The sequence below is a fragment of the Shewanella sp. SG44-6 genome, assembly GCF_014164185.1.
GTDB classification, from domain to species: Bacteria; Pseudomonadota; Gammaproteobacteria; order Enterobacterales; family Shewanellaceae; genus Shewanella; species Shewanella vesiculosa.
This window is the reverse complement of the sequence record NZ_JACJER010000006.1, coordinates 1-57671: the sequence shown is the minus strand read 5'-3', so window position 1 is coordinate 57671 and position 57671 is coordinate 1. Positions and strand designations below refer to the sequence as shown.

Annotated in this window: 47 protein-coding genes and 1 tRNA gene (1 of these 48 running past the window's edge); 20 read left to right on the top strand and 28 right to left on the bottom strand. The window is 42.8% G+C overall.

Annotated elements, in window-relative coordinates:
- The 3 genes from H5185_RS02175 to H5185_RS02165 form a co-directional block, all read right to left on the bottom strand.
- Positions 1-614 carry the 5' portion of a TRAP transporter permease gene (locus H5185_RS02175; protein WP_404948440.1) on the bottom strand. The gene continues 1444 nt to the left of window position 1, outside the view, so the window shows 614 of its 2058 coding nt (coding positions 1-614); the start codon lies at positions 612-614; the stop codon falls past the left edge of the window.
- Between the two features lie 100 nt (positions 615-714).
- The gene (locus tag H5185_RS02170) at positions 715-1668 is read right to left on the bottom strand and encodes a TAXI family TRAP transporter solute-binding subunit (RefSeq protein WP_124015156.1); all 954 of its coding nucleotides are present in this window, start codon (positions 1666-1668) and stop codon (positions 715-717) included.
- A gap of 330 nt (positions 1669-1998) precedes the next feature.
- The gene (locus tag H5185_RS02165; protein WP_182741223.1) at positions 1999-3276 is read right to left on the bottom strand and encodes a glycerophosphodiester phosphodiesterase family protein; all 1278 of its coding nucleotides are present in this window, start codon (positions 3274-3276) and stop codon (positions 1999-2001) included.
- A 163-nt stretch (positions 3277-3439) separates the two neighbouring features.
- On the opposite strand from H5185_RS02165, the gene H5185_RS02160 reads away from it, so the two are divergent.
- From H5185_RS02160 to H5185_RS02145, 4 genes are all read left to right on the top strand, one after another.
- Positions 3440-4078, top strand: a complete 639-nt coding sequence (locus tag H5185_RS02160; RefSeq protein ID WP_182741222.1) for a DsbA family protein — start codon at positions 3440-3442, stop codon at positions 4076-4078.
- A gap of 205 nt (positions 4079-4283) precedes the next feature.
- A complete protein-coding gene (mtgA, locus tag H5185_RS02155) occupies positions 4284-4961 on the top strand; it encodes a monofunctional biosynthetic peptidoglycan transglycosylase (RefSeq protein WP_182741221.1) in 678 nt (225 codons plus the stop codon).
- A 315-nt stretch (positions 4962-5276) separates the two neighbouring features.
- Complete coding sequence (locus tag H5185_RS02150) at positions 5277-7211, top strand: radical SAM protein (protein WP_182741220.1); 1935 nt, start codon at positions 5277-5279, stop codon at positions 7209-7211.
- 211 nt (positions 7212-7422) lie between these two features.
- The gene (locus tag H5185_RS02145; protein ID WP_124015161.1) at positions 7423-7857 is read left to right on the top strand and encodes a dCMP deaminase family protein; all 435 of its coding nucleotides are present in this window, start codon (positions 7423-7425) and stop codon (positions 7855-7857) included.
- Between the two features lie 80 nt (positions 7858-7937).
- Here H5185_RS02145 and H5185_RS02140 read toward each other — a convergent pair whose 3' ends face one another.
- Both H5185_RS02140 and H5185_RS02135 read right to left on the bottom strand, forming a co-directional pair.
- Positions 7938-8732, bottom strand: a complete 795-nt coding sequence (locus tag H5185_RS02140; protein WP_182741219.1) for an ABC transporter substrate-binding protein — start codon at positions 8730-8732, stop codon at positions 7938-7940.
- 455 nt (positions 8733-9187) lie between these two features.
- A complete protein-coding gene (locus H5185_RS02135) occupies positions 9188-9943 on the bottom strand; it encodes an ABC transporter substrate-binding protein (RefSeq protein ID WP_124015163.1) in 756 nt (251 codons plus the stop codon).
- Between the two features lie 568 nt (positions 9944-10511).
- On the opposite strand from H5185_RS02135, the gene H5185_RS02130 reads away from it, so the two are divergent.
- The 3 genes from H5185_RS02130 (at position 10512) to H5185_RS02120 (ending at position 13865) form a co-directional block, all read left to right on the top strand.
- Positions 10512-11003 (top strand): protein tyrosine phosphatase family protein, encoded by a 492-nt coding sequence (locus H5185_RS02130; protein WP_259395242.1) that lies wholly within the window; start codon positions 10512-10514, stop codon positions 11001-11003.
- 796 nt (positions 11004-11799) lie between these two features.
- Positions 11800-12774 (top strand): DUF1852 domain-containing protein, encoded by a 975-nt coding sequence (locus H5185_RS02125; protein WP_182741217.1) that lies wholly within the window; start codon positions 11800-11802, stop codon positions 12772-12774.
- 44 nt (positions 12775-12818) lie between these two features.
- Entirely contained in the window at positions 12819-13865 is a 1047-nt protein-coding gene (locus H5185_RS02120; RefSeq protein ID WP_182741216.1) for a methionine synthase, read from the top strand.
- A gap of 64 nt (positions 13866-13929) precedes the next feature.
- On the opposite strand, the gene H5185_RS02115 is transcribed toward H5185_RS02120, so the two are convergent.
- The 4 genes from H5185_RS02115 to H5185_RS02100 all read right to left on the bottom strand — a co-directional run bounded on the left by H5185_RS02115 (position 13930) and on the right by H5185_RS02100 (position 21395).
- Positions 13930-14934 carry a hypothetical protein gene (locus H5185_RS02115; protein ID WP_220494392.1) on the bottom strand — a complete coding sequence of 335 codons (1005 nt, stop codon included), beginning with the start codon at positions 14932-14934 and terminating at the stop codon, positions 13930-13932.
- Positions 14935-15196: 262 nt separating this feature from the next.
- Positions 15197-17881, bottom strand: a complete 2685-nt coding sequence (locus H5185_RS02110; protein ID WP_124015170.1) for a TonB-dependent receptor domain-containing protein — start codon at positions 17879-17881, stop codon at positions 15197-15199.
- Between the two features lie 86 nt (positions 17882-17967).
- Entirely contained in the window at positions 17968-20790 is a 2823-nt protein-coding gene (locus tag H5185_RS02105; protein ID WP_182696782.1) for a hypothetical protein, read from the bottom strand.
- A 230-nt stretch (positions 20791-21020) separates the two neighbouring features.
- On the bottom strand, positions 21021-21395 hold the full coding sequence (locus tag H5185_RS02100) for a hypothetical protein (RefSeq protein WP_182741214.1): 375 nt from the start codon (positions 21393-21395) through the stop codon (positions 21021-21023).
- Between the two features lie 303 nt (positions 21396-21698).
- Here H5185_RS02100 and H5185_RS02095 point away from each other — a divergent pair, with 303 nt between their 5' ends.
- Complete coding sequence (locus H5185_RS02095; RefSeq protein WP_182741213.1) at positions 21699-22907, top strand: potassium/proton antiporter; 1209 nt, start codon at positions 21699-21701, stop codon at positions 22905-22907.
- Positions 22908-22974: 67 nt separating this feature from the next.
- Here H5185_RS02095 and H5185_RS02090 read toward each other — a convergent pair whose 3' ends face one another.
- From H5185_RS02090 to H5185_RS02060, 7 genes are all read right to left on the bottom strand, one after another.
- Positions 22975-24192, bottom strand: coding sequence for a M56 family metallopeptidase (locus tag H5185_RS02090; RefSeq protein ID WP_182741212.1), 1218 nt, complete (start codon positions 24190-24192; stop codon positions 22975-22977).
- Complete coding sequence (locus tag H5185_RS02085) at positions 24192-24566, bottom strand: BlaI/MecI/CopY family transcriptional regulator (protein ID WP_124015175.1); 375 nt, start codon at positions 24564-24566, stop codon at positions 24192-24194. Before H5185_RS02085 ends, H5185_RS02090 begins: the two co-directional genes overlap by 1 nt.
- A gap of 187 nt (positions 24567-24753) precedes the next feature.
- Positions 24754-27966 (bottom strand): efflux RND transporter permease subunit, encoded by a 3213-nt coding sequence (locus H5185_RS02080; protein WP_182741211.1) that lies wholly within the window; start codon positions 27964-27966, stop codon positions 24754-24756.
- A gap of 16 nt (positions 27967-27982) precedes the next feature.
- Positions 27983-29215: an efflux RND transporter periplasmic adaptor subunit gene (locus H5185_RS02075; protein ID WP_182741210.1), complete on the bottom strand. Its 1233-nt coding sequence runs from the start codon at positions 29213-29215 to the stop codon at positions 27983-27985.
- Between the two features lie 183 nt (positions 29216-29398).
- On the bottom strand, positions 29399-29809 hold the full coding sequence (locus H5185_RS02070) for a hypothetical protein (RefSeq protein ID WP_124015369.1): 411 nt from the start codon (positions 29807-29809) through the stop codon (positions 29399-29401).
- 44 nt (positions 29810-29853) lie between these two features.
- On the bottom strand, positions 29854-30030 hold the full coding sequence (locus H5185_RS02065) for a DUF3012 domain-containing protein (RefSeq protein ID WP_082707351.1): 177 nt from the start codon (positions 30028-30030) through the stop codon (positions 29854-29856).
- Between the two features lie 163 nt (positions 30031-30193).
- A complete protein-coding gene (locus H5185_RS02060) occupies positions 30194-30559 on the bottom strand; it encodes an STAS/SEC14 domain-containing protein (protein WP_124015177.1) in 366 nt (121 codons plus the stop codon).
- Between the two features lie 321 nt (positions 30560-30880).
- Here H5185_RS02060 and arfB point away from each other — a divergent pair, with 321 nt between their 5' ends.
- From arfB to H5185_RS02040, 4 genes are all read left to right on the top strand, one after another.
- Positions 30881-31297: an alternative ribosome rescue aminoacyl-tRNA hydrolase ArfB gene (gene arfB / locus H5185_RS02055; protein ID WP_124015178.1), complete on the top strand. Its 417-nt coding sequence runs from the start codon at positions 30881-30883 to the stop codon at positions 31295-31297.
- 156 nt (positions 31298-31453) lie between these two features.
- On the top strand, positions 31454-31900 hold the full coding sequence (gene aroQ, locus H5185_RS02050) for a type II 3-dehydroquinate dehydratase (protein ID WP_182696786.1): 447 nt from the start codon (positions 31454-31456) through the stop codon (positions 31898-31900).
- An 18-nt stretch (positions 31901-31918) separates the two neighbouring features.
- Positions 31919-32314, top strand: coding sequence for a DUF3859 domain-containing protein (locus H5185_RS02045; RefSeq protein WP_182741209.1), 396 nt, complete (start codon positions 31919-31921; stop codon positions 32312-32314).
- 75 nt (positions 32315-32389) lie between these two features.
- Entirely contained in the window at positions 32390-33397 is a 1008-nt protein-coding gene (locus H5185_RS02040; RefSeq protein ID WP_182741208.1) for a class I SAM-dependent rRNA methyltransferase, read from the top strand.
- 141 nt (positions 33398-33538) lie between these two features.
- Here H5185_RS02040 and H5185_RS02035 read toward each other — a convergent pair whose 3' ends face one another.
- Positions 33539-35299, bottom strand: coding sequence for an alkaline phosphatase (locus tag H5185_RS02035; protein ID WP_182741207.1), 1761 nt, complete (start codon positions 35297-35299; stop codon positions 33539-33541).
- A gap of 373 nt (positions 35300-35672) precedes the next feature.
- Between H5185_RS02035 and H5185_RS02030 the strand changes: the two genes are divergently transcribed.
- Positions 35673-36095 (top strand): organic hydroperoxide resistance protein, encoded by a 423-nt coding sequence (locus H5185_RS02030; RefSeq protein ID WP_182696790.1) that lies wholly within the window; start codon positions 35673-35675, stop codon positions 36093-36095.
- 122 nt (positions 36096-36217) lie between these two features.
- Here the strand turns inward: H5185_RS02030 and H5185_RS02025 are convergent, their stop codons facing one another.
- The 4 genes from H5185_RS02025 to H5185_RS02010 form a co-directional block, all read right to left on the bottom strand.
- Positions 36218-37396, bottom strand: a complete 1179-nt coding sequence (locus H5185_RS02025; RefSeq protein WP_182741206.1) for a tetratricopeptide repeat protein — start codon at positions 37394-37396, stop codon at positions 36218-36220.
- A 196-nt stretch (positions 37397-37592) separates the two neighbouring features.
- Positions 37593-38603: an LLM class flavin-dependent oxidoreductase gene (locus H5185_RS02020; RefSeq protein ID WP_182741205.1), complete on the bottom strand. Its 1011-nt coding sequence runs from the start codon at positions 38601-38603 to the stop codon at positions 37593-37595.
- Positions 38604-38636: 33 nt separating this feature from the next.
- The gene (locus H5185_RS02015) at positions 38637-39161 is read right to left on the bottom strand and encodes a DUF3087 domain-containing protein (RefSeq protein ID WP_182696792.1); all 525 of its coding nucleotides are present in this window, start codon (positions 39159-39161) and stop codon (positions 38637-38639) included.
- 296 nt (positions 39162-39457) lie between these two features.
- Positions 39458-40225, bottom strand: a complete 768-nt coding sequence (locus H5185_RS02010; protein ID WP_124015187.1) for an SDR family NAD(P)-dependent oxidoreductase — start codon at positions 40223-40225, stop codon at positions 39458-39460.
- Positions 40226-40330: 105 nt separating this feature from the next.
- Here H5185_RS02010 and H5185_RS02005 point away from each other — a divergent pair, with 105 nt between their 5' ends.
- Positions 40331-40666 carry a helix-turn-helix domain-containing protein gene (locus H5185_RS02005; protein WP_124015188.1) on the top strand — a complete coding sequence of 112 codons (336 nt, stop codon included), beginning with the start codon at positions 40331-40333 and terminating at the stop codon, positions 40664-40666.
- 45 nt (positions 40667-40711) lie between these two features.
- On the opposite strand, the gene H5185_RS02000 is transcribed toward H5185_RS02005, so the two are convergent.
- Positions 40712-42184 (bottom strand): MBL fold metallo-hydrolase RNA specificity domain-containing protein, encoded by a 1473-nt coding sequence (locus H5185_RS02000; RefSeq protein WP_182741204.1) that lies wholly within the window; start codon positions 42182-42184, stop codon positions 40712-40714.
- Between the two features lie 370 nt (positions 42185-42554).
- On the opposite strand from H5185_RS02000, the gene H5185_RS01995 reads away from it, so the two are divergent.
- On the top strand, positions 42555-43763 hold the full coding sequence (locus tag H5185_RS01995) for a porin (RefSeq protein WP_182741203.1): 1209 nt from the start codon (positions 42555-42557) through the stop codon (positions 43761-43763).
- 151 nt (positions 43764-43914) lie between these two features.
- Here the strand turns inward: H5185_RS01995 and H5185_RS01990 are convergent, their stop codons facing one another.
- Entirely contained in the window at positions 43915-44424 is a 510-nt protein-coding gene (locus tag H5185_RS01990; RefSeq protein WP_124015191.1) for a peptidylprolyl isomerase, read from the bottom strand.
- 94 nt (positions 44425-44518) lie between these two features.
- Complete coding sequence (locus tag H5185_RS01985; protein ID WP_182741202.1) at positions 44519-45859, bottom strand: M20 family metallopeptidase; 1341 nt, start codon at positions 45857-45859, stop codon at positions 44519-44521.
- Positions 45860-46011: 152 nt separating this feature from the next.
- Here H5185_RS01985 and H5185_RS01980 point away from each other — a divergent pair, with 152 nt between their 5' ends.
- A complete protein-coding gene (locus H5185_RS01980; protein WP_182741201.1) occupies positions 46012-46530 on the top strand; it encodes a GNAT family N-acetyltransferase in 519 nt (172 codons plus the stop codon).
- Between the two features lie 657 nt (positions 46531-47187).
- Positions 47188-49089: an EAL domain-containing protein gene (locus H5185_RS01975; RefSeq protein ID WP_182741200.1), complete on the top strand. Its 1902-nt coding sequence runs from the start codon at positions 47188-47190 to the stop codon at positions 49087-49089.
- A gap of 81 nt (positions 49090-49170) precedes the next feature.
- Here the strand turns inward: H5185_RS01975 and H5185_RS01970 are convergent, their stop codons facing one another.
- The 3 genes from H5185_RS01970 to H5185_RS01960 all read right to left on the bottom strand — a co-directional run bounded on the left by H5185_RS01970 (position 49171) and on the right by H5185_RS01960 (position 53523).
- A complete protein-coding gene (locus H5185_RS01970; protein ID WP_182741199.1) occupies positions 49171-50382 on the bottom strand; it encodes a hybrid-cluster NAD(P)-dependent oxidoreductase in 1212 nt (403 codons plus the stop codon).
- Between the two features lie 113 nt (positions 50383-50495).
- Complete coding sequence (gene hcp, locus H5185_RS01965; protein WP_182741198.1) at positions 50496-52154, bottom strand: hydroxylamine reductase; 1659 nt, start codon at positions 52152-52154, stop codon at positions 50496-50498.
- A gap of 382 nt (positions 52155-52536) precedes the next feature.
- A complete protein-coding gene (locus H5185_RS01960) occupies positions 52537-53523 on the bottom strand; it encodes a DUF4382 domain-containing protein (RefSeq protein ID WP_182723588.1) in 987 nt (328 codons plus the stop codon).
- Between the two features lie 275 nt (positions 53524-53798).
- On the opposite strand from H5185_RS01960, the gene H5185_RS01955 reads away from it, so the two are divergent.
- A complete protein-coding gene (locus H5185_RS01955; RefSeq protein WP_182741197.1) occupies positions 53799-54467 on the top strand; it encodes a DUF3157 family protein in 669 nt (222 codons plus the stop codon).
- Positions 54468-54612: 145 nt separating this feature from the next.
- Here the strand turns inward: H5185_RS01955 and H5185_RS01950 are convergent, their stop codons facing one another.
- Positions 54613-54873: a DUF5062 family protein gene (locus H5185_RS01950; protein WP_124015199.1), complete on the bottom strand. Its 261-nt coding sequence runs from the start codon at positions 54871-54873 to the stop codon at positions 54613-54615.
- Positions 54874-55199: 326 nt separating this feature from the next.
- Here H5185_RS01950 and H5185_RS01945 point away from each other — a divergent pair, with 326 nt between their 5' ends.
- Together H5185_RS01945 and H5185_RS01940 are read left to right on the top strand one after the other, a co-directional pair.
- Positions 55200-57350 carry a M3 family metallopeptidase gene (locus H5185_RS01945; protein ID WP_182696803.1) on the top strand — a complete coding sequence of 717 codons (2151 nt, stop codon included), beginning with the start codon at positions 55200-55202 and terminating at the stop codon, positions 57348-57350.
- 198 nt (positions 57351-57548) lie between these two features.
- Positions 57549-57638: transfer RNA gene (locus H5185_RS01940), tRNA-Ser, on the top strand.
- The last annotated feature ends 33 nt before the right edge of the window (positions 57639-57671 follow it).

Here is a 57671-nt window from a genome sequence, read left to right as displayed (position 1 = left end):
ATTCCGGCTTGTTCTAAAAAGGCACCGAACAAAATAAATAAGAAAATATAAGTCGCTGAAACATAGGTTGGTGTGCCATATAAGCCTTCTGTACCAAAGGCCAACTGGTTAACTATTTGGTCAAAACCATAGCCCCGGTGCATTAATTCACCCGGTAAATATTCGCCAAACAAACCATAAGCTAAAAACAAACCACAGATAATAGGCAGTGCAATACCCATCACTCGCCTTGCCGCTTCAAACACTAACGCAACTAATACCACACCAATTATCATGTCATTTTGGGTTAAGTCACCAGAGCGTTGAATTAAGTCTGCTTCAAACACCCATTGATACACAGCAGTTGCCATACCCGCTAAACCGAGTAGCCAGGCCAAAGGTTGCCATGGCTGACTCTTGCCCATACCGGGGTAACTGATAAACACCACTAATAATAAAAAACCCACGTGCACTGCGCGTAATACTTGGGTTGAAACCGGATGAAATGCAGCTGTGGTAATTTGAAAAATTGAAAAAATCAGCGCCACAAAAAACAATGCTTTTGGCCAATCGCGGGTATCTGCACTTAAGCCATGTTCAGACATAGTAGTCTGGTTATTGGATGAATCACTCATGGTACGCCTCTACACTTACTACAGCTAAAATCGGTGTGTCTAAAAAACAACTAAGCGCTTGCTTAAGGTTAAGCAAGCGCTCACAAAAAGAAGCATAAGATTACAGTGCATTCACTTCTTTGTAGTAACGTTCAGCACCTGGATGTAATGGGATGGGTAAGTTTTTAGTAGCCGTTTCTAAGCTTATGTCTTTCGCCGCAGAGTGCGCTGTGCCTAAACGGTCAAGGTTTTCAAACATCAACTTAGTCATTTGATAAGCAATTTCATCAGAGACCTTACTGTGGCTTACAAGTAAATTCTGAATCGCCACGGTACTGACATCTTCCGTTTGACCTTCATAAGTATTGGCTGTAATCACTCCGACTTGGTAAGCAGGATTATTGATTTTAGCCACCACATCAGCAGGGATCTCAACAAAGTTAATCGCCATTGTTGCTGCTAAATCTCGAATGGCTGCCATACCTAGGCCAGATGATTGCAACGTCGCATCCAATTGACGGTTTTTAATCAACTCAACAGATTCGGCATAAGGCAAAAACTCGACTTTAGCCATATCGTCATAGCTTAAGCCGGCAGCGCTGAAAATAGCGCGTGCATTTAGCTCAGTACCTGATTTAGGCGCGCCGACAGAAATGCGTTTACCTTTTAAATCTGCAAGGCTATTAATCCCAGCGTCTTTATTGGCGACAATTTGAATAAAGTTTGGATAGGTTGCCGCAATCACACGTAACTTATCCAGTGGTTTGTTAAAGCCAGCGTCAGCATCACCAGCCCATGCTGCAGACACAGAATCACCTAATGCAAGGGCTAACTCACCTCGTCCAGCTTGTAATAAGTTAAGATTTTCAACAGAAGCTTTAGTCGCTTGAACAGAAGTTTTAGAGCCCTCAATACCCTTGCTATAGAGTTGTGAAAGTGCAACTCCAATAGGATAATACACACCACTGGTTCCGCCTGTGAGGATGTTAATAAATGTCGGCGCAGCCATAACAGCGGTACTAATAGACAGCGCAGCAGCTGCGCCAATCATGCAAAAACGTTTGGTTAATTTCATCCTGCAATATCCTTATTTTTTATATTGTTATCAGTATTATTGTGCTGTAACACTACCACTGTCATCCAATACTGCCTATATAGACTAAAGGCTAACAACATGGTTGTAGATTGAATTTATTTACTATTTCAGTCACTTCAATAATGCTTCGACACGTAACCTAGGCAATGATCATTGCCCATTGTGTATCGCTAATCGAACCGTGAGTGATTAATACCGCACCATAACGAGTATAGTGAATAGAATAAAAAAGGTGCCAACAATGTTGGCACCTTATTAAGTCAATCCTGTTTACCCCATTTAAACGCGGGATAAGCATGCTGTTAAGCATTACATATTCATGCAATTTGCATAATAAGTTACCGTTGCAGGCCAATCGGAAAACACACCAATAACACCAACATCTTTAGCCAGTACATCTAATAACTCAAAAGTGTCGCCTTCGTTATCTATCGCATCAGCAATGCTTTGATAATACCAACCGCCCCCACCTTGACTCAGTGGGCCGGAACGCTCAAGAGACCATGCGATAATTTTTAAGCCTGCTGCATTAGCCGCGTTGGCATATTCAGAAGGTATGATGGCCTTATTATTATCTAAGGTGACTAACATCCATAAAGGTGGCGCGATAATTTTCACGCCATCAGCGGCTAAGGCATCCATACTCGGTGACCAAGTCGCGCTGTTTTGCGGATCAAATCCAGCCTGCTCATCACGTCCATCAAGGTAAACCGCCTGCTCGGCAAACTCTGGCGCATTGGCTATCCAATATTTTACATCGTCTAAATTAAATGACTGCGGGAATACCTGTGATGCATCGACACCTGCGGCGGCATATTCATCTAGCATTTTTTGGGCGTAATCTTGCTGAGTAAATCCATCATAAGGCATGCTCACACTGGCCGATTTAAGCTCAGGGGTCATCTTTACGCCTGCGGCTTTAAACAAGGCTATACTCTCAGCATGGGTCATTAAGGTGCCATTACCCGCATATAAATCGGTGCGCCAGTTTGGTGTACCATCAATAAACTCTGCAACCGTGGTGGCCTTAGGATTAAAGCCATCCATTTTACCTTTTAAGGTTTTAAATTCAGCCAGCGTAATATCACTTGTACAACAGGTTGCTGAGGCACTCACGCCATTAGCGGCATCGGCAGGTGAAAACGGCACCGAACATTTATTGGCAAGCTCAGGGATTGCGAGAATATTCGTCGTCGTTGCTAAGTCGCACTGTGAATGGCGACATACCAGCGCTTTGTCGGCTGTAAAAGTGACGTCACACTCAACAATACCAGCACCGGAATCAATAGCCGCTTGATAAGATTCTTTGGTGTGCTCAGGAAATTGCATCGAGGCACCACGATGGCCAATGGCAAAGTCAGTGCGGTAAAATGGTCCAGTCTCGCATTGGGCTAATTGAGTTTTTAATTCACTGTCTTGCATTTGATCGACTAAAAATAACGGCCTAGGGCCGACTTGCGCGACAACACTTTTATCTACCACTGCTGAAGCCGTGTCATTATTGTCGTTACTGTTACAGCCTGAGACCCATAACGTACTGGTTAAAATAGAAATAATGCCCAGTGTTATACTTTTTTGCCCTGTCATTTTAGTACCTCCGTGTAGTAATGCTGTAATGCATTGTTTGTTAAAATTATCTTACGCAATGAATATGACTAAAATAGCGAACTAATATGACAATATTAGTATCTACTGTATTCAAGATAGATTGAGTTGCTAGGCTGCAAAGCAATTAATAAAGAGAACCATAATGTCAGATACAACACTCTATTATGTGCACGACCCTATGTGCAGCTGGTGTTGGGGATATCGCCCAACATGGGACACCCTCCAAGCCCAACTGCTGCAGCAATTTAACCAACAACTGACAATAAAATACTTAGTTGGCGGTTTAGCACCCGATTCTGAACTGCCTATGCCGCAAGCCATGCAGCAAATGCTCCAACAAACTTGGTACAAGATAGCTCAACAATTGGGGACTCAATTTAATCACGACTTTTGGCAGCACTGCCAACCTAGACGATCAACTTATCTAGCCTGCAGAACCACTATTGTTGCACGCCAATATGGACTTGAGCAGCAAATGATCAACTCAATCCAACAGGCTTATTACCTGCACGTGCGCAATCCATCTGATATTGGCACCTTAACATCTATCGCCACTCAATTAGGCATCCCGGCAGATCTTTTTAACCAGCAACTAAACGCCAGTGAAACAGAAGAGCAATTAATCACAGAAATTAACCTTGCCCGCCAACTGCCTATTCAAGGATTCCCCTCGTTAGTATTGATGGCTGCTAACAACGCCTATCCTATTAGGCTTGATTACCAACAATGGCAAACGAGTTTAGCCGACATCCGTACTATTTTAGCAAATCCTCCAGCTTGATGAGGTTGTCATAAGAACACATTTTTATGCCATGGCTTACTATTGTGGCTTAATCCAATCTGTACTCGGAGACCAGATAATCTGCCTTTTAGATATATAATCTGCACGACATTGATTAGCATTTGGTATTGATGGTTAATATCCTATACTCTTGCACGTCGAAAACGACACAGCCCCAAAGGCTAATGATAACAAGAGGCAGTGAATGGCAGATCGTAAACGAGGTTTTTTCGGTTGGACATGGTTTGTCATGTGGCGGTTGTTGCTATTACTGACGCTATTATTATTGCTGCTACGATTTGTTCCACCACCGACTACGTCATTTATGCTGCAAAGCCCTTATCCAGTTACCCAGCACTGGGTCAGCATTGATAAGTTGCCGTCGCAAATAGCGCTGGCGATGGTTGCCTCAGAAGATCAGCGTTTTCCAGAGCACTTCGGTGTCGATTTCACTGCTATCAGTAAAGCCCTTAACCAGTCAGACGATGGCGAAGGACTTCGCGGGGCTAGCACTATAACCCAACAAACGGCCAAAAACCTTTTGCTATGGCCGGGGCGAAGCTTTATTCGTAAAGGTCTGGAAGCGGGTTTAGCCTTGAGCCTTGAGGTGATTTGGGGTAAAAAACGTATCTTAGAAGTGTATGTAAACGTGGCTGAGTTTGGCAAAGGAATTTACGGCGTAGAAGCAGCCAGCCAGCATTACTTTCATAAATCGGCACGCTATCTCAGCAGTAATGAAGCCGCGCGGCTGGCAGTGCTACTACCAAGCCCTCGTAAACGCGATCCCAATAATTTAACCCCTTACCTTCGCCAGAGAGTCGTCTGGGTTGAACGACAAATGAAACAACTTGGCGCAGGCTATTTACGCCCTATTCTTAATTAACGCTAACACCTTAAAAAGGGTCAGATGAAGATTGAGTCCATCTGACTCGAACACTTTATCGGCAAGCCTCAGTATCCTAATCGCATGATTCGCAAACTATAAAGTTGACACTGACGACTATTCATCCTTGAGTGATGCTGCACAGAGTCAATCCTGATGAATTAAAGAGCTGATGCTCAATCAACCATTATCTAATTTACGGGGCTTTTTTACAGGCCATTTGTTAGAATTCATTATTATGTTGTGGCCGCAGTGTTTGCTGCCATTATTCTGCTTCGCAATAAGCATTCAGGTTTTACTATTTAAAGGCAGGTTATGACCGTTCTTCTAATGACTCCACCTATGACTCAGCTGAATACACCGTATCCAGCAACAGCGTATTTGACCGGTTTTTTACGCTCACGAGGCTATGAGGCGGTGCAGCGAGATCCTGCGATTGAGCTGTTTCTTGAGATGATGACGGCGCCTGCGCTAGAGATTATTCGTCAGCACGTGGAAGAAAACTTCGAGCATTTTGAAGACGATGAACTGCCTGATGTTATCTTCAATTTTCTGGCTGAGTTTGAGCGTTACCATCTGACCGTAGAGCCCGCGATTCGTTTTTTACAGGGTAAAGACCCCAGCCTAGCGATGCGGATTAACTCGCGCCGTTTCTTACCTGAAGGCCCAGCGTTTGATGCAATTGCTCAAATGGAAGCCGTATCTGGCGATGTGTTGCAAGCGGCCTTTGGTAATTTAGGCGTACAAGATAAAGCTAAATATCTCGCCACCCTGTTTATCAATGATCTGTCGAACGTCATCACCCAAGGTGTTGACCCGTATTTTGAAGTCAGCCGTTATGGCGAGAAATTAGCAGCGGCCAACCCAAGCTTTGACAACCTTTACGACACCCTAATGGGCGAACCGAGTTTCAGCTCTGAAATTTTGGAGCAGTTGGTCGAGATGTATCTGGAAGACACACAACCAAGCGTAGTCGCACTAACCGTGCCGTTTCCCGGTAATATGCTCGGCGCGTTACGGATTGCGCAAACCTGTAAGGCCATTAACCCTGATATCCCTATCGTCATGGGCGGCGGGTTTGTTAATACCGAACTGCGCGCACTCAAAGACCCTAGGGTATTTGAGTTTGTCGATTATATCTGTCTAGACGACGGCGAACGTCCCTTAATCACCCTGCTGGAGTACTTTGAAGGTAAGCGTGAGATAGACGAGTTAGTGCGAACTTACTTTCTCGCCGAAGATGAAAATGGCCAACCTTATGTCCACTTAAATCAGAATGATCAGCTGCACGATATTCCGCAAAGCGAAGTCGGCGCACCGATTTACGACGGCCTGCCACTGGGCGAATACCTGTCTTTGTGTGAAATGCTCAACCCGATGCACCGAATTTGGAGTGATGGCCGCTGGAATAAACTGACCATAGCCCATGGCTGTTACTGGCGCAAATGCAGCTTCTGCGACGTTAGCTTGGACTACATCGACCGCTACGATACCGCAGGCGCCGATGTGTTGGTTGACCGAATTGTAGAGCTTATCGAAGAAACCGGACAAACAGGTTTTCATTTTGTCGATGAAGCTTTACCGCCAAAAACCTTATTTGCGTTTGCAAAACGCCTTATAGAACGTGGGGTCGTGATCAGTTGGTGGGGCAATATCCGTTTTGAGCGCACCTTTAGCCCAGACCGCTGCCAGTTACTGGCAGATTCTGGTTGTATCGCGGTCAGCGGCGGCCTTGAAGTGGCGTCAGACAGACTACTGAAACTAATGAAAAAAGGCGTGAGCGTTGAACGAGTCGCCCACGTGACTAAAGCCTTCAGTGACGCGGGTATTCTGGTGCATGCCTATTTAATGTATGGTTTTCCCACACAAACCGAACAAGAAACCATAGACTCATTGGAAATGGTGCGTCAGTTGATGCAGCAAGGTTGTTTCCAGTCCGCCTACTGGCACCGTTTTGTCGCCACGATCCACAGCCCTATCGGCATCAACCCAGAGCAATTTGGCATCACCCTTGCTGAACGTCCTGAAATCTTATTCGCTGAAAACGATGTCGACTTCACCGACCCAACAGGTACCGATCATGACATGCTTGGCGAAGGACTACGTAAAGCGCTTTACAACTATATGCACGGTATCGGTTTTGATCAGCCGATGAGCTTTTGGTTTAACCAGCCTCTCGCACGCACTACGATGAAAAAAGACCTGATATCAAAAGCTGTGAATAATTTTATTTTGAGCCATGAAGAGTAAGTTCGGGCTCTCTCATTGAAATAAGTCAACGCAACCTAAAGAATTGGCAGTTAAATTCAGCTTTACAAGCGCACTATGACCCTACTTATATAACAAAGGATAAGTGGGTCCAAGATTAGAATATTGAAGGTTGAAGGTTGATTTATCACTGTTCTGCATAGAGAATAGCTGCCAATTAAAGTGATACATAAAGCATAGGAATAGCAATAAGATGATGACAAAATGGGCGATACGCTTTTTACAAATGGCCGAGCTCGTAGCATCTTGGAGTAAAGACCCCTCCACCCGAGTTGGCGCAGTAATCACCGAAAACAATCGCATCGTCTCTTTAGGCTTTAATGGTTATCCTCACGGAATATCTGATAGTGCTGAAACCGATAACCGTGAAATGAAACTGCTAAAGACGCTTCATGCAGAAGAAAATGCCATTCTCCATGCAAAACGAGATCTCAGTAGCTGTGAGATTTGGGTGACCCACTTCCCTTGTCCAAACTGCGCCGCCAAGATTATCCAAACTGGATTGCGCGCCGTGCATAGTCCACAACCCAATGAGGATTACCTGTCACGCTGGGGAGATAAGATTAAAGTCAGCCAAGATATGTTTGAGCAAGCTGGCGTTCAAGTCGATTGGATGCAACTAGATTAACTAAGCAGGGACTATGCTCATAAGTGGGGGCAGAACGAATGAGCCAAGTGAATAAACTTAACCGTGGGTAGCTCGATGCATCAGTCGTTGAGTTCGGGTAACAACTCACGTATTGCCTGATTCAGACGAGCCATAGTCTCTGCATCTACGCTTTTGGAACACATAAGGTAACGATTAAGTCCTGGCGGCATGTCAGAATAATACATTGGCAACAAACCCATGGCACTGATTTCACCCATTCGGTTGATATAATCATAATCTTCTCTGTCTATAAGCATATAGTCGGCCCCATGATTGAGTGACACCATCTTAGCCAAACTCTCCACGGATCGCGCCGAATCTGTTACAGAATGACTTTTACTCTCTATCACCAGATCAAGCTCAGGGCCATAGGACACGTGGGCAACCACGCCGAGCTTGAGTCGTGGATCTTCGAACAATGAACTTAAGCTCTGGTGTTGTTTTACAAGCTCGATAACTCTGGGGGCCACTAGCACCATATGCGGCCTATCTTTATGGATCACCAGAGAAAAATTTGCATATAACTCCCGGTCGGCCAGCTTATACCAGCTGGGGGAGCAGATAGCTTCACTGTCGTTCTGAATATTAGCAAAAATACGCTTAACCGGGACTTCTGAATAAGTTGCTGCAACACCAGCACGGCGGAAGATCTCCTGGGTCATATCGATAATAAAGCCGCGAGGTTGACCACTTTCGCTATAAGTGTAAGGAGGCTTATCACGATACTCGACTCTTACCCCTGGCGTAGCCCAAGCTTCCAGAGTAGAGCAAACAAGAATTAGAAGTGCGAGCTTTCGCATATATAGAAAATCGAAGGTGAGGAGAGTCGTTGAACAATAAACGACAATGCTCATTTTCGCAAATAGAAACCAAGCTAGGGTAACTCGGTATAATTTTGCAAACTCACTAAGGTTGCTGTTTACGATGAATAAGTGACACCGTCCAACCCGTACTAGCCCGAATGGGCTAAGGATAAGGTTATCCGCATGGGGGTGACAATTGACAGGCACAGTGGTACGGATTTGATTGGGGTACCCCATTCAAAAGAATGCATGCATAGCCTGCCTCTTTGATGAACATCAGCGCAGTACAATCGCTTATAGCAGGATGAGTCGCATCAAACGTAACAACAAGGGAGAGCAGTTAAATAGATAGCTTAGGCAATAGTCTTAGATCAAGAGCCTTCGGTGAGAGACGATGGTCTTAATTCACCGAAAGCGTCTATGTTTGAGTGACGATATATTGTCTTCAGTATCTTGCTCGCACAAGGCTGAATGGATGAAGAATGACTAACTATAGTGGCACACAATTACTGCCAATCACTGATCCCATAAGATGATAATATTTTATTGAATTCGCCCGATGCCCTCAGTTTTGCCGTTCCCTCATCAATCAACTTGATGTAGCCAGCAGACGTTGCCTTTGCCGGACTGCAGGCAATATACATTTCTGTCGCCTCGCCCAAAGAACCCGCCGCAACTATGCCACTAACGCCCATATCTTTAAGTTTTGCTCCCATGACACTGGGAGATTCGGCAACAGCATTTACCCTTCCCGCCTGGAGTTTCTTAATGTTGTTTTCAAGGCCATTATTGGCACCTATGGCATCAAACACACTGGGGTTCTCTGTCACATATTTATCAAATTCATCACCGTAGGCATAACCTTTAATTATCGCAATCTTATTTCCTTGTAGTGATGACAGTCCAGTGTAAGTCCAGCTACCTCCTGCTTTAACAAAAAATACCGTACTGTCCATTCCCCAAGGTACCTGAGGATATATAAAATCTGGCGCGTCATCTTTGTAGGCACCCACCACACAGTCAAATTCGCCCTTACGTACTGAGTCAACAGCGCGCTCCCAAGGCATTAATTTGTAATCCACAGTATGACCTGCAGCAGTAAAAATATTGGTCGCTAACTCAATCATGTAACCTGGTTGCTTAGCATTGGGTTGGCCATTCATGGGAAACCAATTGTCGGCTCGGATGCTAATGGTATCCGCCAATACTGCACTACTGCTAAGCACAGAAACTAAGATAAATGACTTTGTAAATGTCTGCATAACACGTCCTTTGATGAGTTTTTTGTCTTGTCTTACTTTAAAAGTAGACTGGATAGTGACACTAAGCAATTTGGAGTCGATATAGACAAGTTTTAACTCGACAATGATATTTGCCAATCGATATCTATTTCACTGTGTTTAACGATGAAAAATACATTAAACAAGCCTTGATACTGATTAGAAAACCAACCCTGAGCGGATTGTTACTCAAGCGAAATAACAAATTGAAATACCTAGCAATTTATACAACTATTCACACAACAATTGCTCAATAATGAGATTCAGCAGCAGTGACAACAAAAATAGCCTGTGCCCGTTAGCTGCCAATTTAAGGATTGCTATCACTGGTATTAGTTGCAGATAATTGCGCATATCCGACACGCTTGACTATCATCAATGATTAACCAGCTTAGCGGAAATTCGAAACGTGTTATTACATATTCAATCAATCTGAGGGACTCACATGAATATACTGCAACGCTATTGCGTACTGTCAGCTAGCTTATTGATCTGTTGTTTCTTTTTTAGTGCGCAAGTGTTCAGTACGGATAGGAACAAAGGAGGTAGCATGACTCATATTGACACCAGTAAACTTGGCGACATAAAAGCGGTTAAATTTAATAACCAACAAGTGATTACCGCGGGTTTGCCCACACAGCAGCAATTTGCACAACTCGCTCAAGCAGGTATCAAAACGGTGATTAATCTCATTCCTAATGACAACCCAAATGCATTAAAAAATGAGCAGCAAATAGTGACTCAGCTAGGGATGAATTATCACAATATTAGCGTGGACTGGCAGCATCCTACAAAAGAAGATGTTGAGCAGTTTTTTAGCCTGATGAAGCAAAATGGCGACGCTCCAGTGCTAGTCCATTGCGCAGCAAATTATCGTGCGTCAGCATTTTATTATTTATACCAGACCACACAATCTAAAGCGCCTTCAATGGCCGATGCGCTAACGCCTTGGGGCGACTTACAACAAAGCTTTGCTGAATATCCTCAGTGGCAAAAACTGATTGAAGACGTTAAACAGCAATATCAAGCCAAACAACAGTAATGTAAATATTGCGAGCATATTAGCTGAAACCGACAAACTTTTCGATTACCTCTTTGAGAGTTCTTAACTTCAAACCTATAAGAATACAATGGATTGAAGACTATTTATAAAAGAGAAGAAAACTTGAGAATGACAAGACGTCAGGCTAGTTTTCGGTGGCAGGGTCGCTCTTTGGCACCTGACCCATATGGATATGGGGAATGTCATTTGATGTCGAGAACATTATTGACCATGCCGCCACGACATTCGTGATTCCATTCACATCAGCTCCCCATGGAAAACGTTAGAATTTTCACTCTTTACAAATCAGATGGACCGAAGCTGACTACAAATGAAGTTAAAAGCAAGATCCATTTTCGTCGCCATTTTTTCGCTGCTGTTGTTTGGTTAGATAGTGAAAATGTTGCAGGTTTTAGTACAAAAATATCTCCAGTCTCTTCAACAAGCACTGGCTAACAAGGTCAGATAGCCTGTTATTCAATGCTCATATTATCCAAAATGGTCATCCGACACCGCAAACTATGTCTAGGTAATCACGCTTAATTATAATCATGAATCCTGCTCATGTAGCAGGTGAAATAAAACCGTTTTTCTTCATGTTCCGACCCACGTATAAATAACTCATGCTTTTAGCGCCAAACAATATTACAGCTGCTCCCTAAGTAAGCCATCAGGCACCAAGCAAACAAAGCGGTAACAGCGACTTGCTCAGAAAATCAGTACGAATAGAACATATCGATAAAGAGCAAAACATACATTCCGGCTTTTAAATCACAAAATTGGATACCAGATCATCATGAATAAAGATTTCACATTTACGATTAAGAGCATTTGTCTCGATGAAAATTATCATCCATCAAACAATACACGTATCACCACCAACTTTGCTAATTTGGCCAGAGGAAGCTATCGCCAAGCAAACTTGCGCAACGCGTTGAAGATGATTGACAATAGTTTTAATGCCTTAGCGAATTGGGATAATCCTAAAGGCGATCGTTACTCCATCGAACTTGAAATCATTTCTGTTGATATGGATATTGAAGGCAGTGGTAAAACCTTCCCATCGATTGAAATATTGAAAACGAATATTGTAGATCATCAAACTAATCAACGCATTGAAGGTATTGTAGGAAATAATTTTTCCTCTTATGTGCGGGATTATGATTTTAGCGTATTACTGCAGGCTCATAATAAAGACCAGCCCAACTTCAGTATTCCAGATAACTTTGGCGAACTGCATGGCAAGCTGTTTCAGTATTTTGTTAATTCAGATGCTTACAAACAAAATTTTAACAAAACGCCTGTTATCTGCCTTAGTGTTTCAGATAACAAAACCTATCATAGAACTGAAAATCAGCATCCTGTATTGGGTGTTGAATACCAGCCAAACGAGTCGTCTTTGACTGAGCAATATTTCAAAAAAATGGGCCTACAGGTACGTTATTTTATGCCGCCAAATAGTGTTGCGCCGTTGGCTTTCCATTTCTTTGGTGATCTACTTAATGATTACACTAATCTTGAGCTTATAAGCACCATCAGCACCATGGGAACCTTTCAAAAAATCTACCGACCAGAGATTTATAATGCGAATGCCGCTGCAGGAAAGTCCTATCAACCCAATTTAAAGAACCAGGATCATTCATTAACGCAAATTGTTTATGATCGAGAAGAACGTAGCCAGTTGGCTAATGAGCAGGGAAAGTTTGCTGAAAAACACTTCATCAAACCATATCAAACGGTGCTTGAGCAATGGTCTGCCAATTACGTTTAATCGCTGCGTTTAATAATTACACCCAATATACGGCATGATTTATTATGAAAAAACTTATTAACAAAAGAATACTACCCACTTCAACTGCAGGCAGTTTACCTAAGCCTTCTTGGCTCGCTGAACCCGAAACACTTTGGTCACCTTGGAAACTACAAGGTGAAGAATTAATTAAGGGCAAACAAGACGCGTTACGTTTGTCATTACAAGATCAACAACACGCAGGCATTGATATTGTTGGTGATGGTGAGCAAACACGCCAACATTTTGTAACTACGTTTATTGAACATCTTAACGGCGTTGATTTTAATAAACGTAAAACCGTTAAAATTCGTGATCGCTATGATGCCAGTGTACCAACGGTTGTCGGCCCGGTTAGTCGTCAAAAATCAGTTTTTGTTGAAGATGCCAAGTTTTTACGTCAGCAAACCACACAGCCCATTAAATGGGCTCTGCCAGGCCCCATGACAATGATAGATACGCTTTTTGATGACCATTATAAAAGTCGCGAAAAGCTAGCGTGGGAATTTGCTAAAATACTTAATCAGGAAGCCAAAGAATTAGAAGCGGCAGGTGTTGATATTATTCAATTTGATGAGCCAGCATTTAATGTCTTTTTTGATGAGGTAAATGCTTGGGGGATTGCTTGTTTAGAAAGAGCCATTGAAGGACTAAAGTGCGAAACAGCTGTGCATATTTGTTATGGCTATGGCATCAAAGCCAACACAGATTGGAAAAAAACACTGGGATCAGAGTGGCGACAGTATGAAAAAGCTTTCCCGAAACTACAGCAGTCTAATATCGATATTATCTCACTAGAATGCCACAACTCTCATGTGCCCATTGAGCTGCTTGAACTCATTCGAGGTAAAAAAGTGATGGTTGGTGCCATAGATGTAGCAAGCAATATTATTGAAACACCAGAGGAAGTCGCCAATACCCTCCGAAAAGCACTTCAGTATGTCGATGCCGATAAACTATATCCATGCACCAACTGTGGCATGGCGCCCTTACCTCATCATGTCGCAAGAGGTAAGTTACATGCCTTGAGTGCAGGGGCTGAAATTGTTAGAAAAGAGCTCTCGGCCAAGTGATTGTTAAACCTTAGAGGTTAACATTTATTCAATTTAGGGGATTTCATCGCAGCGCGGGTGCAAATTACCTAAATTGAGTTCGATAAGCCTTTAAATCAACTTTATACAATGGCGCAGGTAGATTTTCAGACGTGATGTAAATACTGCGGCCATCTTGACTAAAACCCACCGCTTCGGCTTGTCTGATATTGGGTAAATTGATCTGTTGTGGCGGTGAAGAAAACAGCGTTAACCAATCGCCTGGCTCTGTTTGAGTAAAATAGAACGCGTGAGTGTAGGTTAATACCACCGCCGATAAGCCATCAGCAGAAATGTCCATTGCCGTAGGCTTTCCGGCAAAACCTATCCAAGTATAGATACTGGTGTAATCGAGCATCGCCGATGGTAACGGCGCTATCTCGCCCAACTTTTTAGCTTGCCTATTGAACTGTTTAGTTGAATTAGCGGCTAGATTGTTAGCTGAATGGTTTGATTCAGTTTGTCCTAAAGCAGGATCGATCAATGGCAACTCATACAAAATCGGCAATTTATCGCGTTTAGTCAGTAGCAGTATTTTTTGCTTGGCAACATCAACAGCTACAGATTCACTATCGTGAGCACCATCTCCATAGGTAAATGCCATACTCCAACTGGGTTTGACCGAGAGTAGTTTATTACCGTGTAATTGACTCAAATCAGGCTCTTTGATCAGATGTAATTGATACTGCGATCGTTGCGCCTGGTTATCACCGATATCGGCGATGAGTAAATAAGACTGATTGTGATACGTAAACGAGGCTATATCTTCCCAATCGATACTTTTTACCCCTTCAACGTTAACCGTTGCCAGCTGCTTACCGCTTGAGTCAATCGCAAACAATCGTGCCGAATCGCCGCTATCATTATGTACCCATAATACCTTGTCATTAAGTCGCGATATGGCTAAACCACTGGCCTCATCAATATCAGATGACACAATCGTACCGGCTTGAGTGAGCCCTAGAGGCATAGCACAAGCACTGGCTGATAACGCTAACATTATGTAAACACATATTTCAAGGTGAATGGATACGGATGATACTTTGGGCATTAAGGTGGTTCCATCGAGAGTTCAATCATGAGCGAATCTGTATTCTACCCAATTTGGAATGAAAAAGTGTCAATGTCTAAACTGGGGTTAATCTATTCATCATGAGGATAAGCTGAACTTATATGAGTTTCGCTGCGATATAACCTAAAAAGGCCACTTTCTTTGTTCCGAAGAAAGTGGCCGTGCACATTTTTAGCGATTGAAATGATGAGTAAAAATCACTAAAAACCAGTACTCTTCTAAGTCTTAAAACTAACGCGTATTAGTATTGATAACTAAACTGCAAGGTAAATTCAGTGCCAGGATCTTTGGCATAAACTTCAATATCTTGCTGTTGGTATTCCGTGGTTTCACCTAAGATATTCTTCGCTTTTAACTTCACAGTAGTGCTGGTTGTCGGGAAGAAACTATAGGTAAAATCTAGGCTGTGAAATGGCTTTTCTAATACATCATCTAAACCACCACGTCCGCCGTAGGCAATGCGTTCGCCAAACACGTTATATACCAATGTAGCACTGTGATAACTGTCTGATGAGTCGTAACTTAATTGTAAGTTAGCTACCCATTGTGAATGCCCAGTCATACGACGCGTTTGGTTGGTTGGGTCAATTTCGCCATTAGCAGCGATATTGATTTCTGAGTCGCCAAGGGTTAAGTTCCCCGCCACAAAGAAGTCTTCCCAAATACTGCCTTCGCTGCCCAAAAACGCCAATTCTTGTAAAAACTCGGTTTCAAGACCATACACATAACCCGACTCGGCGTTATAAAACTTCAGCTGACGGCCGGCTTCTGAAATACGTTGAATAGGTTCAATCGGTGCATCTACATCCTTATAGAACGCGCCCATACTGAAATTGTTACCCGAATCTGAGTAATATTCCCAACGTAAGTCGAAGTTTAGAATGTCGGAGCTCTTAAGTTCTGGATTACCGAAGAAATCAAAATCGGTAACCGGATCTTGGAAGCGAACTGGCGACACTTCACGTAGATCTGGACGCACTATGGTTTTACTTGCGCCTAAACGCCACTGAGTGGTGTCGGTTTGTTTCCAGGTTAATGATAACGACGGGAACCAACCATCTTCAGCGATGGCGTAATCAGCCAAATCGTAACGGCCACCTTCATCTGAAATCTGTCCATTTGGGTCAATAGGCAAAGTCACACGGCGGAAGTCTTCGTAGCGAAGACCAGCATAGACTCGCCATACATCGTCAAAGTCGATGTCCATGCTGACAAACGCAGCATCGTTTTTCTCGGCGGCAATGTAATCTTCAGTATCGGTTGACGCGTCTTTTAGCTCTAGCCCTAGAGTGTTGTCGTTGATATTTTTATCAGAGAAAATATCATTAAAGTCGCCGGATAAAATACCACCGTTAACATCTGTTGGACTTAAATCAACATCAAAACCTAAGCGAGTTGCATAGCTTTCTCGGGTGCGTTCAAAATATTCATAACCCGTTGTCAGTTTAATCACTGTGGCATCTAAATTGATTGGGTAAGTAAAGTCCCAGGCGTAGTTTTGAGTGTTATCTTCTAAGCGACTGTAGACATACTTAGGTGCATCTTGAGTGTTAAGATTGCGAGAGAGTAACTGGTTGTTTGCATCTAAAATCACGTTATAGGTATACGACACTTCATTTGGTGCATAACGCTCAGAACGTGCATCAGAAAACTTCCAATTAAATTCAGCGTCATTCAAATATTCAATGAAATGATGACCTTTTATTTGATTACTGATTAACGAACGTTCTTCGTAATCAATAGCATAAACTTGCAGTGCATTAGGCTCGCCTAAGGTATCGATAGTTTCTTCAATACCCGTTGATACGTCATCTGAGGTATCTTGAAGATAAGTGGTGAAGGTTTCGATTTTATGGTTGTAGCCAATTTCTAAACCTAAGTTCAACATGCCAGACACTTGCACTATCGAATCAGTGCCAACAATATCTTTTTGGTTTTCAACTTGCACTTGGCTGCTGTCGCCATCAAGTTCAACTTCACGTTTAGTGTAATTTTCAGCTTGTTTCTTGTACGACACCGCAGACAAAGCACCAAAAATGATGTCGTCGCTAATGTCCCAACGATCACCAATGGCAATATCACCGCGCACGGCAGGATCAGTACTTTGACTTTGTAGCGTCATGTCGCGATACATATCTAACGCTAACTCACGGTTAATTTGTTGCGCCGCAGGGTAGTTAATCGCTCCATTTGAGCCACTGACGATATCAATCGGGCTGATGCCACCGTATTGATCAATAGTATTATTAATGTTGCTTGGCATACCGCGGGTGCCATCGTCCTGGCCAGTCCAATCATCGCCACCACCGTTATAGGTGTAGCTGTCATTCGAGTCATTAGTGTTATAACGACCGCCTACTGAAGCTTTAAAAAAGAAATCTGCAGGGATAGATTTAGTACGAATATCCACATGTCCGCCACCAAATGCTGCTGGCGCATTGGCTGACGCTGACTTTTGCACCGATAACGATTCAATGATCGATGCTGGGAACATATCCAGTGGCACTACGTTACGGGTTGGATCCGGTGAGGGTACAGTCGCGCCGTTAAGCGAAGTACTTGAATAACGTTCACCCAGACCACGAACATAGATAAATTTACCATCTTTTAAGGTCAAACCTGTCACACGACGAAGCGCTGCTGCTGCATCACCGTCACCGGTTCTTGAAATTTGTTCTGAGCCCATAATATCGGCTACAGCAATTTGTTCACGACGCTCTTCGGTTGCTTCTGATGCTGAGCTGCGTAAACGCCCTGTCACTGAAATAACTTCAATGGGTTCAATCGGAATCACTTCACCAGGATCACGAACAGGCGCGGGTTCTTGCGAGTATACGGGGGTTGTGGTTAATAACGTTGCCGCAGAAATCACAGAGATAATGGCAAGGCTTAACTTATTAACGGTAAAACTCGGCTTGGTTTTCATACTTATACTATCCTGTATGCGGTTCAGAGATAGCCGCCCTTGCGAGCGGCTATTAATAGGTCACAGATTTAGTTCATCAAAGGTGATTACTGTGGAAAGTAAGCCCAACCTTGACGCCAGTCATTCTGGCCATCGAATGCACCAATAAAGTTGGTTGATTCGAAGAAGCTATCATCTGTACTTAAATCTTTACCTTTACCAAGTAGTGTTGTATCGGTTGCTGCTGGCATGCCGTCAGTGATAGTCACTGCCGTTGCAGAGTTACCTTGTTGACCCAAGAACCAGGTTTCAGTATTAATCGCGGTAGTACCTGAAGTCTTGAATGGCTCATTACAATCGATAATTGAATGAGACATCACTAAGGTGTTGTTATTCACGTTATCAACCAAGCTTGATACTGAACCATCTAGCTCTAAACACTCACCAGACTCAGTGTCAGCAGTACTACCTTTGCGGCCTTGCACCAGTACGTTGTATAACTCACCAGCAGTACCCACTCGAAGTAAGATACCTTCGCCGTTGTCACCGCTAGCGTTTGCAGTATCTGTACCGGGTAGAATAGTGAAGTTAGCTAACTTAGGGGCAGAAACAGGGGTCGCTGCTGCGCCAGCACTGCTGCTATCAGCTTCAATACCGCGGTTTGCATTGCCGTCTTCATGAGTGATGTAGACAAACTGTGCTTTACCCGTCCAACCATTGGTCCAGTCTAAGCTGTCATCGAAGTTGGCTGTTAAGTAGACATATTTCAAGTTTACAGCACCGCCCCAAAACTCAACGCCATCGTCGCCGTTAGCGTGAATTTGAATATGGTCTACTTGAGTTCCGCTGCCTACTGCCGCAAATGAGATACCGTTCATTTCTTGAGTATCATTGACTTTAAAGCCAGCATACTTAACTACTACGTAACTGATTTGTCCGCTGTTATCTGCGTTGTCGTTACCACCATATGGGAAGTCACCGACTTCAAACGATGCATCACAAGCCGTTTTATCTGGGCAGGTATTTGTTAAACCGTTACCTAAGATAACTAATCCACCCCATTGTCCGCGCTCACCAGTGGCACCGGCAATAACATCTTCTTCAGACGTCATTTCGATTGGGTGAGTAGCACTACCTTGAGCCATAATTTTAGAACCACGGCTAATGGCAATATAGCTGTTAGATGTCGCGAATAATTTAACACCCGCTTGAATTGCTAATGTTGCCGATGTGGTTTTATCTGCCCCGACAAGAACAGCGCCGCCATCAATTTTGTACATCACGTTCTGACCAGCAAGTAAGGTTGTGTTACTCAGAACATTCCCTTCTAGGGTACAAATAAGCGTCACTGATGCATCTTTATATAAACCCGCTGTCGCAGCTGAAGCTGTGGTGCCAACAGGACAAGAAGTTAACACCGGCAGCTCAGTTGGTGTTGGCGTCGCATCATCATGGATTGCTGTAGTCCAACCAGTCGTCCAATCATTTGTGCCGTCAAATGCACCAATATACTGGGCATTCACTAAGCGAGAATCAAGGTTGCTTAAGTCAGCTTTACCACCGGTTAAGGCTACCGATGATGAATTAGGCATATAGTCAGTTAAATCTGCTGCAGCAACTAAGTTACCGTCTTGGTCGTTAAACCATGCTTCAACATCTAATGCCAATGTACGGCCTTCTGCTGCATCTGCCTTAGCATTTTTAAACGGCTCAACACAGTCAATTAAACTGTTCTGCATGATTAATTCTGCAGTATTGGCATTGTTTACTGTGTCGTCATCGTTAACTTCTAAACATTCGCCCGAATCAACATCACCTTTAACGAGCATGTTATAAGCATTAACACCTGTGCCTTTACGGAACAAAATGCCTTCTGCATCGTCACCGCCACTGTTAGTGCCGTTAGCGACTTGGATAGTGAAGTTGGCGAGTGTTGGTTTCGACATAGGTAATGCGCTTGCGTCGCTGTTACTGTCGGCTTCAATACCACGGTTAGAACCATTATCAGCTTGACGAATATAAACGTGTTGTGCGCTACCTTGCCAACCGTTAGTCCAATCTAACGAGTCATCAAAGTTTTCTGTTAGTACGATATTGGTAACGGAAACATTGCCGCCCCAAAATTCAAAACCATCATCGTTATTCATGTGCACTTGTACGTGATCAACTTCAGTACCCGCACCTACAGCAGCAAAACTGATGCCGTTCATTTCTTGTGTGTCGTTAATTTTGAAACCACCAAACTCAACGCGTACATACTTGATTGAGCCAGAATTATCTTCAGTATCGTTACCGCCGTAGCTATGGTTACCCACTTCAAATGACGCTGAACAATTGGTTAAATCAGGACATGTGTTTACCGGTGCATTACCAAGCAACACTAAGCCACCCCACTGACCCGCTTTACCCTCTTGCCCTAAAGCGGTTTCAACTGAAGTAAATACGATTGGCGCAGTAGCTGTACCGTCGGCAATGATTTTTGAACCACGGCTGATCACTAAATAAGAATCGCTACCACCGAGTATTTTAGTGCCGGGCAAAATAGATAACTCAACCGAATTGGCGTTATCGCCACCGGCGATGACAGCACCATCTAGCTGCCAAACAACATCATTACCTAGTACAATTTTGTCGCCATCTTGGCCACCAGTAGTCACGGTTGATGCGGCGGTTGAAGGCGCTAATGTTCCTTTTAATACCCAAACTTCTTTTCCATCAACAGCAGTCATTGTGGTGCTTTTAGTTGCAAAGCCACTGTATGATTTTTCTTGAGCTGTCTGAGTTGGAGTAGTTGGCGTTGTTGGTGTGGTAGGGGTAACAACATCACTACCTGTATTGATATTAATATCGCCACCACAACCAGCGAGCCCTAATGTTGCAGCAAGAGCAGTAGAAAGTGCAGTCAGTTTAAAAAGATTTTTCAGTTCCATTATCATCTCCGGAGACGGATGTAAGCATGTGAGTAAGTTGGCTGGATGACAAACTAACCTGCAAAAATGACAAAGAGACTGCTTAAATATTACGCTTACATTTCATTAACATTTCAGAAATATTCAAGTTCAATGGTGCTGCGGCTTAGGAGGGATTTCACTTGCGAAAAAAATTAACAAAAAAGACAAAAAAATAACTTAACAACTGTTTGCATAACAAATAAGAGTGGTTAATTGATGCTGACATATACTGCCCATAAGCCAAATATCAGCGCACTAACACCAGCAGGTCTGAACCAACTAATACAATGTGTACCGGCCCATAAAGCAAACATCTTATGATATTTTTCAGTCATAAAAACTAGAAAAACTGCAATGGTAAACAGTAAGTTAGCTATCACCTCAAACACTAGCGGGAATGAAGTATTATCCGCATCGAGTAACAATGCTGCGCCAATCATTAACCGAGAAATGATTTCGACAGCATGAAAATACCTTTGGCGACTAAATAGAACAATAGCATCAGCAAAACCTTGTGGCTTAAGTAACATAAACAGCCCAACACAACTGATAATAACGCCCCAAACACTAATTAATATCGCCATGATGTCTCCACAATGCACTTCTATATGCAGATATTAGCACCAAATAATGTAATGAAAATGTGGCAAACCAATATTGTTGAGCAGGAAAAAAGATCTATCAATTATGATGAAAGCTAAAGTAGAGTGGCTCATAGCCGCTATTTATAAACTCTGATACCTGAACGCATGCTAGTTGGTGCAAATCGCTGATGAGTTATAAATTAATATTAATAACTATTAATAAATACTCATAAAGCAAGTTTGGGCTAATTTAATGTTAAAATAGCCATTTAGTAACGTTTAAATTAGCCAAGGAGTGCCTATATGCCATCTGATATCATTATTTTAGGGATCTCTATTCTTATTGCTATTGGCATTTTGCTCCATCACCCTTCTAAGACATTAGGCCTACCCTCACTCTTAATTTTCATGGGTGTAGGACTTGCCTTTGGTAATGGGGAATTTGGTTTTGTATACGATGATCTGCAACTGACCTCGTTGATTGGCACTCTCGCATTAAACACCATAGTATTTGTGGGCGGGCTGAATACACCAATGAAAAATATTCAATTTTCTTGGAAAGAAGGCGGCATGCTGTCCACTGCCGGCGTCATCTTCACGACAATCATTTTTGGCTTTATCCTGAATGCCTTACTCGACTTTAACCTCATTACTTGCATGTTATTTGCGGCGGTAGTGTCATCGACTGATGCTGCAGCCGTATTTTCTATTTTAGAATCCAAAAAACTTAAATTAAAACACGGCACCGGCACTATTTTAGAATTCGAATCGGCCACCAATGACCCGGTCGCCTTGCTGATGGTTGTCATGCTAACCGACTACATTATCAATAGTACTAACGGCGCTCCGACAACAATATCGATACTATTAAACCTAGGACAACAAATTGGTGTTGGGGCAATTATTGGCCTATTGATGGGTAAAATAACCGTTTGGACATTGAATCGTATCAAACTACCTGAATTTGGACTTATTCCTGTATTTATTTTGGCGACTTTTGCCATCACAGTATCAAGTACCGAAATATTAGGCGGTAACGAACTTATTGCGGTTTACATTACCGGAGTGATTATTGGTAACTATTTAAAGAAAGGTGCAGAAGTCAGTAAGCATTTTTTTAATGGGATTTCTTGGTTAGCGCAATCATTAATGTTTATTATTTTGGGCTTACAAATATTCCCGCAGCAGTTATTACCTGTGTTTATGGTGTCTTTACTGCCTGCTATCTTGCTTATTCTGGTGGCACGGCCATTAGCGGTGCAATTGTGTTATCTGCCCTTTAGGCAAGCAACTTGGCGCAAGCGTTTGTTTGTCTCTATGATAGGTCTAAAAGGCGCTACGCCAATTGTATTTGCGCTGATCCCCGCTGCGGCAGGTGTTGAAGGTTCGCGAGAAATGATCCACATGGTGTTTTTTATTGTGCTGATATCGGTCATTGTTCAAGGCGCAGCCATCGAACCACTTGCCAATAAACTGGGACTCAAATTAAAGCCCAAACCGCCTCAGGTTTAAAAATGATTCAATGCCCCATAGCAATGAGGCATTGAATCATTTTCAATATTGGCGATATAACTAAACCCTAATTTACTGTGATTCTCTCCACTGATTTTTCAGGCTGATGGATCACATAATCTAGCTGTACTTGTACGTCTTTAAAACCATCTGCTGAAGTTTGATACTGCCACTGTTCAAGCGCCTCAACTGCCGATGCGTCGAACATTTTTTTTGGCGCTGACTTCATTACCCTAACATTACTCACTTTTCCTGCTGGGCTAATATCAAATATCATTTGCACATAGCCGTTGAGCCCTTCTTTAGCGGCATCTATTGGATAGGTAGGCTCAATTCTGATTACTGGCATTGCCATAGCATCAGTGTTGGTTTTAGCCTTAAGATTGTCACCTGCCAATGCCTGCTGATTAAACATAAAGGCACTCATACCAATAACCAATGTCATTCCAATCAATGCTAGCGTGCTTTTTCCATGTTGCTTTTTCATCTGTAAGATCCTCTCTTTTAAGATAGTTTTGTCCCCATAAGGGGTGTGTAGCATGCTCAAAGGTGCATGCTGTGAATAGGCCAATAGTGTTTTGCTATAGGCAATTTTAGCTTGGGTTTTCATGTCGGCAGTCACTTGCGCATCACATGACAACTCTTGATCTTGTCTAAATCGGCGGTAGCTGAGCCACATCAAGGGATTGAACCAAAATAGAACCGTTAAGCCATAAGCCAATATATTCATCCACAAATCACCACGTTGATAGTGATACATCTCGTGCTGAATAATGGCTTGCTGCTGGCAGTCATCGAGTTGCATAAAGCTATGAGGGACTAGAATACTGGGGGTGAAAAATCCCGCTAACATAGGTGATTCAATCTGAGAATGAACCAGCACCTTAAGCTTGCTAGAGCTTACCTCTAGCGGTTTTGCATCATTAATTAACCGTTGCAGATTGGCGTATTCCATGACGATATTAATCACTAATAAGGCAACCACTGCGGCGTAGAGATAAGGCAAATAGCGTTGATCAAGTAAACCTGCCGACAAGGCAACAGTATCATTCGCCAACACATAATATTGCTCGATGACTGAGACGCTATTACTGCTGCCAAACCAGCTAAAGTGCTGCGGTAATATCATTTGCAGTAAATCGGCAAAAACAAAGAGCGGCACTGATATCCACATAAAATAGGTATAGTGCGCGCCAAGCTTAGACAATAAAAACCGATGTAATAGCAGTATTGCCAAACACACCATACTCAGTGAAAGGGTTTGTTCCATAAACCAATTGATCATCACTTTTGTTCCTTTTGCCAATCATCGAGTAAAGTTTGCAGGTCGGCGACATCTTCTGCCGACAGTTTGTTTTTCTGCGCAAACCCGGCAACCAGTGGGGTTAACTTACCGGCAAACATGCGATCCACAAAAGAAAGCGACTCTTTAACGGTATAGTCCTGCTCAGCGATTAACGGTGAATAATGGTAAACCCGCCCCTGTTTTTCAAAACTGACGGCTTGTTTTTTAACTAAACGATTAAGCAAGGTTTTCACCGTTTTCTCATGCATATCATGGCTTTGTGCTAAGGCATCAACCACTTCGCTCGAGGTTAATGGCGACTGTTGCCAAAGCTGCTGCAACACCACTAATTCACTATTGCTGATCTCTTTCATGCTATACCGCTCATTTGTTGTTAAAACTTGTGAAGACAAAAAAGGATTACAAACGTAATCTATTTATTTAAATTACAACTGTAATCTTAAATAAGCAAGCAGTTTTTTACATGATTTACACATAAAAATGAAAAAGCCTAATCAGATGATTAGGCTTAAGATTGAAGTATTATTTAGCGAATAGACTTTATGACAATGATAGTTTATTGCGATACAACCACTGATAAACCGTAGGCAACACCAATAACGTCAAGGCGGTTGAGCTAAACAAACCGCCGATGATCACGACAGCTAACGGCTGTTGAATTTCACTGCCCACGCCAGACGATAACAAAATAGGGATCAGCCCTAATGCAGACGTCAGAGCCGTCATTAACACTGGACGTAAACGCCCGACTGTACCTTGATAAACACTGTCGTATAGGCTTTCAGTTGATGATTGTCTGCGCTGGTTAATTGAGTCCACCAGCACCACACCATTTAACACAGCAACACCAAACAAGGTGATAAAGCCGATGGAGCTGGGCACAGATAAATAGGTGCCAGTAGCATATAAAGCCACTACGCCGCCGATTAATGCCAATGGCACATTAGCCATAATCAAGGCCACTTGTTTGACTGAACCAAACGAGAAATACAGCAATAGACCAATCAGTGCGATAGAAATGGGCACCACTAACATTAGCTTTTGTTGCGCTCGTTGCTGGTTTTCATATTGGCCGCCCACCACCACAGTATAGCCAGCAGGTAATTCAGCTTGCGGCACTATGGCATAAATATCATTGACCACCGAGCCCATATCACGCCCCGACACGTTGGCTTGCACCACCACGCGGCGCTGTACATCGTCACGACGAATATTCGGCGGCGCCATTTCAATCACCACATCAGCGAGATCGCCCAAGCGAACAATCGCACCATTGGCGCCACTGAGGAGCAAATCTTCAATTGCATCAGGCGCATTACGATATTGCGCGGCTAATCGCAGGTTAATGTCATAACGGGCGTTACCGTCAATCACCTGACCAGCGCTGGCACCACCAATACCTTGAGTGACTAAACTCATCACTTCATCAACGCTGATTCCATAACGAGCCAGTACTTCACGTTTAGGCCGAACCACTAACTGAGCTTCACCGCTGACTTGTTCTAACGATACATCAACCGCCCCAGGAATGGCTGCGACTAAGTCTGTTAGTACCTGACCTTTTTCCGATAATATGCTCAAATCTGGGCCAAATATCTTAATCGCTAACTGCGCTTTAACCCCTGATAATAGCTCATCCACTCGAGTCGCAATGGGTTGTGAGAAGGTCAGCAATAATCCCGGGAATATCGCTAATCTTTGCTCCATTAAGCGCTGAAGCTCAAAGCGGTTACTTGCCGATGTCCATTGTTCTATCGGCTTAAGACCAATATAGATTTCAATATTACTCACAGGTTCGGGGTCGCCGCCAAGCTCTGGTGCGCCAATGCGACTTAAGGCATATTCCACCTCAGGAAACTCCAGCAGCATGGCTTCAATTTTAGGCGCGACGTTAATAGAAGTGGCCAAGCTTGCTGTCGGTGCCAGTGTGACGCGTAAGTTAATGGTGCCTTCTTCGAGTTCTGGCACAAATTCAGTGCCTAACTTTGGCAATAACATCATGCTTGAGATAAACAACACAACAGCGGCTAACATCAACGATTTAGGGCTTGATAATACCAATGTCAGAATACGGCGATAAACCGCATCAATGGGTGCCAGCACTTTACTTTGACGCACCACAACACCGCGTTTGAACAAGAATACCGCCAATGCGGGTACTGCAAATAATGCCACCACCAATGCCGCCATCATGGCTAAAATAATGCTAATCGCCATCGGCTGAAATAACTTACCTTCTACACCTTCAAGGGCAAATAACGGCATAAACACCACAATGATAATCGCTGTCGCAAAGAAGATAGGGCTGCACACTTCTTTGGCCGCCAGCATGACCCTAATCGCCATACTTTGGGTTTGGGCATCAGGGCCACTTTTACGAGTAGCATGATGATCACCATCAAGATGCACAGCAGCATTTGGGTTGGCGCCCGTTTCAGCGCTAACATGCTTAAAGATGTTCTCAACCATCACCACCGAGCCATCAACGAGCATACCAATTGCGACCGCCAGACCACCCAAGGACATTAAGTTAGCCGACATACCATAATAAGACATGATCAATAACGCGATCCCGATCGACACTGGGATCGACAGCAATACTAACAAGGTGGCGCGGATGTTGACCAAAAACAACGCCAGAATAATCACGATAAACCCAAAGGCCATCAATAACGCTTCAACGACTGTGGTCACCGCTTGCTCGACCAAATCGGCTTGGTCATAAAATACCTCAAATGACACTCCTTTTGGTAAGGATTGCTCAATCAAACTAATACGTGAATTGATGTCATCAATGGTGGCTTTGGTATTGGCCCCCATGCGTTTAAGCACGACGCCAGCAACAACTTCACCCAGTGCTTGTACATCAGATGACGAGTTATTATCAGCAGCTTGCCTACGCGACATGGTCACTGCACCGACTCTTATTTCACTACCAAATGCCACGTTAGCAATGTCGGCCACTCGAATCGGTGTGCCATTGATTTCGGTTAATGGAATGTCGGCAATGGCTTGTAAGCCAGCCTCGCCTGCGGGCAATAAACCATAACCACGGACCACTAATTGCTCTTGGCCTTGGTCCATAAACCAACCGCCTGCGTTACGATTATTACTTTCCAATGCTTGGCTAACTTGGGTCAGCGACAAGCCATAACTGCGCAGTTTATTAGGGTCAACTTGCACTTGGTATTGCAGCACCTCGCCGCCAAATGACAATACTTCGGTTACACCGCTTACTGGCATTAATATCAGCTTAACTAAGTAATCATTTAAGCTACGCAGCTCAGATGCGCTGATATGGGTTTCAGGTTCAGCCCGTAAAATGTATTGATAAATTTGCCCTAAACCTGAGGTATTCGGGCCTATTTCGGGAGTACCGACACCCGCAGGAATCGACTCTTTGGCAGCTTGTAGTTGTTCAAACACTTGCTGACGGGCAAAGTAAATATCGGTTCCCTCGGCAAACACTACGGTCACCAACGACAAACCAGTGCGCGATAATGAACGCACTTCAGTCACCGCGGGTAAGGCATACATAGCCGACTCGACCGGATAACTAATCAGTTTTTCAACTTCTTCGGCAGCCAAACCTTCAGCTTCTGTGTTAATGGTCACTTGCACATTAGTCACATCTGGAAATGCATCTAAATTTAGTTTTGGCAGCATGAATATTGAAGCCACAACCGCTGCGAGCAAGCTAAGTAAAACCAATAACCGCTTTTCAACGGCAATCTCAATTAATTTATATAACATGATGATGTCCCAGCGCTTAGTGATTATGGATGTCAAAACCAGCTTTGGCTTGCTCAGATGCTAAGAAAAAAGCCCCAGAAATCACCACCCGAGTTTTCGGTGTTAAACCGCGAATAAAACTCAACCCGCGTTGACGCTCAACCACAGTCACCTCGACTGCACTGAACTTCCCCTCCTGCTCAATAAACACTTGCCAGTCGCCATCACCACTGCGAGTTAACGCGGCATCAGGCACAATAAAGCCAACCGATTTCACCTGCTTATCTTCCGCTAGGTACAATTCGGCAAACTCTCCTGCATGTAATTCATGGCCTGGATTTGCCATTCTCACCAACACTTGCTCGGTACGGGTTTGCGCACTAATTTCATGGGAACGACCAATAATAATGCCGTCACGAGTACGATCACCGACACGCACTAACACATTGCGGCCCATATCCACTTGATCCGCTTGTAGAGGCGTAAGCTCGGCCTGCACCCATAAATACGACTCATCGGTGAGTTGCATTAAAGGCGTACCCGCATCGAGTACCTGGCCTAACGTCGCGACATCTTGTTGAACTCGCCCATTGATAGGTGCTAATAACTGGAACTGGCCAATCGAACTCGGTGATTTAGCTAAGGCTTTAATTTGCGCGGGTGTCATCATGATGGCTTGTAAAATAGCTCGCTTTAACTCGGCATTCACTTCGATTTGCATCCGCTGACTGGCACTGATGGTGCCAGGGGCCATGCGCTTGATCCGATCCCATTCAGTGGCGGCATTAATGTAATCTGCTTGGGCAGCAGCAATGTCAGCACCACCTATGGTTAACAACGGCTGCCCCTGGGTGACCTGCTCTCCGGGCACTACATGACGCTTGAGGATCTGCATGTCTAGTTGCGGGGCTATGGTAATGGTTTTGTCTTTATCGACGATTAATTGCGCGGTCGCGACCGCCTGTAAATTAAACGCTTGTAGGCTCAATTCAGACACTTCAATTCCGGCTAACTGTCTTTGCTCAGTATTTAAGCTTAACAATAACTCTTGGTGGTCAGTTGCTGTAGATTCATTGCTTGCCTGAACAGGCAAGCTCGACAATAACAATAATGATGTCAATAACCCAGAACAGAGCAATAGCCCCCTCTGGCTATTTATCCATGCTGTTGAATGAGCAATGATAACGACACGACTATTGAGATGAGGTACGGTAAATTTGGCATTTAATCCTGCCAATAAAGATAAAAGCGCTACTAATTTGGTTTTCATGGTCAATCCTAAAAACAATCTAGACCGTCGACAACCCAAGAGGGAATCAACGATAATCGGTTTAGCCACCAGCCTTAATAAGCGTCAGATAACGTTAAAATAAAATGCAAAAAGTAGCACTCATTTACGCAATGTGAGCGGATCAAGGTGCAGAACTAAACAATAAAAAGCTGTTTAACAGGATTAAGCTATCGGAGGACGATAAGTCGGAAAAGATTCTGGAGCTAAGTAGTGCAGGCTAACATTGGCATAAGCATCATGAAAATGCTCATGGGTGATATTATCGTTAAGCATAGCAAGTGCCACATGACCGCCATGACACTGGCAATCTAAGCACACATCAACGCGCTCAATATCGGTACTACTGGCAGCATGCTGATGATCATCATTAACAGAATGAATACCTAAGCCGTCGAGCGCACAGGCACAGTCGACACATTCAGCAAGGGTAATCACTTCGGTGGTAAATTGCAGATGTGGGTGGTTATTTTGCTCTTCGTTACTGTTGCCCGCATGCAACTGATGCGCGCCCATGTTGGCGCCTACAAATTGAAGTAGCACAATGGCAATCAGTAATTTGGCTATACTAGCCATAAAAGGCAAAACGCGATAACTCAACCACCCACTCCTAAACAATATTATTTAAATACGCAGTGCTTGGCATAATCGGCAGCTTCATTAGCAGTCCAATCACCACTTTGTTTTTCTTTCATTTGCTTACACCATGCTTCACTACCCACTTCAGGGGCGCATGCCGTTAAACTAAGCGTTAACAATAACGCACTTGATACGGCAAAAAGCTTTGATAATGACATAAGTAATCCTGTTCTAGAGTAATCGATTAATACTAAGGCCTACTGACCTTTAAAGATGAATTTTGCAACAGTTGCTGATAATTTGCTACTAGCTAACGCTTATGATGAGTCATTTTCGCCATAAATAATCGTTAGCAATATCAAAGCTGCTACCACACGGCTTCTAGCACGCAGAACGTTTGGCAATCCAAGAGACAGCATCTTGCTTACGCTCTAATGGGAACCATGCTACTTCGCCTTGCATAAATGGCCCCATCAACCTCACCGAATTACCCACCCAATCAGGGCCACCGACAAACACTAGCGCATCAAACTCAGGTAACTGCACTTCACCACTGCCGGTTAATGAACCAAATTCCCAGCCTTCGAGTAATACATCTGCTTCAATATACAGACACACTTGATTCCAATCTTTACGGTAACTCTTGATGGCAGGTTGTAAACGGGTACGATAATCTTGTGCCGATAAACGGCCACTGACAAATAAACTAATCACACCCTTGGAAATATCGGGAATTTGACACAACATAACGGCAACTCCAGCCTTGTAATCAGGCCATAGAACAGACTTTATACGGTGATGTAATCGTGTAAAGCCACAATGGCGCTAATAATAGCAAAACTATTCTATTCATTTCATTAAATATGTAATAACTCAGAGGCCAATCAGAATTTTAGTTGCTCCGAGCCAACTGATCAGACTAGAGGTGGTCCAATGACAACACTGAAAAGTTTGTCCAATTACGGTAGAATAGGCCAATACCACATAAAATAAACCCTCGTACTTTTGAAATATTAAGTATAAGAATAGGTTTATCGATAATCAATTTAAGGGGACGACCACACCCGAATGATACAAATTACTCAACGAGTCATATTGCAAGACAACGAAATTGAATGGCAATTTGTCCGCTCAAGCGGTGCGGGTGGCCAGCACATTAATAAAGTCTCTACCGCCGCTCAACTCACCTTTGATATTGCCTCATCGTCTTTACCTGAGTTTTATCAACAAAAACTGCTCGAAAAAGCCGACCATCGCATAACTAAAAGCGGTAAGATCATTATAAAGTGCCAGCAATCACGCAGCCAAGATTTTAACCGTCAAACGGCATTAGAACAGTTTATTGAGCTGGTAAAAAGCGTGGGTATTGTGCAAAAAGCTCGTATCCCTACCAGGGCAACAAAAGGCAGTCAAAAACGACGTATTGAAACAAAGAAACAACGCGGTGCCACTAAGGCAATGCGCCAAAATAAATCTGACTATTAATAAAAAGTGTCTCTTCCATCGCTCAATCGTTTAACCTTATGCGCGAGTTGAGCATTTTTTGGTTTACCTAATAACCGTCTTCGGTAAGAATGCTTGTTAACCGCTTTTGTGCTGCAGATTAAATCGACTTACTTTGCGATGTTTACAGGAACCATTATGAGCCAAACCCTAAAAATTTTATTGATCAACGGTCCTAATTTAAATCTACTTGGCCGTCGCGAACCAGGGCATTACGGCCACCAAACCCTGACAACTATTGTTGACGAGTTAAGCAAAAATGCGGCCCTAGCTGGCGTTCAACTTGAACATATTCAGTCCAATGCTGAGTACCAGCTTATTGATGCGATTCATGCAACTGATGCACAATTTATTATTATCAATCCTGCTGCTTTTACTCACACCAGTGTTGCTCTGCGCGATGCGATACTTGGCGTAGCTATTCCATTTATTGAAGTGCATTTATCCAACGTACATGCACGTGAGCCATTTAGACACCATTCGTACTTTTCTGACAAAGCCCAGGGCGTGATTTGTGGCTTAGGCGCGCAAGGTTATGAATTCGCGTTACAAGCGGCAATTAAACACTTAAATGATCAACACTAGAGTGAATAAGGGTAGCGCTTGAGTAAATTAAAAGCGGATGTCAGTATTATTTACAGTGGGATTTTTAGCCAGTGGGACAATAGTAGTGACGAGCTACCGCGCTTGTTACAGGCAACGGTCCATGTGCCCGCCCTTATCGATACTGAATTTGGCTTTATCACTCGCATCAAAAAAGCCAAAAACCAGATACTAACTTACTGTATTTATCATCCTGACATTCCTGACGATGACGGTAACATTCGCCCACCGTTTGAGGGTGAAGTGTTTATCAAGGAAAATGATTGGCGCTTTTATCTGGGTGATTGCATCTGGGCGCCGGTTAACAACAAGCTTGGTAACTGGCGCATGACATTAACCCTCAATGGCAAAATCATTGCCGACAAAACCTTTAAGGTGTATCTGCCTGAGGAATAGTCTCTGCCGTAAGTTCACTAAATGGGAATGTTTGCTATAATCCGCGCCAATTGCCACACCATTTAACGAGCCCCCATGTCTATTCAAGCTGTTTTAGCCGATGCGCTAGCCAAACGAAGTGCTTTTTTTGAGCAAGCGTCCCACGATAAGACCGATTGTTATCGCGTTTTTCATGGCACTGTTGAAGGTGAAAATGGCTTAAACATCGACCGCTACGGCGATGCATGGTTAATCCAAACCTTTCACCAAACGCTAACGGCGCAACAACTTGAAGACATATCAAGCATCCTTAGCGCCCATGCTGATTTCCATATCGTATATAACGATCGCTCTGGCAGCCATTCTCGCATTGCTAACCATAGCGAAAATGAAGCCCAAGATTACTCACAATCAACCCAAGTTATCCATGAAAATGGTATAGCCTTTACCTCTAAATTACGTCATGAAGGTCAAGACCCACTACTGTTTTTAGACATGCGCATTGGCCGCGAATTTGTTCGCAACAATAGCCAAGATAAAACCGTATTAAATCTGTTTTCATATACGTGTGGCATTGGTATTGCTGCGGCAATGGGCGGCGCGCGACGCGTCATGAATGTCGACTTCTCATCGTTTGCATTGGCTGCTGGGCAAAAAAATGCCGAGTTAAACAATGTCACTGATGTGTGTGAGTTTGTCCAAAGTGATGCGTTTCCGGCACTGCGTCAATTAGCCGGTTTACCTATCGGCGGACGTCGTAATCAAAAACTGCCAAAATACCCAAAACTGCGCGCGACTCAATTTGATTTAGTGTTTTTAGATCCCCCGCGTTTTGCCAAGAGTGCTTTTGGTATAGTCGATCTGGTCAATGATTACCAAGGCCTATTTAAGCCTGCAGTGCTGACAACTAAAGCCGGTGGCACCATAGTTTGCTGTAATAATGTCGCTAAAGTGGATCGCCAAGCATGGTACGACAGCTTAGTGCGTTGTGTTGAAAAACAAGGCCGCAAAGTCACTAGCAGCCAGTGGCTTCACTGTCACCCTGACTTCCCCGCCTTTGATGACAATCATCCATTAAAAATCGTCGCCTTGACGATAAATTAATTTTCGTTATCTGCTTTATCGATAATGCATTCAGCCACCTAAGGGTGGCTGAATGATATCTCTTATATAAATGAGCGCTTATCAGTGAGTAAATAGGCGTAAATGGCCACGGCCTAAATTGCGACCATTATCCAAGCATTATTACACCGCAGTCACTTTAGGATTACCTGCTGTGCTGGTCGCGCTGAAGCCACGCGCTTCTAAACGAGCAAAGGTTTTATCTAAAATAGTATCTACATACTGCCAATCACTGCGCACTTCATCTTGCGTAAAGCTCAGCAATAAATAACCGCGGTCTTTTAAATTGGCATATTTAAGATCGGCAATCAAACTCACAATGGCTGCTTCTGTTGACGGCATTTCAGCATCTGACAATCCCAAATAATACTCAAGCCCAGGAGAAGATACCGAACTGGTGGCAAATTCTATTCCTACGACATCCCCGCCACTGTCAGTTAATTCACTCGCCCATGCATTGTGGGTATCACCAGCAATAACCACCAAGTTGTGATTTAACGATTTCGCGGTTGCTAAAATCACTTCACGCTCGTAAGCATAACCATCCCAAGCATCTAAATTATATGGAATAGCAGGTAATTGAAGCAGGGCCATAACCTCTGGAGTTAACCTAGCTTGGTTAGCTTGCAAATACGCTAATTCTTCTGCGGTTAATGTTGGGTCACTTGCTTGAGCGCGACCGGCTAATTGCGCGATTCCAGCTAACTCAGCAAACTGCGGAATACTCATTTGTTGGGTTGCAATAGCGGCTGGCATTAACATCTTAGCCATTAACACTTGCTGACCCAGTACTTGCCACTTAGCAGTAGACTGCAATAAGGTTTGCTGTAACCACAAAAGCTGTGTTTGGCCTAGCAAAGTACGGTTAGTATCCGTCACATCAGTTAAAAATGTGGCACTGTTAAATGCCCCAGTCGTAGCATCAATGTATTGGCTATATTCTAATTGCTTATCACGAGCCAATACCCGAGTATCGAGCATGTGCAAATCAACCAAATTACCGAAATTGAAACTTCTGTAAATTTCCTCATGGTTACCTTCACTCCATGGTCGAATAGGCAGCCATTCAAAGTACGCTTGCAGTGCGGCTTGTTTGCGCAGATCAAAATCACCTTCGCCATCGTTATGATTTTCGGCGCCGTCTTTCCAAGTATCGTTAGCGACTTCATGGTCGTCCCACACTGTGATAAATGGCACTTTAGCATGCAGTTTTTGTAAACTGGCGTCACTACGATATTGGCTGTAACGGGTGCGATAATCTTCTAGTAGAAATAACTCACCGGCCGGCAGAACTTCACGACCTAGCTCAACGGCATGCTCACTGGCATATTCACCACGAGCGTATTCATATAAATAATCACCTAAATGCACCACAGCATCTAAATCATCTTGCTGCGCCGCCATTTCGTATACATTAAAGTAACCCGCGGGGAAGTTAGCACATGACATTACCGCTAGCTTTACCGATGCAACACTGCCCTCTGGTAAGGTGCGCGTTTGGCCAATTTCTGACACTGTATCGCCAGCTTTAAAACGATAAAAATACTGCTGCCCCGCTTCAAGTCCGACCGCGTCAACTTTAACGGTATAATCACGAGCTTTAGTCGTTGTCATTTGGCCGTTAGTGACTAACTGAGTAAACTTACTGTCGGTGGCAACCTCCCATGAAACGGTAACCTCGGCGTCAACATCAGGCGTAACACGGGTCCATAAAATCACCGCATCGGTGGCGGGATCGCCACTGGCAACACCTTGTAAAAACTGAGCCGATACTGCATCGTCATCATCACTACCGCAGCCCATTAATCCATACGACACGACTACCGCGCCTACGCCTTTGGCTGACATTGCCAGAAAATCTCGACGATTTACAAACCGTTTCATAGCCTATCCTTTTTATCGTTAGCTGTTATATGGCGATGCTTAGCATCGCCTAAGAGGTCTAATGAGATGCTATTGTGAAAGCAAATGATGACATAAAGGTGACAGAAGAATGACAAGCTAATCAAATTGATACCGCAATGAAAATACTCTTTACGCCAATCAAATCGTGATAGGCAGACATAATAGAAAATTAAATTGCACACAATGTAGTTGCAAAAGTAAAAAACTAGGCCTATAGTGAACACAATTAGATTGCGTACAACCTAATATCATTAATCAGTTAATGATGAGATATCTACACAATTTAGATATCAGCCAGGGCAATCAACAGAATTGATACAACAATATCTTTAACTACTTTATGAGGTCTATTATGAAAGCGTTATACACAACTTCAGCTACAGCTCTTGCAGGTCGTAATGGCCAAGTTTCTACCGACGACAAAAAAGTCGATTTACAATTAAGCTACCCAAAAGAAATGGGTGGTAGTGGTGAGTTTACTAACCCAGAACAGTTATTTGCTTCAGGTTATGCAGCGTGTTTTTCTAACGCAATTTTGCATGTCGCTGGCCAAACTAAAGTGGCTATCAAGGCAGCTCCAACCACAGCGACGGTCGGTATTGGCGCCAATGATAATGGTGGCTTTGCATTGACAGTGGCACTAGCCGTTGAACTTGATTTAGACCAAGCAGAAGCTGAACAGTTAGTTAAAACAGCGCACCAAGTTTGCCCATACTCAAACGCAGTACGTGGCAATATTGATGTGAAATTAACCGTAAATGGCCAAGCTATTTAAGCTGTTATAAATTAGTTTCACTGATTTAAACACCAAAAAACCAAGACATCTGTCTTGGTTTTTTTATGTTGATGCCAAAGGATGTCATGCTTGTAAGCAACTGTGGTATGAAGCGTCAAAAGCTAATCAGACACATTGTTTAACATATCTAATTTTGCTAAATAATGCTTTTTACTGTCTGGCATATCAGTCAGTTCTATCGCTTTTTTTAATATTTTCTGAGCCTTTTCTGTATTGCCTAGGCCCAATTGAGCTCTGGCTAGCGCAAAATAAGCCGGATGGAAATAAGGCGCGTTATCGATAAACTTCTCGAGGAAGGTGACTGTGGTTTGATAATCTTTGAACTCCAATGCCTCAATACCCAAACTGTAGTAGCTATATGGGTTACTCGACTCAAGCGACAACAAGTATTGGTCGATCTTTTTTGCTGCTACAACTCTGTTTTGTAATTCCAGTAATAGGCGATAATTACTTAATACTGCCAAGGAATTCGGCTTAATATCAAGGGCATGCAGGTAGAGTTTTTCAGCTGTCTGTTCGTCGCCTAAGCGCCGATGAGTAATGGCCATCATATTGATCAAAGCATCATAATCTGGCGCTAGCATTAACCCTCGCTCAAGTAATATAAAAGCAAATTCATACTGTTTTGCTAGCATGGCATCGGCCGCTAAATTACGATAAAACATCGCTAAAAATTCAGATTCAGAGACGATGGCACCAGTGCGATCAAAACGATCCGGAAAATAATCAATCACAGTAGCAGTGCCGCCACTAAAAAAATGCCCACTTGGTTTCTCGTCATACAAAAACGTGCGCACATGGTCTGAGGTGACAAGAATATCTGAAGTAATATTGGTTAATATTGGCGCAGCATGAACCACTTGAAACACCGGATAGACATTCAATTCTTTTGCAACTGAATAGGTCAATAATGCCAATGCCATACAATTACCAGATTGATTCTTCCATGACTCAGTACTGGTATAATTTTTGCCTTCATAATTAAAATTAGTCATTTTATGCTTAATGAACTCAGACACTTTTAAGCGATTGGGCAGTGCTTTAATATTATCTTTGGCGATAAATGCAGCTAATTCTTGTCGCTGTGCTTCAGACAGATACGTCAGACTAGCAATCTCAGGGACATTTTCAGTAGAAGTGGAATGGATCAGTGCTTGATTAAACTGCGGTAAATCAGAAGCGTGTTGGCTATTTTTTGAATGGACAGAGCAAGCACTAAGTAAAACAGTACAGAATAATAAGGCAAGCTTCGGGTGGCATAAACGCTTAACGCTCAACATTGGCAACATTCCGTGTAGTCATTGATTAACTTAATATGAATCAATTCAATCAACATGGCAAGGCAACCCAAATAGCCATATTAGAAATCATTCGCGCCCACTTTATTAATGAACACTGATTTGTCATGACATAAAAAAAGCGCTCACAAGCTGTGAGCGCTTTAATCCATCTTTACGGGATGTGATTCAAACTATTTTATTGTTTCACGCTCATTAAAATATCCAGGGCACGTAAACGATGCTCGCTGTCATACAAATCATTAGTAAACATCAACTCATCAACACCAAGCTGTTCAACAAACACTTCTAGACGATGTTTAATGGTTGCGGGCCCACCGCAAATAGACAAACTTAAAAAGCTATCAACATAGTTTTTTTCTTGTTCGCTCCATAAACCATCCATGCTATCGATTGGCGGCTTAAGCCACATCTCTTGACCACGAATTAACGCTAAAATACGTTGTTTAGAGGTCGTACTAAGATGCTGAGCCTCGGCATCGGTAGGCGCGGCTACTAAAGGCAAACCCACCATCACATAAGGTTTATCCAACACGGCAGAAGGGATAAATTCTCGTCGATAAAGCGCTATGGCATCAGACAGAAAACGTGGTGCAAAGTGGCCTGCAAACACATAAGGTAAACCACGCTGAGCGGCTAATTTAGCACTGAATAAGCTAGAGCCTAATAACCAAATCGGCACATTGGTATCCTCTCCAGGGATCGCCCGTACTGCTTTATCGTGACGGTTTTCACGCTGTTGACTTGGGCCGAGTAACGACTGCAACTCGCTTACTTCATCAGGAAAATGCTCTGCCCTTTGATTATCACGATTAAGCGCTAAACTGGTCACCGGATCACTGCCTGGTGCGCGGCCCAGGCCTAAATCAATTCGTCCCGGATATAAGCTAGCCAAAGTGCCAAACTGCTCTGCTACCACTAGGGGAGGATGATTAGGCAACATAATACCACCAGCACCAACACGAATGTGCTTGGTACCGCCGGCAATGTAACCTATTAAAATCGAAGTAGCCGAACAAATAATGCCCGGCATATTGTGGTGCTCTGCTAACCAAAAACGATTAACACCAAGGCTTTCGGCGTGTTGGGCATAACGCAAACTGCCTTGTAAAGTATCTGATATGGTGGAATCTTCGCGCATCGGCGCAAGTTCGAGTAATGAAAAAGGAATATCTGCCAATATTGACATCATGGCTCCTTATTGTAGGTAAAATAGAGGGTACTAAAAAGCTTGCAACATCTCGGGAGTAAACTCTTCTACATCAATTGAATATCCAGCAGCATCAATACACTGTTGGAGTTTATCCAATTCATTATTGACGTTTGATATAGTTAAGGTGTTGTTATCTAAGTTATAAACTAACGATAAACTTTGATAATAGAAACTCAGTATCACTAACGCATCGCGATTATTATCTTTGGCGGCTTGTTGTACTGATTTTAGTTTACGGAAAATTTTGTTTTGTAGCTGCTTTAACTGCCACACGTAATACACTTCATAAAACCTTGGCTTATGACGTAAATTGCGAACTAATAAACTACACGCCATTATCGCTAAAATAAAACCGGTAAAGTTCAGATGGAAATTGCCCGTCGACTCAACACCCGCGAGCTGTTTAACGCCAAAGAAATAAATCATCAGTTGCCCAAACACCAAAGATAAAATAGCCAGTGTTGCCACTAAGCCGATTTGCACTTGATTGTTAACTGAACGGTATCGGCTTTTATCTATGTTAACTAACTTCATCACGCTGCTCACATCACTTATTTGTGCATAGCTTAACGTGTCAGAGTGATTTATAGAATGAAATATTAACGCTTATTAAATGTGATTTAATCTAATCAGCCTCAAAATATGACCTCTGCTAACAAAAGGCGAACCAGATCGCCCCTTGCCAACTAACATCGGACATTAATGCCTCAACCTGCGCATTAGCGCATCGCGACAACTTAATCGTCGGATACTCAACACTCGGTTAGATATTAGGGTAATAGCCAAACAGTAACGACCATGGCTACTGTATTGGCTGTTTAGCAGTATAATTAGTTACGGCCAGCCATTACGCCGCCATCAATATCCCACACGGCTCCGGTCACCCAAGATGCTTGCTCTGATAGCAAAAACACTATGCTATTAGCAACATCGGTCGGACTGCCCACTCTGCCGATAGGATGAAATGCATTAAAGCTTTCAAGCACACCGGTCATATCTTGCGGTTCAATAAATGCTTCATAAATTGGCGTGCTTACAACCGCTGGCGATACTGCATTAACTCGAATATGACTGTCTGCCAGTTCCATTGCCATGTGTTGAGTTAACGCATGTAAACCTGCTTTAGCCATAGAATAGGCACTTGATGGTGTGGCTTTGATGGCTTGTTTAGCCCACATAGACCCAATATTCACTATGCTGCCACCGCCATGTTTAACCATGTTTTTAGCAGCGGCTTGGGAAATAACAAAAATCGCTTTGTTAAGTTCCATATAAATATCGTAATCACTCACTTGATGCTCTAAAAATGGCTTAGGATTAAAGTATCCAGCGGCATTCACTAAGTGTGCAATATGATGATCAGTTGCGTCGATCATCTTGAGCAAACGCGCTAAGTCTTCTGCGTCGTATAAATTAGCTTGAAATCCGCTAACATGTCCTAATGATGATAGCTGCGCCACTGCCGCATTAAGCTTATCAGCCTTGTTACCCACAATAATGGTATCAATACCTTGAGTGACTAATTGCTTAGCCGTTTCAAAACCAATACCACTCGTACCGCCAATAATTAGCGCTGTTTTTGAAGTTAAATTCGTCATGTGTTCGCACCTAATGTAATAGTAATTGTGGTAAGCTTATTGGTAAACTATCCTTTTGAATAGTAAGTACAAATCGGTTGCATGGGTACTTTTAGGTACATATTAATGAATACAAACGAAAAATTATTTACCCGAAAATCGGCGCCAGAAAAAAGTGCTCGTATGGTTGAAACCATTTACGGCTGCAAATGGTCGTTAACTGTGTATCAGTTATTGGCTAATAACATCAATCGCCCTGGTGAAATGGTCAAATCGGTTGAAGGCCTGAGCACTAAAGTGTTGAATCAATGCCTAAAGAAAAACATCGAATTCGGCATCTTAAATAAAACCAACTACCCTGAAATCCCACCTAGAGTAGAATATGAGGTAACCGAGTTTGGGCAAAAGTTTATGCGTATTTTAGATGATATTGAAAAACTGCAACACGAAATTGATGCTTAGCCCGCAGGCTAAGCAATCGATCACCTAATAACACATTAACTCGAGTCACGTTTCTGGTGTCTCATTAGATTCACTTGCCTTATTCAGCCATACCAACTCAGGCAAAGCGTTTAAATCTAAGCAATCTCCGCGCTGGGCAATGGCACTATTTTTCGGTTTATGAGTGGCATCTTGATTCAATGCTTCAATTAATACTTGTTGCGCTTTTGACTCACCATGCACCAAAATCACCGGGGGGGCTTGATGAAAATGCTGATACCAACTCAATAATTCGGTTTGATCGGCATGAGCAGATAAGCCCCCCACAGTATGAAGACGGGCAGCCACCTTAACGCTCTGGCCATGAATAGTGAGTTCTGTTGCCCCATCCACTAATAGTCGCCCGGGTGTACCTAGTGCCTGAAAACCACAAATAATAATATCGGCTTCGGTACGCCACAAATTATGCACAAAATGATTGCGAATACGGCCACCATTACACATACCGCTGCCCGCAATAATAATCAGCCCTTTATGAATATCATTTAGCTCTATCGACTCTTCGGTACTATTAATAAAATCAGCGCAAGACAACAAGGGATGCTTCCCGGGAGATAAGCGGGTAAAGCGCTTAAAATCATCGTCCATTAATGGGTAATTATTAACATATATCTCAGTAGCCTTTATCGCCATAGGGCTGTCTAAGCAAATACGCCAACCAGATAAATCCCACTCTTTGGCATATAAATGAAACAAATATAACAACTCTTGGGCACGCCCAACCGAAAACGCGGGAATTAAAATATTGCCACGACTCTGATGAATCGTATCTTTAAAGATGGATTTCAACTCGACCAAGGTATCTTGCCAACTGCGGTGAGTTCTATCGCCATAGGTGCTTTCCATCAACACCAAATCAGCTTGTTCAATAAAGGTTGGGTCATCCAATATAGGCATGCCTGCTCGGCCTAAGTCACCACTAAACACCAGTTTTTTTTGCTCAGGTTTATTGCCTAACCACAGCTCAACCACAGCAGAACCTAGAATATGCCCGGCATCAGACAAACAAACTTCTACCGCATCGGCAACCTGCACTCGTTGACCGTAATCTACCACCTCAAATTGTGCCATCACTTGATCGACATCTTTCTCAGTAAATAACGGCTCAAGCAGCGCTAAATCATGTTTAGCTCGTTTTTTATTTTGCCTGTCGGTATCTCTTTCTTGCAGCATGGCCGCATCGCGCAACATGACATCACATAACTGCGCGGTGGCTTTTTGAGTATAAATGGGGCCAGTAAAACCCTGATTAATCAAATAAGGCAAACGGCCGGAATGATCAATGTGTGCATGGCTTAATACTACTGCATGGATTTGTGTCGCATCGAATGGAAAAGGATCGTGATTACGTAACGCGTCAGCTTTACTCCCTTGAATTAAGCCACAATCAAGCAGCACTTGCTGTCCATTGACCGTGAGTAAATGGCAAGATCCAGTGACCTCTTCCGTTGCGCCGAAAAACTGCAAAGTCATGTGCATAGTGTTGCTCCCGAAAAAATCGATAACAGTGCCTAATTAAGCGTATGACATTTGAAGAATAAAGTAGCGATCTACATCAAATTAATTACAGATAAAATACACACCACTATGACTGGGTAAAAAACCACCCAACATGCATAAGCAACCACAAATTAACATTTGCTTACAATTATTAACTGGCACCTAACTCGCTATTAACACGAGCTTTAGCTAAGTCATTGAACAATGCATTTTATGATGTATATCGCCTTTTTTGAGCATATTTCACTTTGTTAGTCGACTGATGGTTTGCTACTCTCCGTCGTCTCAATGGAAAGATATATTAACGGACTAAGCTGTGCTTACTCAAATAACAAGACAAGAGATTAAAATGAATAAAACTTTAGTTGCAGCATTGATTTCAACCATTCTGGTTATCCCTTCGGCCTCAGCAATCGAAATTTATAAAGATGATGTCAATGCTGTTAAAATTGGCGGATTTATCGATGCGCGCGTCATCAATACCCAAGGCGAAACAGAAGTTGTTAACGGTGCTTCTCGAATTAATTTTGGTTTTAGTCGTCAATTACAAAATGATTGGAAAGCATACGCTTTGCTTGAATGGGGTGTAAATCCTGTAGGCAGCACAGATATTGTGTATAACAACCGCTTTGAATCAATCCAAGAAGAGTTTTTCTATAACCGTCTTGGCTATGCAGGTTTATCACACGACAAATACGGTAGCATCACAATTGGCAAGCAGTGGGGTGCTTGGTATGACGTGGTATACAGTACCAACTATGGTTTTGTGTGGGACGGTAACACTGCCGGTGTTTACACTTATAACAAAGATGACGGCGCGGTAAACGGTGTTGGTCGTGGCGACAAAACCGTTCAATATCGTAACAGTTTTGGCGATGTCAGTTTTGCAGTACAGGCGCAACTTAAAAACAGCGCTTTCTATACTTGCGATATTGAAAATATTACTCAAGATGCCTGTGAAGAATTATGGGCAGCAAGTTCACCTTCTGCGCAACAAGTTGAGTATAACTACACCTATGGTGGTGCAGTAACTTATCAAGCAACAGACAAATTAGTGTTAACTGCTGGTGTTAACCGCGGTGAGTTTGATGTGACCTTTGGTAATGGCACTTCATCTACTGCTGTTGATCTTATTTACGGCATGGGCATTACTTGGGGCAACTTTGACCAGAATGGTTTTTATGCTGCTGCCAACGTCAACAAAAATGAAAATCATGACACAGACAATATCGGCCGTTTAATTAACGACGCTGTAGGTCTTGAATCATTATTCTCATACAAGTTTGATAACAATATTCGTACGTTCTTGTCGTATAACATATTGGATGCTGGCACTAACTATGTCATCCAACCTAACTATAATGCTGACCCAAATGACATGTTCAAACGTCAGTTTTTCGTAGTAGGTTTACATTATGTATTTGATCCAGATACTGTTGTGTATATTGAAGCGCGTCGTGATTACAGCGATTTCACCAGCGCAGATAAAGCACAACAAGCAAGAATGGAAGTGTCTGAAGATGACGGCGTTGCCATTGGTATCCGTTTCACACTTTAATGTAATTTGGTGTTAATTGCCGATCAAAAAAAGGTTCGACATCACTGTCGAACCTTTTTTATATTTATGCCTTTAAGCACAGACCAAAACTGAAACGTTAAGAAAGTTAATTGATTCAAGTCACTGAATCAAAACTCTTAAATCAACAATCTCAAGCCACAGTTTTTTCGTCAATAATAGTCACTTTCTCAACAATAATAGGTTCACGCGGCACATCTTCATGGCCAGCCATGGTGGTAGTTTTCACCCGCTCCATTTGCTGAATAACATCCATCCCCGCTGTGACTTTAGCAAATACAGCATAACCCCAGCCAGCATTAGTCATGGCTGCATGGTCGAGAAAATCATTGTCGGCAACATTAATGAAGAACTGCCCAGTAGCAGAATGTGGTGCATCTGTTCGCGCCATCGCTAATGTGCCGATCACGTTTTTCAAGCCTTTATTGGCTTCATTGGCAATCGGGTCACGAGTGGGTTTTTCTTTCATTTTGGCAGTTAAGCCACCACCTTGCACCATAAAGCCTTTAATCACTCGATGAAATATCGTTCCTTCATAAAAGCCGTCTTGGCAATATTTTAAAAAGTTCTTTGATGAAACTGGCGCGCGTTCCATTTCCAGTTCTACGGTAAAATCGCCAAGATTAGTTGTAAAAACAATCATATACTGCCCACGGGGTTAAAAATGAGAATAGCCGCCATTATAGCTGCTATTCCACTTATCGCTAAAGGAAATCCTATCGCTGAACACTTGGAATTTATTGCGCTGGCTGATTAAATAAATCCATCGCGGTGCGCGTCATCGCTCTTACACCAGTGCGAATCGTTAACGGATAATCGGGTGCAAACTGACTCGAATGCAAAGACGGTAAGGTATCGCCAGACTCAAGGCTCGCTTGATACAGGCTAGGGTCGACCCCGCCAAGCCAAAATAAGGTAATAGGACGTTTCTCTGGCGTGAGTCCATATAAACCAAAATCTTCGCCAGCCATTACTGGCGGTGCTACCAGCACATTATCACGACCTAACTCGGCTTCAATACTGGCTTTAACCTTAGCGGCTAATGAGGGATCGTTATACGTTGAAGGGATAGTTTCATCATCATGCACATACACCACAGGCATAAGGTCATCAGGCAAACCTGCACTTATTGCGATACCCGAAGTAATCCGTTTAATCGCCGCTATTTGCTGTTCACGAACCTTAGGATTGTAAGAGCGTAATGTCAGTTGCAGCTTGACCTCATCGGAAATAATATTGTGCTTTGATCCACCATGGATCGAGCCAACAGTTACCACATTAGGCTCTAATGGTGACACTTCGCGGCTAACAATGGTTTGCAGTGCAAGTACGGTGCGCGCAGCAATAACAACCGGATCTATGGTTGCGTGCGGATAAGCGCCATGGCCGCCTTTCCCCTTAATGGTAATATCAACCGAATCAACATTCGCCAAGGCATAACCGCTTACGGTGCCGACTTTTCCTGCTGGAATTGCTGCACTAACATGTAAACCAATAATACTATCTGGTATTGGGAATTGGTTAAATAAACCCTGTTTAAGCATGGCTTTTGCACCGCCACCGACCTCCTCTGCTGGTTGAGCCACCATCATTAACGTACCTTGCCAATCGGCTTTGTGAAGCATCAGTTGTTGTGCAGTGCCAATTAAACTGGTCATGTGAATGTCATGGCCACAACCATGCATAATCCCCACGGTATTATTACTGGCATCTACTGTGGTCACGGTCGAGGCATATTCTTTGCCCGTTTGTTCAATAATAGGTAAGCCATCGATGTCAGCGCGGATCATCACCACTGGTCCATTACCATTTTTAACAATGCCAACCACACCATAACCACCAAAATTTGACGTCACTTCAAAACCGAGTTGTTTAAGCTCTTGCGCCATACGTTGACTAGTGGCTTTTTCTTGATATGACAATTCAGGGTGTTGATGCAAATGTAAATAAAGCTGCTCAAGTTTAGGCAAAGCTTTAGTGACAGATTGATCAAGTTCACTTGCAGCTGCTGTCAATGACAGTGACGCAGCTGAAATCGCTAACGCTAATAACGGGTAAACAACACGAAGGCAGGCCATATTATTCTTAATTGTCGGAAATTGAATATGTTAACCTATCACAAGCTTAGGCCACTTTGTAATGGGTTTTAATTTCCTGGTAATCGCTTAAAAGATTAACTCATTGTGGTCATACAGAGGATAAGCAGGGAAACCAATCAAAAGGAAAAATAATGAAAGTCATTACTGAAACGCCAAGGTTAATTATTCGCGAATTTACTCTTGAAGACGCTCCTGCAGTATTGCACTTTAATACCCCTGAGCAGGTTAATCGTTACACTGGCGATGCGGGAGTGTGCACAAGGTTGCAAGATGCAGAAAACATCATTCGTGATATTTGGTTAGTTGAATATCAACAGTACGGTTTTGGTCGTTGGGCTGTAGTCCTTAAAGATAACAATACTGTTATTGGGTTTTGTGGTTTTAAAAATGAAATCCGCATCAATGCCATTGATATTGGCTACCGCTTACATCCAGATTATTGGGGGATAGGTTTAGCCACTGAAGCTAATAAGGCTTGTATTGAATACGCAAACAAACATATGAATTTAGACATTGTTTATGCCGATGTAGCCGATGCCAACAGCAGTTCAATTAATGTTGCGACTAAACTAGGAATGACCTACCACTCCCAATACCAAGATGGCGAGTTGACCTTCAATCGTTATGTGATGTCATTTAACAACAACTAACGACCTTTTATCCCAAGTTCAAGTTAAGTACTCAATTTAACAAAAGCTCTAACCGCAAATTGCTTGCCTGCTTTGCCAATAAAGCAGGCTTTATGATCCAAGCTGACTATTAGCCAAGCTCATGTTTCACTATCAAGTCCAGCTTATAAAAAAAGCAAATTTGATTATAAAATAAGCGCTTGTAAGCAAAGAGATAAAAGTCATTTTTGAATGATTTTTTTATACACTAAATTAAACACTATCAATGCCAAGCTAATCCATATAACCAGACCAGCTGCGCTCGAACTCGCGACAAAAACATTAATAACCAACATAGTGATAGTATTTTATGTTAGTTTGTTATTGTACGTTGTAAGGGATCGATGCGAGATTCATGGATGAAAGAGTAGTTACGGCAGTTAGCCCGTTATGTAGCATCACAATGGACTCTTTAGAAATTACCCAACCAGTATTTCCCTTCATTCAAGACCTCACACTATCTCGTTGCACTTTACACAAAACTTTTAAGCATTTGATTTTAAAATAATTTGTAACGATTCACTATTTTAAATGTTAATAATCTCGAATTCGCCAATGTTACAGAGTGGCGACCTGTTGACGTATCTCGTTACGTACAAACAGTATGTTTTTTGAGTAACAATAAAATAAGAGGTCATAATGTTGTTGAAAAATAACACCATTTCAATACCGCCAGAAATGCTAACGTCTTGGCAAACGGCTGTCGACCTCATCGCCAAGGTCGCTAAAGTGCCAGCATCATTAATCATGAAACTTCATGCTAATGAAGTGGAAGTCTGTGTCGCCAACAATAACACCGATAACCCATATACACCCGGGATGAAGGGCAAGCTAGGCCATGGCTTATATTGTGAATCAGTGATTAAACAGCAAACTGAATTACACGTTGAGAATGCATTAAACGACCCCCTTTGGAGCCAAAATCCAGATCTTGCCCATGGGATGATTTCTTATTACGGCTTACCACTCAATTGGCCCAACGGCGAGACCTTTGGCACCATTTGCGTATCAGACAAAAAAGCAAAAGGCTACTCCGCCGACATCATCATGCTATTGGAGTGTTTTCGTAAAAATGTTGAAAGTAATCTAGAAATACTTGATCAAAAGGAAAAACTGGTACAAGCCAACTTACTATTAGAAACTCGTATTGCGCAGCGGACTTTTGAATTAGAGAAGCTTAACAATGAATTAATGCAGGAAATCGACTCACGAGTTGCAGCGGAAAAACTATTAGATATTCAACAACGTTTTGATATTGTTACTGGCTTGCCTAAATTCAATCAGCTCGAAACCATGTTTAACCAACTGACGACAAAAAATGAATTTACCTGTATTTCAGTAATCCATTTCAGCATTACCAACTTAAAAGTCGTTCAAGACGGTTTAGGTTATGACATCAGTGAAAAAGTGCGAAGTATAGTGGCGCAAAAGCTACAACGCTTTATGACGAATAACACCTATATTGCCATTGTTAGTGAGACGACCTTCTGTATCGTTATCACCACAAAAAAACGGCTGTTCGCGGATAAAATAGCGAATTTTTGCTGTCGATTATGTCAGCACTTTGGCCAAGAAATTTATGTCGAAGACTTGTCATTATCCGTTACCACCGCAATGGGAGTCGCATTTTATCCTAACGATGGTAGCCGATTTATGGACCTATCCAGAAAATCCAGTGCGGCTCTGTCTCATTGTGAAACAGGTAATAGTAATAGCTATAAGTTCTTTAACCAAAAAATGGAATCTGAACTGTCTAGTCGCATACAAATGGAATCATTACTAAGAGGCGCACTTAAACGCGATGAGTTGTCGTTACATTACCAACCGTTTGTATGCACACAAAGCAAAAATGTTGTCGGTGCTGAAGTGCTGATAAGATGGCATAACCCAACGTTAGGCCAAGTTTCACCAACTGAATTTATTGAAATTGCAGAACATTCAGGACAGATCATTGAACTAGGTTATTTTGTATTAAGAAGTGCGCTGAAACAATTAGCTTATTGGCGAGAACTCTATAATCAAGATTTTTATCTGGCGATCAATATGTCACCCATACAGCTAAAAGACAGCTACCTGGTCGACAAAATTGTTAACTTGCTTGAGTTATACAAAATACCTGGCCATTTACTTGAAATTGAGCTGACCGAGAATGCGTTAATCCACGATACAGTATGTGCCCAAGATGTATTGAGTAAGTTAAATCAGCACGGGATCCGTTTATCGTTAGATGATTTTGGTACTGGCTATTCGTCACTCAGTTACTTACAACATTATCCGTTTAATTCGGTTAAAATTGATCGCAGTTTTATTCGCAATCTTGATACCTCAGAACAGAGCCGACAGTTAGTCAGCACCATTATAGCCATGGCAAATAACTTACAGTTATCATTGGTTGCAGAAGGCGTTGAAAATCAATTTCAAGCCGACTTTGTGGCGACACAAGGCGCCAACATCTGGCAGGGTTATTATTTGGGTAAACCAGTAGATGCTGATGATTTTGCCCAACAATACTTAATCACCTCGATCACCTCACAAGATTAGTCGTAACCAAGAGTAGACTCGTAGCATTAAATGTTTACAGGCTAAGTGTTGAAGCTACAAATAGGGAGATATTTACCCTAATCACATTTGTAAGCGCACATTCGAGGTTATTTTAGTTGAACAGGCCAACACAAACCCCGCGGAAATTTCGTCTGGCGTTAACGCCATTTGACTAGACGATACTGTGGTGCCCGAAACAACCTGGCATTTACACGCACCGCATACGCCAGAACGACATGCGGCAATTATCGGTATCTTTGCTGACTCGATACCATCAAGTAGGCTTTGATCGCCGCTTAACGGCACCTGTTTGTCACCTATACTCAACATAAACTGCTCGGTTGATGGATTACTTTCTAATGCAGCTTTCAACCCCATGGCACTACTGGCACCAAAGCTTTCTTGATTGAATTGACTCATATCAAATTCGGCAGCTTCAAGCATTAATTTTACTGCCGCCATGTAGGGTTCAGGTCCGCACACAAATACGGTACGCTGTTGATAATCTGGTACTAACTTAACTAAGGTTGCTAAACTTAAACGACCACTTTCACAACTTGTAGAGGCATATTTATCAGTCAAATTTTGCTGATTATCATCAGACTCAAGTACATAATTAAGATTAAAATGTTGGCTACGAGATGCCATCGTCGCCATTGAATTGGCAAACATAATGTCATCGACCGTCTTGGCACTGTGTACAAAGGCAATATCGCTATCGGTGGTGGTATCGCAAAGCCAGCGCGACATAGAATGCATTGGCGTCACACCGCAACCGGCGCTTAAAAATAAGTATTTATCGGCCTCAATGTCGACCAAGTTAAATATCCCATCTGGGCCAGTCACTGTCACTTCATCACCTACGTTGAGCGACTCAGTTAAGTAATTAGACACCACGCCACCAGCGATTTTTTTAATCGTCACCACTAATGAAAATGGTCGTGAAGGTGACGATGAAATAGTGTAACTGCGATAAACCTTGTCGCCATTAATATCTAACTTAAAGGTAATAAACTGCCCCGGTTTAAAATTAAATTTAACCGGTGTAAGGCCCTGAAAGCGAAAGCTGACCACATTGTGGGTTTCATGCCATTTTTCAACACAGCAAAGCTGTACCTCGCCTCGTTGCCAGTTATCGGCAGCCAAAAGTGCTTTCGGACTAACCTGTGCTGTAGATTCAAGCGTTGGCGTGGTCTTGATAACGGGGGCCTCGTTAACAGTTGTAACAGATTTAGCTGCTTGGGCACAAAGCGCTTGTGAAAATGAAAAACCAACTGAGGGAGTACTACTCATTTAGATACCTTTAACGCAGTAAAAAACACAGATAGCAATATGAAAATCTCATATCGTTTTAGTCGTAATCGTGCAAACAAGCCTGGCTTAGATGCACGATTGTTATGACAGGATTACGCTACCTTGATCATCGCTTTTAAGTCTGATTCAACATCGGTAGTGGTACGTAAACCAAATTGTTGCTCAAGGATATTGGCCAAGTTTTCAGTTAAGAACCCTGGTGCACTTGGGCCTGTACGAATGTTTTTCACCCCTAGAGATAGCAAGGTTAACAACACTACAATCGCTTTTTGCTCAAACCACGACAACACAATGCTTAACGGTAAGTCATTAAGGTCACATTCAAAAATGTCCTTTAACGCTAACGCTAACTGAATCGCCGAATAAGCATCATTACACTGGCCAATATCTAACAAGCGTGGCACACCATTAATGTCGCCAAATTCCAATTTATTGAATTTGTACTTACCACAACCTAAGGTCAAAATAATTGAATCATCAGGCACAGACTTAGCTAAGTCAGTAAAGTAATTGCGCTCTAATTTGTCACCATCACAACCACCAATTAAGAAGAAGTGCTTAATAGAACCATTCTTAACGTTTTCAACCACTGTTGGTGCTGCAGCCATTAATGCATTGCGAGCAAAACCGATAGTGATAATGTGAGGGATTTCATCATAGATAAAGCCTTCAAGCGCGAGTGCTTTGTTAATCACTTCGCTAAAGTCATCACCTTCAACATGGGTCACACCAGGCCAACCGACAATACTGCGGGTATAAATGCGGTCAGAGTATTCACCCACTGTAGGGTCGATAATGCAGTTTGAGGTCATCACCACTGCGCCTGGGAAAGTGGCGAATTCTTTTTGCTGATTCTGCCAAGCACCGCCGTAGTTACCGACTAAATGCGAGTATTTTTTAAAGGCTGGGTAAGCCAAAGCGGGTAACATCTCACCGTGAGTAAAGACATTAATGCCCTTGCCTTCGGTTTGCTCAAGAATAAGCTCTAAATCTTTCATGTCATGGCCAGACACTAAAATCGCCTTGCCTTTAACAGATTTTGTATTTACTTGCGTTGGCTCTGGGTGGCCAAATGAGGTGGTTTCGCCTAAATCTAACATCGCCATAATGCGATAGTTTAATTGGCCAATTTGCATTGCTGTAGCAAATAATTTGTCAGCATCAATAGAGTCTTCGCCTAAAAATGCCATTATGTTATGGAACTCAGCAGCCACATCAACGTCAGTTTGATCTAATACGCGCGCATGCTCCATATAAGCAGCCGCACCTTTTAAACCGTATAAACATAATAAACGTAAGCCAAGAATATCTTCATGCACGTCACCACGATTAGGCAGTGCCATGGGTGCTTGGGCTAACATTTCAGGCTTTGAAGCGCCGAGCAATAACTCGCCCTGGGCGCTGACCATTTCTGGCTCTACGCCCTTGCCTTTACAGGCAGCCATATAAGCCGCTTTTAATTGGTCACGATAGGTTTGAGCCTGATAGGCATAATCAATTAAACGGTCATCATCAAAGTTGACGTTCGTCAGTGTGGCAAAAAAGGCTTTAGGGACAAACACATCAATGTCGCTGTCTACAATGCCAAACTCACGGGCTTTAACTGCGTAAGCCGACACGCCTTGCAGCATGTAAATTAATAAATCTTGAATATCAGACGTCGACGCTAACTTGCCGCACATACCTTGCGAGTAACTACAGCCATTGCCTTCCGGTGTTCTAATGGTTTGCTCACATTGCACACAAAACATAACTCTACTCCTTAAATATTATTCATGCATAAATTTTACATGTTAAGGATGAGTTTACGCTTTACCCTGTAAATCAACAGCCGTTTTTGGCACTAATGTCAGCTTTTATGAGCTACATCACCTTCAGCAATCGCTAATATTAGCGGTTTGTTATTGCGTTATTTCGATGGGGATAACTGAGGTTATGACGCGCAAAAATTATTATCGTTCGCGACATAATGAGCATAAATATCGGAAAATAACCTAGCTAGAGTCAGTAAGACATACAAGCAATGATGTCTTACTGATTGTTAGTTGATTGACCAAATCAAATGGGTAAAAAGTCTTGTTAAAAAAATATAACGCATTCATAAAATGATAGAAAGTTCAACTAGCCTCAGCACTAGCCACCATGCCCTTGATGATGACCACCATTGCCGTTGCCGCACTCATGTATCGTTTGTTGTCCGCCGAGAGGGCCAGATTCAATGGTGATAGCGCCTGCATCTTCATACATAGCAAAAGGCCCTGCGCTAATGTCATCAATGATTGGATCATCTAAATGACCTAAACAACTATAACCAACACGGTAATTGCCTACAGGCAAATAGCCCATTGCAAAATACCAATCTCCATCCGCAGTTTGTAACAATCGACTCACCGATAACGGAGCCGTTAGCCCTGCTGGATGTGTTGTGCCCATATCGGCCATTTGATCAACAGAGGTGACACTTTCAGGATACAAATAGGCTAAATGATAAAACTCCCCACCAACAGGAGTGACAGCAGCATAGTCAGTTTCACAATTGGCAATCCATTGCGGATCAACCTCGCCAATTAAATGTCCCATTTGACTATTATCCACTGACCACATTGCACTATGACTTAATTGGTATTGTTCCTGCTCCCTTAATAAACCCCGATATAAGTTAATTTCCAACGTCATTACACGTTGTTGGTTAGCAATAATCTCAACATCATCTATTGGTAAATAACCATTTTCAACTTGCAAACTATGACGGCCTTGACCATCTTCAACATAACAACCTTGATTGCCATCACCCTGATCAATTGTCACGTGAACATTATGATATTGGCCAACAGGTAGATCGATATTATCAATGGCAAGATGCCGGTTCATGCCTTGATAATCGAGTAAATTAAACTCCCTATGTTGCAAACTATAACGGTGAATTTCACCCGCTGCGTCTGTCATAACAAGTTCATTCATCACTAATCCTAACCGAGACACTCCAGCCATAGGCGCATCAGACACCCCTAAAGAAAACTGCCCTAAAGGGATAACCTCATCGGTTGTGCTATCGCTGCCACCACAAGCGCTTAGTAATAAAACCGTAGATAACATTAATACTGAATAATAAGTTTTCATCACACGTCCTCTATGTATTCGAAACCCAACCAGTGTTGCGCACAAAGAGGTACCTAAATTTGATCAACATCAACAAACTGCGTTTAAAACAGTATATTTTTTAACCTTAAATTCACCATCTACAGTGGGCTTGCGCATAACCTAGCCACAGCGAGAAAACCATACTTAACATGCGCGGATATAATATGGATCTACAATCTTACTTTATTTCCAATTCAACGATAAATGTACGTAGAATGGCCAAAGTAGTAACGACTTTCAATCAGGACAAATAGATGAAAACCAAACTTAATGCGATCGCATCAGCCCTATTTTTATTCCTTGCTCCAGCAGCAATGGCCGCCGATGTCGCGGTGATCACCTTAGAAAATGGCGCCAATGTTCGCCTAAAAGACGATTTCACTTGGGAATACATCATTACTGAAACCGTAACCCAAGCTGAGCTCGCCGCTAAAGCAGGCATCACAGAGCAAACAAGCATAGCAACACCCGCTACAATTGCACCAGCAGCCCCTGTTGCAGCGCCAACGGTAACCATGCCCACTGCGCCAGCAGTTAATACTCAGGTATCAACTACCCGTTTAACAGCAACGGCGTTAGCACAGCCAGAATTATTAGCGAGTACGGCTAAAGATGGCATTAAAATCACCCTTGCAGACACAAAATGGAAAGGCGATAAACTCGGCTTAGTGTTCGATTTTAACAGCACCAGCAACGAACATGTCACGGTTGTTGAAGTTGAAGTGAGTTTTTACAATGACATGGGTGAGTTGCTTAAAACAGAAAAGCTTGAAGCCTGGGAAGCGATATTCCGTATGCCAGAAACGTACCTGCGCAAAGGCCAGCATCGTCAAAGTGATGCAATTTGGGTAGAAGGTGTTAATAAGCAGCAATGGCAAAAGCAGTTGATAAGCTTAAAAATTGTTGAAATTGAATCACGCTAGGTCAATAGCTAAACACTAAAGTATCTACGAAATATAACAGTCTGGATTAAAGTCAGTACCAGCAATATAACCTTAACATCAATAAAAAAGCCCAAATGAAATAGCATTTCATTTGGGCTTAATTCTATGGTGCCTGTTGATAACGTTAGTTTAATAACTCATGCTCTTTAGGCAGCTGCTTACTAATCCACAATATCAATTTATGTTTGCGATTCGGGCCATCATCTTTATCTTCGGCCAAGGGCTGAATTAAATTGTCTTGCACTAATAATCGATAAATACACTCGATTTTATCTTTTGGTGAAATGCCTTTGCCAAAATCATCAAAACCACGCTTTTGCGCATATCCCATGCCAATCTCCATCGCGAGCTTGAGCAGTTTTGTATCGTGTTTACCTGCTTTCATCTATCACCCTCATCGTGCTACTTATTGCTATTAAGCTACGCGAATATAGCCAAATTAGCACTACAATTGCGCTCGATTTGCAGCAAAATCTAACAAATATCACTATTGGCAACTTTAGTTACAATAATTAATCTTAGTTAATCCCTTTAACCTTTGCGACAAGGCACAGGCTTGGTATTGTATTAAGTTATACCAACTGATGAGCAACCGCTTATTTTTGAGTTTGGTACGATTTCATTACGTTTTTATTGTCACTATTCAGCCACGCAACACATTTTGAATAGGCATACAAACACCTAAAAGGGCCAAGACCCAAGGATATTACAATGCGTAAAACACTTATTACCACTGCAGTTAGTGCTGCATTGATGCTCAGCGCGTGTTCAGAGCAATCAGCAAACACCTCAGCGGCAGCCGAAACAGTAGAAGCATCAACCATGACCCAAGCACCAGCAACTGCTGAAAACGTTCTGTTAACACCAAGCCCTTTACAATACATGGCTCCTCAGTTCGACAAGATAACCACCAGCGAATACTTACCTGCATTTGAGCAAGGCATAAAAGAACATAATGCTGAACTCGCAGCAATTACTAATAACAGTGAAGCGGCCACATTCGACAATACTATTGTTGCACTTGAAAAAACCGGTGCGATTTTAGATCGCACTCAACGGGTATTTTTCAATCTGTCAGGGCTCATTTCAGATGACAACTTCACCAGTATTGAAGAACAAATAGTGCCAAAACTAACGGCACATCAAGACAATATCTATCTTGATGATAAGTTATTTGCTCGCATTCAAGCGGTTTATAAAAACAAAGCAACATTAACTGGTGAAGACTTACGTTTAGTTGAAGTGTATTACGACCGTTTTGTCCGTGCCGGCGCTAAACTGTCTAATGCAGACAAAACTAAAATGCGTGAATTAAACGGTGAATTGGCTAAATTTGAAACCAGTTTCTCGCAAAACGTATTGAAATCATTTAAAGATGACGTCATCGTCGTGACAGATAAAGCCATGCTAGATGGCTTATCAGACAGTGACATCGCTTCATTGGCCGCTGCCGCAAAAGATGCTGGCAAAACTGGCTACATGATCACCTTAGTCAACACCACCACTCAGCCGCTATTGTCTAGCCTGAAAAACCGCGATTTACGTAAACAGCTATGGGAAACTTCAGCTTATCGCGCCATGGACACTAACGCGCCATTAAACATTAAAATTGCTCAACTGCGCGCACAAAAAGCTGAACTACTCGGCTACCCAACATGGGCTGCTTATTCTCTTGGCGACCAAATGGCTAAAACCCCAGAAGCCGTTTACGAAATTCTCGACGATTTAGCCCCTAAAGCACTGGTTAAAGCAAAAGTGGAAGCCGCGGATATTCAAGCTGAAATCGTTAAAGACGGTAAAGACTTCAAACTTGAGCCATGGGACTGGGCTTACTATGCTGAAAAAGTTCGTAAAGCCAAATATGACCTAGATGACGGCCAAGTTAAGCCATACTTTGAAATGAATACCGTATTAAACGACGGTTTATTCTTTGCAATGAATAAGCTTTACGGCATCACGGTAAAACCTCGTACTGACTTACCTGTGTGGCAAGAAGACGTCACCGCATATGAAATCTTTAATAAAGACGGTAGCTCTATTGGTTTATTCTATTTAGACCCATACGCGCGCCAAGGCAAGCGTGGCGGTGCATGGATGGATGAGTTAGTCAGCCAGTCATTCTTAAAAGGCACTAAGCCTGTTGTCTACAACGCACTCAACATTCCAAAGCCAGCCGACGGTCAACCAACGCTAATGACATTCGACGAAGTGAGCACCATGTTCCATGAATTTGGGCATGCTATTCACGGGTTATTCTCACAAGTTAACTATCCAAGCCTTGCTGGTACGTTAACAGCTCGTGACTTTGTTGAGTTTCCATCACAAGCAAACGAAGACTGGAGTATCGACCCACAAGTGCTAGCCAACTACGCTAAGCACTATAAAACGGGTGAACCTATTCCAGCAGAGCTACTGGCTAAAGTATTAAAGTCGCATACCTTTAACCAAGGTTTCGGCACAGTTGAATACTTAGCAGCAGCCTTACTGGATATGGAATGGCACTCAATTACTTCAGATACTGAAATCACTGACGTGGCAACCTTTGAAAAACAAGCACTCGCAAAACACGGTTTGGATTACACACCAGTGCCTCCTCGCTATAAAACCACCTACTTTAGCCACAGCTTCGGTGGCGGTTACTCAGCAGGTTACTACGCGTACTTGTGGACTGAAGTTTTTGCCGCTGACGCGTTCTCTTACATGATGGATAACGGTGGATTAACCTTAGAAAATGGCCAAAAATACCGTGACACTATTTTGTCAAAAGGTAACAGCCAAGATCTGATGCAAGACTACATCGACTTTACTGGTAAGAAACCATCAACGGATGCTTTATTAAAGCGTCGTGGTTTAGTTAACTAGGTATTATTGTCGTTACAGCAGCCTCTCTTGTTGGCAATTCGCCAGTAAGAGAGGTCAGTAGCGAAAGCGCGTTAAAGACTAAAAAGGGTAAATATTGTGCAAACGCGAGCCTTTTTGTGTCATTTTGCACATTTGTTGTGCCATCGAACACATCAAGGCTTTACATTTTCGCCAATACCCTTATTATTCACCGCGTTCGGAGGGATGGCAGAGTGGTCGAATGCACCGGTCTTGAAAACCGGCAACGGTTTATCCCGTTCTAGGGTTCAAATCCCTATCCCTCCGCCACATTCTAAAGTGAAAAAGCCATTGATAATCAAT

What these genes read in the sequence shown, in the direction of transcription:
- H5185_RS02170 (WP_124015156.1), bottom strand. Translation starts at nt 1,668, where the DNA reads ATGAAATTAACCAAACGTTTTTGCATGATTGGCGCAGCTGCTGCGCTG.
- H5185_RS02165 (WP_182741223.1), bottom strand. Translation starts at nt 3,276, where the DNA reads ATGACAGGGCAAAAAAGTATAACACTGGGCATTATTTCTATTTTAACC.
- H5185_RS02160 (WP_182741222.1), top strand. Translation starts at nt 3,440, where the DNA reads ATGTCAGATACAACACTCTATTATGTGCACGACCCTATGTGCAGCTGG.
- mtgA (WP_182741221.1), top strand. Translation starts at nt 4,284, where the DNA reads ATGGCAGATCGTAAACGAGGTTTTTTCGGTTGGACATGGTTTGTCATG.
- H5185_RS02150 (WP_182741220.1), top strand. Translation starts at nt 5,277, where the DNA reads ATGACCGTTCTTCTAATGACTCCACCTATGACTCAGCTGAATACACCG.
- H5185_RS02145 (WP_124015161.1), top strand. Translation starts at nt 7,423, where the DNA reads ATGATGACAAAATGGGCGATACGCTTTTTACAAATGGCCGAGCTCGTA.
- H5185_RS02140 (WP_182741219.1), bottom strand. Translation starts at nt 8,732, where the DNA reads ATGAGCATTGTCGTTTATTGTTCAACGACTCTCCTCACCTTCGATTTT.
- H5185_RS02135 (WP_124015163.1), bottom strand. Translation starts at nt 9,943, where the DNA reads ATGCAGACATTTACAAAGTCATTTATCTTAGTTTCTGTGCTTAGCAGT.
- H5185_RS02130 (WP_259395242.1), top strand. Translation starts at nt 10,512, where the DNA reads ATGACTCATATTGACACCAGTAAACTTGGCGACATAAAAGCGGTTAAA.
- H5185_RS02125 (WP_182741217.1), top strand. Translation starts at nt 11,800, where the DNA reads ATGAATAAAGATTTCACATTTACGATTAAGAGCATTTGTCTCGATGAA.
- H5185_RS02120 (WP_182741216.1), top strand. Translation starts at nt 12,819, where the DNA reads ATGAAAAAACTTATTAACAAAAGAATACTACCCACTTCAACTGCAGGC.
- H5185_RS02115 (WP_220494392.1), bottom strand. Translation starts at nt 14,934, where the DNA reads ATGCCCAAAGTATCATCCGTATCCATTCACCTTGAAATATGTGTTTAC.
- H5185_RS02110 (WP_124015170.1), bottom strand. Translation starts at nt 17,881, where the DNA reads ATGAAAACCAAGCCGAGTTTTACCGTTAATAAGTTAAGCCTTGCCATT.
- H5185_RS02105 (WP_182696782.1), bottom strand. Translation starts at nt 20,790, where the DNA reads ATGGAACTGAAAAATCTTTTTAAACTGACTGCACTTTCTACTGCTCTT.
- H5185_RS02100 (WP_182741214.1), bottom strand. Translation starts at nt 21,395, where the DNA reads ATGGCGATATTAATTAGTGTTTGGGGCGTTATTATCAGTTGTGTTGGG.
- H5185_RS02095 (WP_182741213.1), top strand. Translation starts at nt 21,699, where the DNA reads ATGCCATCTGATATCATTATTTTAGGGATCTCTATTCTTATTGCTATT.
- H5185_RS02090 (WP_182741212.1), bottom strand. Translation starts at nt 24,192, where the DNA reads ATGATCAATTGGTTTATGGAACAAACCCTTTCACTGAGTATGGTGTGT.
- H5185_RS02085 (WP_124015175.1), bottom strand. Translation starts at nt 24,566, where the DNA reads ATGAAAGAGATCAGCAATAGTGAATTAGTGGTGTTGCAGCAGCTTTGG.
- H5185_RS02080 (WP_182741211.1), bottom strand. Translation starts at nt 27,966, where the DNA reads ATGTTATATAAATTAATTGAGATTGCCGTTGAAAAGCGGTTATTGGTT.
- H5185_RS02075 (WP_182741210.1), bottom strand. Translation starts at nt 29,215, where the DNA reads ATGAAAACCAAATTAGTAGCGCTTTTATCTTTATTGGCAGGATTAAAT.
- H5185_RS02070 (WP_124015369.1), bottom strand. Translation starts at nt 29,809, where the DNA reads ATGGCTAGTATAGCCAAATTACTGATTGCCATTGTGCTACTTCAATTT.
- H5185_RS02065 (WP_082707351.1), bottom strand. Translation starts at nt 30,030, where the DNA reads ATGTCATTATCAAAGCTTTTTGCCGTATCAAGTGCGTTATTGTTAACG.
- H5185_RS02060 (WP_124015177.1), bottom strand. Translation starts at nt 30,559, where the DNA reads ATGTTGTGTCAAATTCCCGATATTTCCAAGGGTGTGATTAGTTTATTT.
- arfB (WP_124015178.1), top strand. Translation starts at nt 30,881, where the DNA reads ATGATACAAATTACTCAACGAGTCATATTGCAAGACAACGAAATTGAA.
- aroQ (WP_182696786.1), top strand. Translation starts at nt 31,454, where the DNA reads ATGAGCCAAACCCTAAAAATTTTATTGATCAACGGTCCTAATTTAAAT.
- H5185_RS02040 (WP_182741208.1), top strand. Translation starts at nt 32,390, where the DNA reads ATGTCTATTCAAGCTGTTTTAGCCGATGCGCTAGCCAAACGAAGTGCT.
- H5185_RS02035 (WP_182741207.1), bottom strand. Translation starts at nt 35,299, where the DNA reads ATGAAACGGTTTGTAAATCGTCGAGATTTTCTGGCAATGTCAGCCAAA.
- H5185_RS02030 (WP_182696790.1), top strand. Translation starts at nt 35,673, where the DNA reads ATGAAAGCGTTATACACAACTTCAGCTACAGCTCTTGCAGGTCGTAAT.
- H5185_RS02025 (WP_182741206.1), bottom strand. Translation starts at nt 37,396, where the DNA reads ATGTTGAGCGTTAAGCGTTTATGCCACCCGAAGCTTGCCTTATTATTC.
- H5185_RS02020 (WP_182741205.1), bottom strand. Translation starts at nt 38,603, where the DNA reads ATGTCAATATTGGCAGATATTCCTTTTTCATTACTCGAACTTGCGCCG.
- H5185_RS02015 (WP_182696792.1), bottom strand. Translation starts at nt 39,161, where the DNA reads ATGAAGTTAGTTAACATAGATAAAAGCCGATACCGTTCAGTTAACAAT.
- H5185_RS02010 (WP_124015187.1), bottom strand. Translation starts at nt 40,225, where the DNA reads ATGACGAATTTAACTTCAAAAACAGCGCTAATTATTGGCGGTACGAGT.
- H5185_RS02005 (WP_124015188.1), top strand. Translation starts at nt 40,331, where the DNA reads ATGAATACAAACGAAAAATTATTTACCCGAAAATCGGCGCCAGAAAAA.
- H5185_RS02000 (WP_182741204.1), bottom strand. Translation starts at nt 42,184, where the DNA reads ATGCACATGACTTTGCAGTTTTTCGGCGCAACGGAAGAGGTCACTGGA.
- H5185_RS01995 (WP_182741203.1), top strand. Translation starts at nt 42,555, where the DNA reads ATGAATAAAACTTTAGTTGCAGCATTGATTTCAACCATTCTGGTTATC.
- H5185_RS01990 (WP_124015191.1), bottom strand. Translation starts at nt 44,424, where the DNA reads ATGATTGTTTTTACAACTAATCTTGGCGATTTTACCGTAGAACTGGAA.
- H5185_RS01985 (WP_182741202.1), bottom strand. Translation starts at nt 45,859, where the DNA reads ATGGCCTGCCTTCGTGTTGTTTACCCGTTATTAGCGTTAGCGATTTCA.
- H5185_RS01980 (WP_182741201.1), top strand. Translation starts at nt 46,012, where the DNA reads ATGAAAGTCATTACTGAAACGCCAAGGTTAATTATTCGCGAATTTACT.
- H5185_RS01975 (WP_182741200.1), top strand. Translation starts at nt 47,188, where the DNA reads ATGTTGTTGAAAAATAACACCATTTCAATACCGCCAGAAATGCTAACG.
- H5185_RS01970 (WP_182741199.1), bottom strand. Translation starts at nt 50,382, where the DNA reads ATGAGTAGTACTCCCTCAGTTGGTTTTTCATTTTCACAAGCGCTTTGT.
- hcp (WP_182741198.1), bottom strand. Translation starts at nt 52,154, where the DNA reads ATGTTTTGTGTGCAATGTGAGCAAACCATTAGAACACCGGAAGGCAAT.
- H5185_RS01960 (WP_182723588.1), bottom strand. Translation starts at nt 53,523, where the DNA reads ATGAAAACTTATTATTCAGTATTAATGTTATCTACGGTTTTATTACTA.
- H5185_RS01955 (WP_182741197.1), top strand. Translation starts at nt 53,799, where the DNA reads ATGAAAACCAAACTTAATGCGATCGCATCAGCCCTATTTTTATTCCTT.
- H5185_RS01950 (WP_124015199.1), bottom strand. Translation starts at nt 54,873, where the DNA reads ATGAAAGCAGGTAAACACGATACAAAACTGCTCAAGCTCGCGATGGAG.
- H5185_RS01945 (WP_182696803.1), top strand. Translation starts at nt 55,200, where the DNA reads ATGCGTAAAACACTTATTACCACTGCAGTTAGTGCTGCATTGATGCTC.